43 protein-coding genes, 3 tRNA genes and 3 riboswitches are annotated in these 51,980 nt (G+C 61.3%); of the genes, 30 read left to right on the plus strand and 16 right to left on the minus strand.

Going from position 1 to position 51,980, the window contains the following annotated elements:
• Nucleotides 1–155 precede the first annotated feature (155 nt).
• The 8 genes from HMPREF2630_RS02770 (at nt 156) to HMPREF2630_RS02810 (ending at nt 9,424) form a co-directional block, all read left to right on the plus strand.
• Entirely contained in the window at nt 156–1,616 is a 1,461-nt protein-coding gene (locus tag HMPREF2630_RS02770) for an O-acetylhomoserine aminocarboxypropyltransferase/cysteine synthase family protein (protein ID WP_070483294.1), read from the plus strand.
• The gene (locus HMPREF2630_RS02775; protein WP_049343553.1) at nt 1,616–2,122 is read left to right on the plus strand and encodes a CoA-binding protein; all 507 of its coding nucleotides are present in this window, start codon (nt 1,616–1,618) and stop codon (nt 2,120–2,122) included. The genes HMPREF2630_RS02770 and HMPREF2630_RS02775 overlap by 1 nt, the downstream gene beginning before the upstream one ends.
• A 1,229-nt stretch (nt 2,123–3,351) precedes the next feature.
• A complete protein-coding gene (locus tag HMPREF2630_RS02785; protein ID WP_049343558.1) occupies nt 3,352–4,497 on the plus strand; it encodes a trans-sulfuration enzyme family protein in 1,146 nt (381 codons plus the stop codon).
• Nucleotides 4,498–4,801: 304 nt separating this feature from the next.
• Nucleotides 4,802–5,962 carry a trans-sulfuration enzyme family protein gene (locus tag HMPREF2630_RS02790; RefSeq protein WP_049343560.1) on the plus strand — a complete coding sequence of 387 codons (1,161 nt, stop codon included), beginning with the start codon at nt 4,802–4,804 and terminating at the stop codon, nt 5,960–5,962.
• 85 nt (nt 5,963–6,047) lie between these two features.
• Nucleotides 6,048–6,893 carry a transporter substrate-binding domain-containing protein gene (locus HMPREF2630_RS02795; protein ID WP_049343561.1) on the plus strand — a complete coding sequence of 282 codons (846 nt, stop codon included), beginning with the start codon at nt 6,048–6,050 and terminating at the stop codon, nt 6,891–6,893.
• A gap of 267 nt (nt 6,894–7,160) precedes the next feature.
• Nucleotides 7,161–7,979: a transporter substrate-binding domain-containing protein gene (locus tag HMPREF2630_RS02800; protein ID WP_049333911.1), complete on the plus strand. Its 819-nt coding sequence runs from the start codon at nt 7,161–7,163 to the stop codon at nt 7,977–7,979.
• 28 nt (nt 7,980–8,007) lie between these two features.
• Nucleotides 8,008–8,682: an amino acid ABC transporter permease gene (locus HMPREF2630_RS02805; protein WP_049343563.1), complete on the plus strand. Its 675-nt coding sequence runs from the start codon at nt 8,008–8,010 to the stop codon at nt 8,680–8,682.
• A complete protein-coding gene (locus tag HMPREF2630_RS02810) occupies nt 8,675–9,424 on the plus strand; it encodes an amino acid ABC transporter ATP-binding protein (protein ID WP_070483298.1) in 750 nt (249 codons plus the stop codon). Before HMPREF2630_RS02805 ends, HMPREF2630_RS02810 begins: the two co-directional genes overlap by 8 nt.
• Nucleotides 9,425–9,517: 93 nt before the next feature.
• On the opposite strand, the gene HMPREF2630_RS02815 is transcribed toward HMPREF2630_RS02810, so the two are convergent.
• Entirely contained in the window at nt 9,518–10,327 is an 810-nt protein-coding gene (locus tag HMPREF2630_RS02815; RefSeq protein WP_049333917.1) for a trimeric intracellular cation channel family protein, read from the minus strand.
• A 446-nt stretch (nt 10,328–10,773) separates the two neighbouring features.
• Here HMPREF2630_RS02815 and HMPREF2630_RS02820 point away from each other — a divergent pair, with 446 nt between their 5' ends.
• Both HMPREF2630_RS02820 and HMPREF2630_RS02825 read left to right on the plus strand, forming a co-directional pair.
• Nucleotides 10,774–12,069, plus strand: coding sequence for a multidrug effflux MFS transporter (locus HMPREF2630_RS02820; protein ID WP_239663145.1), 1,296 nt, complete (start codon nt 10,774–10,776; stop codon nt 12,067–12,069).
• Nucleotides 12,070–12,165: 96 nt separating this feature from the next.
• Entirely contained in the window at nt 12,166–12,816 is a 651-nt protein-coding gene (locus tag HMPREF2630_RS02825) for a hypothetical protein (protein WP_049343567.1), read from the plus strand.
• Between the two features lie 129 nt (nt 12,817–12,945).
• Here the strand turns inward: HMPREF2630_RS02825 and HMPREF2630_RS02830 are convergent, their stop codons facing one another.
• From HMPREF2630_RS02830 to HMPREF2630_RS02840, 3 genes are all read right to left on the minus strand, one after another.
• On the minus strand, nt 12,946–13,371 hold the full coding sequence (locus HMPREF2630_RS02830) for a GNAT family N-acetyltransferase (protein WP_239663146.1): 426 nt from the start codon (nt 13,369–13,371) through the stop codon (nt 12,946–12,948).
• A gap of 300 nt (nt 13,372–13,671) precedes the next feature.
• A complete protein-coding gene (locus tag HMPREF2630_RS02835; RefSeq protein WP_049343570.1) occupies nt 13,672–14,202 on the minus strand; it encodes an alkylhydroperoxidase, AhpD family in 531 nt (176 codons plus the stop codon).
• 3 nt (nt 14,203–14,205) lie between these two features.
• Entirely contained in the window at nt 14,206–14,787 is a 582-nt protein-coding gene (locus tag HMPREF2630_RS02840) for a peroxiredoxin (protein WP_049343572.1), read from the minus strand.
• A 182-nt stretch (nt 14,788–14,969) separates the two neighbouring features.
• On the opposite strand from HMPREF2630_RS02840, the gene HMPREF2630_RS02845 reads away from it, so the two are divergent.
• Complete coding sequence (locus HMPREF2630_RS02845; RefSeq protein WP_049343574.1) at nt 14,970–15,593, plus strand: GNAT family N-acetyltransferase; 624 nt, start codon at nt 14,970–14,972, stop codon at nt 15,591–15,593.
• 50 nt (nt 15,594–15,643) lie between these two features.
• On the opposite strand, the gene HMPREF2630_RS02850 is transcribed toward HMPREF2630_RS02845, so the two are convergent.
• On the minus strand, nt 15,644–15,961 hold the full coding sequence (locus HMPREF2630_RS02850; protein ID WP_049343576.1) for an acylphosphatase: 318 nt from the start codon (nt 15,959–15,961) through the stop codon (nt 15,644–15,646).
• A 261-nt stretch (nt 15,962–16,222) separates the two neighbouring features.
• Here HMPREF2630_RS02850 and HMPREF2630_RS02855 point away from each other — a divergent pair, with 261 nt between their 5' ends.
• Both HMPREF2630_RS02855 and HMPREF2630_RS02860 read left to right on the plus strand, forming a co-directional pair.
• On the plus strand, nt 16,223–17,818 hold the full coding sequence (locus HMPREF2630_RS02855) for a DHA2 family efflux MFS transporter permease subunit (RefSeq protein WP_049343578.1): 1,596 nt from the start codon (nt 16,223–16,225) through the stop codon (nt 17,816–17,818).
• 365 nt (nt 17,819–18,183) lie between these two features.
• A complete protein-coding gene (locus HMPREF2630_RS02860) occupies nt 18,184–18,405 on the plus strand; it encodes a hypothetical protein (RefSeq protein WP_049343580.1) in 222 nt (73 codons plus the stop codon).
• A gap of 49 nt (nt 18,406–18,454) precedes the next feature.
• Here HMPREF2630_RS02860 and HMPREF2630_RS02865 read toward each other — a convergent pair whose 3' ends face one another.
• On the minus strand, nt 18,455–19,063 hold the full coding sequence (locus HMPREF2630_RS02865) for a DUF1269 domain-containing protein (RefSeq protein ID WP_044150839.1): 609 nt from the start codon (nt 19,061–19,063) through the stop codon (nt 18,455–18,457).
• 175 nt (nt 19,064–19,238) lie between these two features.
• Entirely contained in the window at nt 19,239–20,111 is an 873-nt protein-coding gene (locus tag HMPREF2630_RS02870) for a hypothetical protein (protein WP_049333926.1), read from the minus strand.
• 293 nt (nt 20,112–20,404) lie between these two features.
• Here HMPREF2630_RS02870 and HMPREF2630_RS02875 point away from each other — a divergent pair, with 293 nt between their 5' ends.
• Nucleotides 20,405–21,493 carry a zinc metalloprotease gene (locus HMPREF2630_RS02875; protein ID WP_049343583.1) on the plus strand — a complete coding sequence of 363 codons (1,089 nt, stop codon included), beginning with the start codon at nt 20,405–20,407 and terminating at the stop codon, nt 21,491–21,493.
• 141 nt (nt 21,494–21,634) lie between these two features.
• Here HMPREF2630_RS02875 and HMPREF2630_RS02880 read toward each other — a convergent pair whose 3' ends face one another.
• The 4 genes from HMPREF2630_RS02880 to HMPREF2630_RS02895 all read right to left on the minus strand — a co-directional run bounded on the left by HMPREF2630_RS02880 (nt 21,635) and on the right by HMPREF2630_RS02895 (nt 27,012).
• A complete protein-coding gene (locus HMPREF2630_RS02880; protein ID WP_049343585.1) occupies nt 21,635–23,773 on the minus strand; it encodes an AMP-binding protein in 2,139 nt (712 codons plus the stop codon).
• A gap of 4 nt (nt 23,774–23,777) precedes the next feature.
• A riboswitch (SAM riboswitch) is annotated at nt 23,778–23,895 on the minus strand.
• A 270-nt stretch (nt 23,896–24,165) separates the two neighbouring features.
• Nucleotides 24,166–24,993, minus strand: coding sequence for an ABC transporter permease (locus HMPREF2630_RS02885; RefSeq protein ID WP_049347304.1), 828 nt, complete (start codon nt 24,991–24,993; stop codon nt 24,166–24,168).
• A complete protein-coding gene (locus tag HMPREF2630_RS02890) occupies nt 24,993–26,054 on the minus strand; it encodes an aliphatic sulfonate ABC transporter substrate-binding protein (RefSeq protein ID WP_005507251.1) in 1,062 nt (353 codons plus the stop codon). Before HMPREF2630_RS02890 ends, HMPREF2630_RS02885 begins: the two co-directional genes overlap by 1 nt.
• 118 nt (nt 26,055–26,172) lie before the next feature.
• The gene (locus tag HMPREF2630_RS02895) at nt 26,173–27,012 is read right to left on the minus strand and encodes an ABC transporter ATP-binding protein (RefSeq protein WP_049343589.1); all 840 of its coding nucleotides are present in this window, start codon (nt 27,010–27,012) and stop codon (nt 26,173–26,175) included.
• A gap of 5 nt (nt 27,013–27,017) precedes the next feature.
• Nucleotides 27,018–27,114: riboswitch (SAM riboswitch) on the minus strand.
• A 175-nt stretch (nt 27,115–27,289) separates the two neighbouring features.
• Nucleotides 27,290–27,398: riboswitch (SAM riboswitch) on the plus strand.
• A gap of 117 nt (nt 27,399–27,515) precedes the next feature.
• Between HMPREF2630_RS02895 and HMPREF2630_RS02900 the strand changes: the two genes are divergently transcribed.
• Nucleotides 27,516–28,943, plus strand: coding sequence for an LLM class flavin-dependent oxidoreductase (locus HMPREF2630_RS02900; protein WP_049347300.1), 1,428 nt, complete (start codon nt 27,516–27,518; stop codon nt 28,941–28,943).
• A 121-nt stretch (nt 28,944–29,064) separates the two neighbouring features.
• Nucleotides 29,065–29,493 (plus strand): YchJ family protein, encoded by a 429-nt coding sequence (locus HMPREF2630_RS02905; RefSeq protein WP_049343591.1) that lies wholly within the window; start codon nt 29,065–29,067, stop codon nt 29,491–29,493.
• Nucleotides 29,494–29,630: 137 nt separating this feature from the next.
• Here the strand turns inward: HMPREF2630_RS02905 and HMPREF2630_RS02910 are convergent, their stop codons facing one another.
• On the minus strand, nt 29,631–31,079 hold the full coding sequence (locus HMPREF2630_RS02910; protein ID WP_049343593.1) for an NCS2 family permease: 1,449 nt from the start codon (nt 31,077–31,079) through the stop codon (nt 29,631–29,633).
• 319 nt (nt 31,080–31,398) lie between these two features.
• Nucleotides 31,399–32,865, minus strand: coding sequence for an NCS2 family permease (locus tag HMPREF2630_RS02915; RefSeq protein ID WP_049343596.1), 1,467 nt, complete (start codon nt 32,863–32,865; stop codon nt 31,399–31,401).
• 390 nt (nt 32,866–33,255) lie between these two features.
• Between HMPREF2630_RS02915 and HMPREF2630_RS02920 the strand changes: the two genes are divergently transcribed.
• The 10 genes from HMPREF2630_RS02920 (at nt 33,256) to HMPREF2630_RS02965 (ending at nt 41,774) form a co-directional block, all read left to right on the plus strand.
• Complete coding sequence (locus HMPREF2630_RS02920) at nt 33,256–33,645, plus strand: DUF2218 domain-containing protein (protein ID WP_049343598.1); 390 nt, start codon at nt 33,256–33,258, stop codon at nt 33,643–33,645.
• A 336-nt stretch (nt 33,646–33,981) separates the two neighbouring features.
• Entirely contained in the window at nt 33,982–34,584 is a 603-nt protein-coding gene (locus HMPREF2630_RS02925) for a YagU family protein (protein ID WP_080978713.1), read from the plus strand.
• Between the two features lie 324 nt (nt 34,585–34,908).
• On the plus strand, nt 34,909–36,312 hold the full coding sequence (locus tag HMPREF2630_RS02930) for an FAD-dependent oxidoreductase (RefSeq protein ID WP_049333938.1): 1,404 nt from the start codon (nt 34,909–34,911) through the stop codon (nt 36,310–36,312).
• A gap of 1,487 nt (nt 36,313–37,799) precedes the next feature.
• Nucleotides 37,800–37,872, plus strand: a tRNA-Glu gene (locus HMPREF2630_RS02935).
• A gap of 69 nt (nt 37,873–37,941) precedes the next feature.
• Nucleotides 37,942–38,015: transfer RNA gene (locus HMPREF2630_RS02940), tRNA-Asp, on the plus strand.
• A gap of 73 nt (nt 38,016–38,088) precedes the next feature.
• Nucleotides 38,089–38,161, plus strand: a tRNA-Phe gene (locus HMPREF2630_RS02945).
• A gap of 258 nt (nt 38,162–38,419) precedes the next feature.
• On the plus strand, nt 38,420–39,370 hold the full coding sequence (locus HMPREF2630_RS02950; RefSeq protein ID WP_049342742.1) for an ABC transporter ATP-binding protein: 951 nt from the start codon (nt 38,420–38,422) through the stop codon (nt 39,368–39,370).
• Complete coding sequence (locus tag HMPREF2630_RS02955; protein WP_049347289.1) at nt 39,367–40,116, plus strand: ABC transporter permease; 750 nt, start codon at nt 39,367–39,369, stop codon at nt 40,114–40,116. The genes HMPREF2630_RS02950 and HMPREF2630_RS02955 overlap by 4 nt, the downstream gene beginning before the upstream one ends.
• Before the next feature lie 3 nt (nt 40,117–40,119).
• Nucleotides 40,120–40,818, plus strand: coding sequence for an ABC transporter permease (locus HMPREF2630_RS02960; RefSeq protein WP_049347288.1), 699 nt, complete (start codon nt 40,120–40,122; stop codon nt 40,816–40,818).
• A 5-nt stretch (nt 40,819–40,823) separates the two neighbouring features.
• The gene (locus HMPREF2630_RS02965) at nt 40,824–41,774 is read left to right on the plus strand and encodes an ABC transporter substrate-binding protein (RefSeq protein ID WP_070483386.1); all 951 of its coding nucleotides are present in this window, start codon (nt 40,824–40,826) and stop codon (nt 41,772–41,774) included.
• A 143-nt stretch (nt 41,775–41,917) separates the two neighbouring features.
• On the opposite strand, the gene HMPREF2630_RS02970 is transcribed toward HMPREF2630_RS02965, so the two are convergent.
• Nucleotides 41,918–43,726, minus strand: coding sequence for an alpha,alpha-phosphotrehalase (locus HMPREF2630_RS02970; RefSeq protein ID WP_070483300.1), 1,809 nt, complete (start codon nt 43,724–43,726; stop codon nt 41,918–41,920).
• A 402-nt stretch (nt 43,727–44,128) separates the two neighbouring features.
• Here HMPREF2630_RS02970 and ilvD point away from each other — a divergent pair, with 402 nt between their 5' ends.
• On the plus strand, nt 44,129–45,973 hold the full coding sequence (ilvD, locus tag HMPREF2630_RS02975) for a dihydroxy-acid dehydratase (RefSeq protein WP_070483302.1): 1,845 nt from the start codon (nt 44,129–44,131) through the stop codon (nt 45,971–45,973).
• Between the two features lie 239 nt (nt 45,974–46,212).
• Nucleotides 46,213–47,244 (plus strand): hypothetical protein, encoded by a 1,032-nt coding sequence (locus HMPREF2630_RS02980; protein ID WP_049342737.1) that lies wholly within the window; start codon nt 46,213–46,215, stop codon nt 47,242–47,244.
• Nucleotides 47,245–47,331: 87 nt separating this feature from the next.
• On the opposite strand, the gene HMPREF2630_RS02985 is transcribed toward HMPREF2630_RS02980, so the two are convergent.
• Entirely contained in the window at nt 47,332–47,610 is a 279-nt protein-coding gene (locus HMPREF2630_RS02985; protein WP_049342736.1) for a putative quinol monooxygenase, read from the minus strand.
• 244 nt (nt 47,611–47,854) lie between these two features.
• Here HMPREF2630_RS02985 and HMPREF2630_RS02990 point away from each other — a divergent pair, with 244 nt between their 5' ends.
• Together HMPREF2630_RS02990 and HMPREF2630_RS02995 are read left to right on the plus strand one after the other, a co-directional pair.
• Nucleotides 47,855–49,060 carry an RNase H family protein gene (locus HMPREF2630_RS02990; RefSeq protein WP_246822744.1) on the plus strand — a complete coding sequence of 402 codons (1,206 nt, stop codon included), beginning with the start codon at nt 47,855–47,857 and terminating at the stop codon, nt 49,058–49,060.
• A 205-nt stretch (nt 49,061–49,265) separates the two neighbouring features.
• The gene (locus tag HMPREF2630_RS02995; RefSeq protein WP_239663094.1) at nt 49,266–50,363 is read left to right on the plus strand and encodes a YdcF family protein; all 1,098 of its coding nucleotides are present in this window, start codon (nt 49,266–49,268) and stop codon (nt 50,361–50,363) included.
• Between the two features lie 99 nt (nt 50,364–50,462).
• Here the strand turns inward: HMPREF2630_RS02995 and cls are convergent, their stop codons facing one another.
• Nucleotides 50,463–51,941 carry a cardiolipin synthase gene (gene cls / locus HMPREF2630_RS03000; RefSeq protein WP_070483304.1) on the minus strand — a complete coding sequence of 493 codons (1,479 nt, stop codon included), beginning with the start codon at nt 51,939–51,941 and terminating at the stop codon, nt 50,463–50,465.
• Nucleotides 51,942–51,980: the final 39 nt, after the last annotated feature.

Genomic DNA, 51,980 nt, shown 5'->3' on the forward strand with positions numbered 1-51,980 from the left:
TGAGGTTATAAGCCTCAACCCCACCCGTCATAATCCGCAACAAACGACACATAGGTACCCGCACTTGGTGCACCCCCGCGCCGGTGGCACAGTATAAAGTCGAGCCACTATCGACTCCCCGCACACAGGCGGGCAGATACACCAGGAGCAAACCAATGGCTGAACACACTTTCGGCTTCCGAACCCGCGCACTGCACGCGGGCGGTACCCCCGACGCCGAGCACGGTGCCCGCGCGGTCCCTATCTACCAGACTTCCTCCTTCGTCTTCAAAGACGCTGACGACGCCGCGAACCTCTTCTCCCTGCAGAAGTACGGCAACATCTACTCGCGCCTGTCGAACCCCACCGTCGCCGCCCTGGAGGAGCGCATCGCCTCCCTCGAAGGCGGCATCGGTGCGGTGGCCACCGCCTCCGGCATGGCCGCCGAGTTCATCACCTTCGCGGCGCTCTGCCAGCAGGGCGACCACATCGTCGCCTCCTCGCAGCTGTACGGCGGCACCGTCACCCAGCTGGACGTGTCCCTGCGCCGCTTCGGCATTGAAACCACCTTCGTGCCCGGCACCGACCCCGCCGACTACAAGGCGGCACTGACCGAGAACACTAAGGCAATCTACACCGAGGTTGTCGCCAACCCCTCCGGCGAGGTTGCCGACCTGGAAGGTCTCGCAGAGGTCGCCCACGAGGCCGGCATCCCCCTGGTCGTGGACGCTACCATCTCCACCCCCTACCTGGTTCGCCCCCTCGAGCACGGCGCGGACATCGTTATCCACTCGGTCACCAAGTTCCTGGGTGGCCACGGCACCACCCTCGGCGGTGTCGTCGTCGAGTCCGGCCGCTTCAACTGGGGCAACGGCAACTTCCCGTCCATGACCGAGCCCGTGCCCTCCTACAACGGCGTGTCCTGGTGGGGTAACTTCGGCGAGTACGGCTTCCTCACCAAGCTGCGTTCCGAGCAGCTGCGTGACTTCGGCCCGTCGCTGAGCCCGCAGGCCGCGTTCTACCTGCTTCAGGGCGTCGAGACCCTGCCGCAGCGCATGGACGCTCACCTGGCTAACGCCAAGCAGATCGTCAACTGGCTGGTTGAGGATGAGCGCATCGCCTACGTGAACTATGCCGGCCTGGAAGACCACCCGCACCACGAGCGCGCGAAGAAGCTGCTGCCGCTGGGCGTTGGTTCCGTGTTCTCCTTCGGTGTGAAGGGCACCGAGAAGGCCTCGGGTCGCCTGGTCGGTGGCGAGTTCATCGGTGCGCTGCAGCTGGCAAGCCACCTGGCGAACATCGGTGACTCCCGCACCCTGGTTCTGCACCCGGGTTCGACCACGCACCAGCAGCTGACCGCTGAGCAGCTGGCTGCTGGCGGTGTCGGTGAGGACCTGATCCGCATTTCCGTGGGTCTGGAAGACGTGGAAGACATCATCTGGGACCTGGACCAGGCGCTGACCTACGCGACCGGCCTGAACCACGCCGGTGAGCGTGTGGGCGAGTCCAGCGCAGACAAGGTTGTGGAGGCTGAGGAGGCGGTTGCCGCCGCTAAGGCCGCCGAGGACGCTGCCGCCGCTGAGGCTGCTGCTGGTGCATCTTGCTCCCTGCCTACTACCACTCAGGAGGAGAAGTAATGACCGAGAAGCGTACCTGGGTGGGTCCTTCCGCCCCCGAGCGTCTGAACATTCTGCGTAATACCCGCACCATCGCGATCGTGGGTATGAGCGATAAGATTTCGCGCGCCTCCTACTTCGTGGCGACATACCTGCAGTCGGCTTCGCCGTACAAGCTGTATTTTGTGAACCCGATTCTGGCGGCGAAGGGCAAGCTTGTGCTGGGTCAGCCGGTGTACCCGTCGCTGCAGGACCTGCCGGAGGTCCCTGACCTGGTGGAGATTTTCCGCCGTAACGAGGACCTGCCGGGCGTGGTTCAGGAGGCCGTGGATCTGGGCGCAAAGACCGTCTGGATGCAGCTGGGCTCCTGGAACGAGGAGGCCGCCGCAATCGGTGAGGCTGCCGGCCTGAACGTGGTGATGGATAAGTGCGTGAAGATTGAGCACGCACGTTTCCACGGAGGCCTGCACCTGGCCGGTTTCAACACGGGCGTGATTTCTGCGAAGCGTCAGGTGTTGTCGAAGTAGTCTGCGCTGTTGAGCCGCGGTTACCGCGGCTTGTAATTACAAAAATCAGGCGCTCGTTAGCGTTTGAGCGGAAGGGGCGTACCCGGGGTGATTCCCGGGTGCGCCCTTCCTTCTTTGATGCTGACGCAGTGATATAAGCAACCATAAGATGACCAGGGAAAACACCCAGATTCCTTGAGCGCGTGTAGCTCCAATGTTATTGTTGTAATAACAGTCCCCCCTCCGCCTCTGATTCAAGCGCCTCTCGAGGGGGTCCTTTTTTATGTTCGGTTCTACGGCGAACCGATTAAGGAGAGTAGCGGTTTTGCCCAAGGAATCGTGCGTATTTCTGCCTTTGATAGAGAAGCAGAAGGATTACCTTATTGCCAAGGGGTATTTTCCTCAGGGAACGACCCTGAGCGATGATGACCGAGACATGCTTGCGTGCTCTAATTTTCACTACCTTCTGGGGTGAACCATAAGCACTTTGAGGGCCGTCTTAAGTCTCTGACTACTCTGAGAAACCGCGTAGCTCATGGTTCTCGCCTCTGGATGATGCCGACGACTGATACCTCTGCAAAGCCTAAAATTTTTGCTAAGGACCTCCGCGAGGCAGACCCGAAAGGTATGTTGGTCAGCTTCGCTAACGTTGCTCTTTTGCAGGGAAATATCCGTCGTCAGAGGGCGGCGTGGAAAGCGATAAAAGCTCTAGTGGAGCAGGATGAAAGCTACTGCGTTGGCGTAGGTTCGCAGAAAATCTTCTAAAACAGCGACAGTCCCGCAGCTACCTCGCATTATGATGCTGGCGTTCTCATGGGGCTAAGAGAGGGGCGTACCCGGGGTGATTCCCGGGTGCGCCCCTCCTTCTATACCCGGTGTAGTGCCGGGTGTAGTGTCCGGTAGGGCATCCGGCGTGTTTGGGCGAGATTGAAGGTGCAGCATCGCCCCTAGTTGGAGGGCAGTTCAGCTTTAAGGTAAACCTACCCTTATGTTCTGGGGTGCTGAGCCGGTATCCTAGATGGAAGCCCGGGGGCCGGTACTCAGCACACACGTGTACCGACTGCCGGGTCTTTTCACGCGCGAAATATGACGAAATATATGTCTAAAATGTCGAAATATAACGCCGTTTTTTAGTCATAAAAAGTCACTCGGTCACAGAAAAGAAAAAACTAGTCAGTATCCCAAAAGAGCCCTAAGCTAGCAATATATTTATCCCCCGCATTTTATGCCCAACCTTAGCCGAGGACAGCATGACCGGATTCACCACGAAGGCAATTCACACTACGGACCGCGACAACCCGTACGGCTCCATCCTGCCTCCGATCTACACGACCACCACCTACGCCCAGCCCTGTGACGGCACCGAAGGCCCCTACGACTACCAGCGCGGCGGCAACCCCACCCGCGCGGCTCTCGAAACCACGCTCGCAACCCTCGAAGGCGCCAAGCACGCCTTCGCCTACCCCTCCGGAATGGGCGCCACCGCTGCCGCCCTTGGCATCCTCAAGGAAGGCGAGACCCTGCTGCTGGGCATGCCCTCCTACGGCGGCACCTACCGCTTCGCGACCATTGAGCTGCCCGCCCGCGGCGTCAAGACCCGCTTCATCGGCGACTTCACGGCCCTCACCGACGAGGACTTCGCCGACAACGTGACCATGGTGTTCCTGGAGAGCCCCTCCAACCCGCTACTGCGCGTGAGCGACATCGCCGCCATCGCCGAAATCGCGCACCGCAACGGCGCAATCGTGGTCGTCGACAACACCTTCATGACCCCGCTGCTGCAGAAGCCCCTCGACCTGGGCGCGGACATCAGCGTACAGTCCGCCACCAAGTACCTGGGCGGCCACGCCGACCTACTCGGAGGCGTCGCCGCAACCAACGATGACGCGCTCGCCGAGCGCCTCTGGCACCTGCAGATGATTACCGGCGCAATGCTTTCGCCCACCGACTCCTACCGCCTGCTGCAGGAGGTCAAGACCCTCAAGCTGCGCCTGACCCAGCAGCAGAAGAACACCATCGAGGTCATCAACTACCTGGAGGCGCACCCCGCCGTGAAGCGCGTGCTCTACGCGGGTTCGCACAGCGAGTATGAGGCGCAGGTGCACGCCCGCCAAGCGAACGGCCTGGGCGCGCTCATCTCCATGGAGCTGGTGGACGGCGCCGATCTGCCCGCCTTCCTCGAAGCCCTGAAGATTTTCACCCACGCGGTGAGCCTAGGCGGTATCGAATCGCTGGTGGTTCGCCCCGCGCTCATGGTGCAGGCCGCCTACACTCAGGCGCACCGCGACGAGTACGGCGTGAGCGACAACCTCATCCGCCTGGCCATCGGCATCGAGGAGATTGAGGACATCATCGAGGATTTGGAGCGCGGCCTGACCGCGGCCCTGGCTCATTAGGCGTAGTTCCTGAGTATCAGATACCGCGCGCCCGTATGGCGCGATTCTAGGCGCCCCAAATATACGTCGTAATATCACTCAAAATACCCGGATTAATGCATTTCTTTCACCGTAAAAGAATGTTTTAATGCGGGTATTTTGTGCGCCCTCAACGCATTTTTATATGACGTTGCGTGAACATATTAACCCCCGTGACTCGGGGCTAGAACGGCATAAAAAATGCGGGTAGGGTAAATCCCGGATACACGACGACACCCAGCAGCTACACCCGCGTTCGGGGTAGCCCGAACGGAAGAGAACCACCATGAGCCAGCAGAACCAGCTCGAACCGACCGGTTTCACGACCCGCACCATCCACGCCGTGCACGATGCCCGCTACGATGCGTCCGTGCCGCCGGTCTACCTGGCGAGCACCTTCGGTACCGCCGGCGAGGACACCACCTACATGTACCAGCGCGGCGCGAACCCCACCCGCGATAACCTGCAGGCGACCCTCGCCGCCCTCGAGGGTGCGGAGCACGCCTACGCGTACCCCTCCGGCATGGCGGCAACCGCGGCGGCCCTCGGCATTCTGGAGGCGGGCGACACCCTGCTGCTGGGCATGCCGACCTACGGCGGCACCTACCGCTTCGCGACCACCGAGCTGACTAAGCGTGCCGTGAAGACCCGCTTCATCAGCGACTTCACGACCCTGAGCGATGAGGACTTCGCCCCGGACGTGAAGGTCGTCTTCCTTGAGACCCCCACGAACCCTACCTTGCAGGTCACCGACATTGCCGCGGTTGCGGAGCTGGCGCACCGCCACGGCGCCCTGCTGATCGTGGACAACACCTTCATGACCCCCTACCTGCAGCGTCCCCTGGAACTCGGCGCTGACATCACCGTGCAATCTGCCACCAAGTTCCTGGCAGGCCACGCAGACCTGCTCGCCGGCGTCGCGGCCACGAACGACCCCGACCTGGCTATTCTGCTGCACCGCGGTCAGCTCGTCAGCGGCGCGCTGCTGCCCCCGATTGACTCCTACCGCCTGCTGCAGGACGTGAAGACCCTGGCCCTACGCCTGGAACGCCAGCAGCAGAACGCCCGCGAGCTCATCGAGTTCCTCTCCGAGCGCCCCGAGGTCGAGAAGATTTTCTACGCCGGTAGCTCCTCCGAGGAACAGGCGGAGGTGCAGTCCCGCCAGGCCCGCGGCATCGGTTCCGTCTTTTCGTTGCTGCTCAAGGACGGCGGCGACGCGCAGGCCTTCGCCCGCGCCCTGCCCATCTTCGTGAACGCCGTGAGCCTGGGCGGTATCGAATCGCTCGTGAGCCTGCCCGCGCACACCACGCACGGCGCCTACGCCCAGGAACACCGCGACGAGTTCGGCGTGGACGACCGCCTCGTGCGCCTGGCGATCGGCATTGAGGATGTTCAGGACCTCATCGCGGCCCTGGAGATTGGTCTGAAGGCCGCCTTCGCCGGCTAGACCTGTACCTCCGGCGAACGCCGCCGGTCCATACCGCAGATTTCAACTTTCACACCACACATCAACGCAGATTAAGGAACCAAGAATGACCGTTCTCAACACCTCCGCCGTGCTGAATCGACGCTCCCTGCTGCTGGGCGCGGCCCTCGCCGGAACCACCGGCCTGCTCGCCGCCTGCTCCGGCGGTAACAGCTCCGGCGCAGGCTCCGCACAGAGCTCCTCCAACCTGCTGGAGTCCATCAAATCCGCGGGCAAAATCCGCATCGGCGTGGAGGGTACCTACCGCCCCTACACCTACCACGACGCCTCCGGTAAGCTCGCCGGCTTCGAGTACGACATCGCCGAGACCCTCGCCAAGGACCTGGGCGTGACCGCCGAGTACATCGAAACCCCCTGGGACTCGCTTATCGCCGGCGTGGACGCGGGCCGCTACGACATCGTGCTCAATAACGTGGCACCCACCGAGGAGCGCAAGAAGAAGTACGACTTCTCCGTGCCCTACGCACATTCCCGTGCCCGCGTGGGCGTGAAGAAGGACTCGAGCCTGAAGAACGCTTCCGAAATCTCCGGCCACACCGCCGCCCAGAGCGCGACCAGCAATTACCGCAAGCTCGTAGAGGAACGCGGCGCCACCATTATCGAGGTCACAGGCTTCGATGAGGCTATCGAGCAGGTGCTCACCGGCCGTGCCGAGCTGACCGCCAACGACTCCGTGTCCTTCGCCGAGTACTTCAAGGAGCACCCGGACGCCAACCTGCGCCTGCTGGAGGGTGAGGTTGGCCCCGGCACCAACGTTGCCGTTCTGCTGCCCAAGAACCAGACCGCGCTGAAGGATGCGATTGACGCCTCCATCAAGAAGCACCTGGGCAACGGCGATTTCAAGGCCATCTTCGAGAAGCACGTGGGCGAGGACTTGAGCCCCGCCTCCTAAGCTTTCGTGAAAGGCTCGGAAGGGGCCCGGAAAGGGCTCACCCGCCAGGACTTCCGACACCGCGTCGTGGTTGATGTCTCAGCCGCTTTTCCCGTATTGATGAGAGAATATGACGGAATATTACGTTGAATTCTCTCGGGTTGGGAATAGCTGTAGGATAGCCAGCGTTGCACCCGCTAAGAAGGGGCACCCCAACGATGCCCCGAGTAAACACAGGGTGACAGCCCGCAACTACAAGAGCATCAACTACGACGCAAAGGAAGAACCATGTCCGCAATGATTAACCGCCGCACCGTCCTCGCAGGCACCGCCTTCACCGGCCTGGCAGCCCTGCTCGCCGCCTGCGGCTCCAACGGCGGTAGCACCGCATCCAGCACCAACAAGCTGGAGGCCATCAAGTCTGCCGGCAAGATCCGCGTGGGCCTGGAAGGCACCTACCGCCCCTTCTCCTTCCACGACTCGAACGGCACCCTGGTCGGCTTCGAGAAGGAAATCGTCGACCTAATCGCCAAGGACCTGGGCGTAACCGCCGAGTTCATCGAAACCCCCTGGGATTCCCTGATTGCCGGCGTGGACGCCGACCGCTACGACATCGTCATCAACAACGTCTCCGCAACCGACGAGCGTAAGCAGAAGTACGACTTCTCCGTACCTTACCTGTACTCCGAGCCGAAGGTCGCCGTGAAGAAGGATTCCTCCCTGCAGAACGTGAGCGAGATTTCCGGCCACTCCTCGGCGCAGTCTGAGACTTCGAACTTCCGCAAGATGGTGGAGGCTAAGGGCGCCTCGATCGTGGTCGTGTCCGGCTTCGATGAGGCTATCGAGCAGGTCCTGTCGGGGCGCGCCGAGATGACCGCCAACGACTCCGTGTCCTTCGCCGAGTACTTCAAGGAGCACCCGGACGCCAACCTGCGCCTGCTCTCCGGCGACCTGGGCACCGGCAGCAACTCCTCCATCCTGATGGCTAAGGGCCAGGACGCCCTGCGCAACGCCATCGACGAGTCGCTGAAGAAGCACCTGGAGAACGGCGATATCAAGGCCATCTACGAAAAGTACGTGGGCGAAGACCTCTCCCCGAAGAACTAACACTCTCATAAGGAGCTGAGTTCCGCGCATGGAACGCTACCTCAACCTCTGGGCAGAATCGCTGCCGCAGCTGCTGACCGCAACGGTGGCAGTGACCATTCCGCTATCGCTCATCTCCTTCGCGCTGGCGCTGCTGGTGGGCATCGTGTCCGCCGGCGCGCGCACGAGCCGCTTCGCCCCGGTGAACTGGCTGGCGTGGCTGTACATCTGGGTCTTCCGCGGCACCCCGCTACTGGTGCAGCTGTTCATCGTCTTCTACGGCCTGCCGAAAGTCGGTATCGCCCTGGACGTGTGGAGCGCCGCCATCATCACGATGAGCCTGCACACCGGCGCGTACGTGGCTGAGACCTTCCGTTCCGCCGTGGCGGCTATCCCCGGCGGCCAGTTTGAGGCGGCAGCGACCCTGAACTTCACCCGCCTGCAGACCCTGCGCTACGTCGTGATTCCGCAGGCGGTGCGCATCGCACTGCCGAACCTGGGCAACAACTTCATCGACCTGATTAAGGGCACCTCGCTGGTGTCGGTCATCTCGATGGTCGATCTGTTCCAGACCGGCAAGCAGATTGCTTCGCGTACCTTCGAGCCACTGGCAATGTACTCTGAGGTCGCCCTCGTCTACCTGGTGATTTTTACCGTGCTGACCGCCGCGCAGTCGGCCCTGGAGAAGTACAGCAACCGTTACGTAAGGAGCCGCAATGCTTAGCGTGGAATCCCTCTCGAAGAGCTTCGGTGAGACGCAGGTTCTCAAGAACATCAACCTGGACATCCCCAGCGGCGAGACCACCGTCATTCTGGGCCCCTCCGGTAGCGGCAAGTCGACCCTGCTGCGCTGCCTGAATCTGCTGGAAACCCCGCAGTCCGGCACGCTCACCATTGACGACGCGCAGGTGGACTACAGCCAGAAGCTCACCGACGCGCAGGTGCGTGACATCCGCTCCCGCTCGGCGATGGTGTTCCAGCAGTTCAACCTGTTTCCGAACTACACGGCGCTGAAGAACGTGGCGCTCGCCCCGACCCTCAACGGCACCCTGGACGCCAAGCAGGCTGAGGAGCGCGCCCGCGAGCTGCTCGCCAAGGTGGGCCTAGCCGATAAGACCGGCTCCTACCCGGAATCGCTCTCGGGCGGCCAGCAGCAGCGCGTGGCGATTGCCCGCGCCCTGGCGCTGGAACCGGCATACCTGCTCTTCGACGAGCCGACGAGCGCCCTGGACCCCGAGCTGGAGGCCGAGGTGATTCGCGTGCTCATGCAGCTGGCGAAGGAAGGCCGCTCCCTGGTCATCGTGACGCACAATATGGCGTTCGCGAAGAAGGTCGCGGACCGCATCGTGTTCCTGGAGAACGGTACGCTACGCTACAACGGCGAGCCGGCCGGCTTCTTTGCCTCGGACGATGAGCGCATCCGCAAGTTCCTGACCGTGTACGACAGCACCGAGTACACCATCTAGCCTGCCGCACTAGCCCTGCCTCAGCGCATGGCGGCGGAGCCCAAAACGGAAGGGTGGGCCGGTTCCCTACGGGGATACCGACCCACCCTTCCGCTATTTTTCGTCCCTGCGGGGCCTGGTTCGCGCCTTAGCGCGGCGGTACTCATCCAGTTGCTCGGGGCTGACCACCTGTAGCTGATCGGTGAGCGGCTCACCCGGCGACCAGCCCTCGTTATGCACCGCGCTTTCTTTGCGGTTGAAGAAGGTGAACAGGCGCGGGCGGTGCACATGCAGGCCGCCCGGGGTGGTGGGCAGCTGCCAGTTCCGCGCGTGGGAGAGCACGCCCAGTATCAGGCACAGGAGGATGGACAGCGCCATCGCCAGGTTCGGGCGGTGGAAAAGGCCCGTCACGAGGGCCGTCTCCGCGGCGCCGACCAGGGCGACGGTCGCGTACAGGGAGTTACCGCCAAAAATCGCGGGAATACGGTTGACCATGATGTCGCGAATCAGGCCGCCACCCACGGCGGTGGTGATGCCCAGGGTAATGGACGGCAGCCAGTGCAGGCCCAGGTTCAGGGACTTGATGGTGCCGGTCGCAGCCCAACACCCCATGCCCACGAAGTCCACGACGAGCAGGGTGCGGGTTGCCCAGCGGGCGCTCAGATCAATGCTGTACGCCAGGATGGACGAGCCGATTGCGCCAATCCAGTAGCCGCCGTCGGTGAGCGCCACGGGCAGGCCCGAGTTCAGCAGCACGTCACGAATCAGGCCGCCGCCCATACCGCAGGCAACGGCGAGCAGCAGGAAGCCCACAATGTCGAACCGGAAGGCGCGCGCCACGGCACCGCCGAGCAGGCCGTTGGCGACAACGGCGGCAATGTCGACGATGCGGAATACCTGGTCGGGGTCAAAGAACTCATGCATGGGCGTTCTCCTGCGTGGACGATGTATGTCTATGCTCAGTACCAGCGGGCACACCGGGGCCTGTGGGGGGAGGCGCGCACGGGGTCGGGTGACGACGTTATCACCGCATCCGGCTCTGTCGGCCTGTGTGTACGTGGTGGTGTCATGGCACCGATTTATTGTAGCCCCGGGTTCGGCAACGCTCCTAGTTGAGAGCGAGTCAAATCGGGGAACGGACCCCAAGCCCCGAGCCTCGAGCGGTTCGGCGGGCGGATGTTTCATTTCCGTGGGGCCCTGCGCGGGCGTACACTGGTTAACCGCCCGTTTTATCCGCCCACGGGTTTTTCTATGCACTCTTGCGGAGGAATCACCTCGCCGCGAGGGCCACGGGCGGTACCACGCAGACATAATCTCATACAGTATCGCTGAGACGCGAGCATGCCCCGCGCCTCAAGAATTAAGAACATATGGCCTCATCTCTAACGAATTCTGAGACGGTTGCTGACGCATCCACCGCCTCGTCCACTTCTCACTCAACCTCTCGGGGCGCAGCAGAGCCCCACACGGCCCACCCCGATAACTACGGGGCGAAGCGCACCCTTCTGCTGTACATCATGCTCAGCGCTCTCATGGCGTGTACTGCCCTCGCGACGGATATTTTCCTGCCGGGCGTTCCCGAAATCACCGCGGAACTCGGTTCCGGCGAAGAACTCATGATTACCAGCTTCCTGCTGGGTTTCGCGCTGGCTCAGCTGATTCTGGGCCCGGTGAGCGACCGCGTTGGCCGTAAGATTCCGCTATCTGCGGGCATGATTGTTTTCGCGTTGGGTTCCGCCTGGTGCGCCATTGCCGACACCATGCCGGAGCTCATCATCGCCCGCGTGCTGCAGGCCGTAGGCGCATGCACCGGACCCATGCTGGCGCGCGCTATCGTGCGTGACCTTTACGAGGGAACACGCGCCGCGCAGGTGCTCTCCACGCTCATGCTGATTATGGCGCTCGCCCCGATTCTTGGGCCGCTCATGGGCGGTTTCTTGGTGGTGGCTGGCGGCTGGCGCTGGACCTTCTGGGCTATTTCCGCCGTTGCGCTCGTTATATTCGGGCTGATTCTGTTCCTGCCCGAGTCCCTGCCCCCGGCTAAGCGCGATAGCGGCTCGATTCTTTCGGCATTCGTGAACTATCCTGTGCTTTTTAGGAACGGCCCGTTCATGCGTTACGTGCTGTGCGTATGCTTCTACTACATTTCCATTTACGCGTTTATCACGAACTCTTCGACCGTGTACATCACCCACTTCGGCGTGGACCCGCGCTACTACGGTCTGCTGTTCGGCATGAACATGATTGGCGTGATGAGCCTGACCGCTTTCAACAAGCGGTGGGTGAAGAGCTACAGCCTGCGCGGCATCCTCAAGGTCGCGACCCTGGTCGCCACTGTGGCAGGTGTGGCGCTTGCTACCACTGGCGTGACCGGTGTGGGTGGCCTGTGGGGTGTGGTGGTCACGGTGTTCTTCGTGTTCGGCATGAACGGTGTGGTGGCTGCCTGTACGAACGCGGCAGCTTTGAACTCGGTGGAGCCCGCTATCGCCGGTACGGCCGCGGCGTTGCTGGGTTCCTTTCAGTACGGTAGCGGCATCATTTCTTCGCTGTTGTTGGCGTTGAGCCCCCTGAATGTGGTGGAGTCTATGGCGGTGATGATGTTTGCCGGTGCGGCGCTGTCGGCGCTCATGGTGTGGCTACCCTCCCGTAAGCGGAGCGCTCGCTAAGCTGGGTCTAGACGAATACTAGAGGTGTGTGGCCCGGACTCGGTCCGGGCCGCATGTGTATGGTGCAAGAAGAAATGTAAGGTGAAAGGAGCCGCCGTGACGGTATCGCGTGACGAAGTTTTCGAAATCCTGCGGGGCGTGGTGCCCCGCCTGGAGGAGGCGCTTCCCGGCTGGTCGGTGCGCCCCAACATCACGGGTACCGGCGCGGTGGGGCTCTACCTGGACGGCCCCGCAATCTACCGGGATGGTGAGCCCCTGGCCGGCGTGAACGCCGAGGGTGAGTCGGTCGTTCGGCACCTGTGTGGCACGATTCAGACCGCTGACCGCGGCCTGCCGCAGGAGCTGGGGCAGGTTCGCTACCAGTACATCCTGGGTGTGAGCGTGGCGGAGCACGAGAGCGAGTATCCCGAACTGGCCGACCTGGCGAGCGTGGGGGAGCCGAGCTGGGTTCCTGCGCTGAGGGCCCTGGAGGCGCTGGTGGAGTCCGAGGGCCGTGAGGCGCTGTTCATCAGCCGCGGCGGGTACGTGCCGGGTCGCCGCGCCCTGGGTAAGCGCCGTGTGGCGCTGCGGCGCGAGTTCTTCCCAGGTAAGCCCTGGCTGGGTTTGGGCACGATTGACTGGTGTGCGGGCGTGCGCTCGACCCCGGTGTACGCCGAGGATCTGGTGGCTCTGGTGGCCGCGGCGACGCGCTTGGCGAGTAGCTGGGATGCAGCCCTGCGCACTGGCGCTGCGGACAGCCAAAAGTAGTTAAAACAAAGCGGCGCATCCGACCCGTAAAGGGGGGGGGACGCGCCGCTTCTGTGTAAGCTCTACGCTTAGTGGGTTTAGCCCAGTGCCTCAGCCAGCTTGAACGAGTCGAGCCGTATGAGAACTGTCTTATCGATAGCATGCAAGGGTGATGCATCCTGCCGCCTCTACGGGGGCGTAACCGTAGCGTTTGTAGAGCGCAACGGCGTGTTCATTACCGACGTCGGTGGTAATGAGTCGCTGTCGAATATCTTCTCGGTCAAAGTCCTCAATGACACGCTTTAGAAGCGCAGAACCAACGCCCTGACGCTGGGCATGCGGATGCACCAAAAGGTCCTGAATGTAGGCGATAGATTGTCCGTCCCCGACGGCGCGGACTAGCCCGATGAGCCGTCCTGTTCCTTCTGTGGTTGCCTCTCGTGCTGTGTAGAGATACCGCGACCCTTCCAGCATCGGGATGAGGCGTTCGGGTGTTTTGGTATAGGCGCTCCACCCTACAGAGTCGTAGAGCTCGGTAAGTTCTTCCATGCTGGGCAGGGGGCTGGTGGAGTCCAAAATACAGTACCGCATACAGGCATTGTATAGCGCCAAATCGAGGGAGCTAGGAAACCGCCGTCCAACGCGTTTTTAGCTACTGCAGGGCATAATCTGTGCATAAAGGAAGCGGCGCATCCGACCCGTGATGGGTGGATGCGCCGCTTCTCATCTCTCCTGCATCGCTACGGATGCGTCACCGAGGCGGTGCGAAGAGGTTACCGGGCCCTGTGTGTGCTCTACCCGGTGCGCGCCTGCGCGGACCTCGCCTCGGTGTACCGGGTTCGATGTGCCGAACCAGGCCGCTGAGGCGAGGGGGTTTTAGCCCAGTGCCTCAGCCAGCTGAATGCCCTGTGCCACGCCGCCGAGGGTTGCGGCAATACGGATCAGGTCGTTGACCTGCTCCTTGGTTGCGCCCTCTTCGCGCAGGGTGTGCTCGTGAGCCTCGACGCAGTGGGAGCAGCCGTTGACTGCGGACACTGCCAGAGCGAACATCTCGAAGTCCAGCTTCTCAATGCCACCGTTCTTGCCGATGATCTGCATACGCAGGTTTGCGCGCTGGTCATCGTATGCACCGTTCAGGAAGCCACGGGTGCGGTAGAAGATGTTGTTCATGCCCATGATGGATGCAGCACCCAGAGCAGCCTCGTAAGCGGTGTCGCTCAGGTGCTCCTTAGCCTCTGCAGCAATCTCAACAACGACGGAGTCAACCTTGGTTGCCGCTGCGGTTGCGAGGATTGCGCCCCAGAGCTGCTGCTCGGTGAGGGAGGTGATGCGGGGCAGGGAGGACAGGTTGAGGTTCATGTCCTTCGCGTAGGAAGGCAGAGCCGAACGCAGGTTATCGATGCTCATGGATTACTTCATCTCCTTGAATGCGTCGATGGTTGCTGCACCCTTCTTCCAGTTGCATGCGCACAGCTCGTCGGACTGCAGTGCGTCCAGCTGGCGGAGCACCTCGTCGGTGTTACGGCCGACGGAGTCAGCGGTAATGGAGACCGACTGGATGGTGTTGTGGGGGTCGATGATGAAGGTTGCGCGGTCTGCAACGCCGTCCTTGTTCAGGACGCCGAGGGCGCTGGTCAGCTCGCGCTTGAGGTCGGATGCCATGACGATGGGCAGGTCCACGAGCTCCTCGTGGGAACGGCGCCATGCGTAGTGGGTGTACTCGTTGTCGACGGAAACGCCGATGACCTGGCAGTCGCGTGCCTCGAACTCGTCGGCCAGCTTACCGAAGGCTGCAATCTCGGTGGGGCACACGAAGGTGAAGTCCTTGGGCCAGAAGAAGACGACGCGCCAGGTGTCTTCGTCCAGACCCTCGGAGGAGACGGTGGTGAAGTAGTCTTCGGGCTTGGTGGCCTCGATGTCAGCCAGCTTGCCGGGGACAACGCCGGTGAGCTCGTATGCGGGGAACTGGTCGCCGATGGTCAGAACTGCCATGGTGTTCTTCTTTCTGTTTTGTGCCGCGCGGGTGTGTGCACTGCGCGTGACGATTTCAGTGTGCTGCCCGGAATCCCGGACTTGCCTCCATACTATTATGAATTACTCATAATAATCAACCCCAAACATGCACCCATCACTATGATTTAGCTCACCATTTGGGGGTGGTGTAGGGTGAAACCATGAACCTTGACCCTGCCGTACCCAGCCAGCCTGACCAGCCCAGCCAGCCCGAACTCATTACCGAGCGCCTCACCCTCCGCCACCTGTGCGAGGCGGACATCCCCGACATCGTGGAATCCTGCCGCGACGAAGAAACCCTCCGCTACACCCGCCTCCCGTTGAACTACACGCGCGCCGACGCCGAAGACTCCCTACTCACCACCGCCCGCCAGATTGCCGCCGGGCAGATTCAACGCTGGGCGATTGACGCCTCCGGCGTGTTTGCCGGAACCATTGAATTACGTCTGGCTGACGGCACCCCCGAAGGCCCCGGAACCCGCGCCGAACTGGGCTATTACACCGCCCCGAAGGCGCGCGGCAAGGGCTATATGACTGAGGCGCTGCGAGCCGTCCTCGGCTATGCTTTCGACCCGCTCGGGCTGGGTCTTGATACCGTCCGCTGGACCGCCCTGGCGGGTAACGAGGTATCCGAACGTGTGGCGATTAAAGCGGGTTTTACCGGCATCTATGACGATATTGACCCGAACGCCGGCCGCCCCGACGAGAATGGTCACCCGGTGCAGCATCGGGTACGCCGAGCCGATATGACTCGCGCGCAATTCGCGGCGCTCTGGGCTAACTAAACTGCGCTCTGGACGTAACGTACACGGGGTTCAGCGGGAACCCGCAAAAGCTACCTGATACCGAAGCCGCGGAAGGAACCGCTCGGCTCCTCCCACTCGACGAGCACCTCATCCACGCGGCCCGCGGTGTCGCCGCCGCGCAGAATATCCACCAGGCGAGCGCAGGAGGCGGCCGTCCCCTCCGCAACGACCTTGACGCGCCCGTCGTCGAGGTTCTCGGCGTACCCGGTCAGGCCCAGCGGCTTGGCGGTGCCGGCGCACCACCAGCGGAAGCCCACGCCCTGCACCTTGCCGCTCACGAAAGCGACGAGGCGGATTTCGGCGGGCTCTGCCGGGGTTCGGTCGGTGAAGAAGTCAAAGAAACCCATGGGTCCTCCCGGGGTCATCTCATTGTGAGTGGTCTGATGGGGGCGAGCGCCGGTGGTGGCGCTCTGATAGCTTCTATAGCTTCAGTCTAGAGGGTGCGGGGTGCATCCGCCTGGTTGCCGCGCGCACACGCCGTGAAGAGCTGAATAAGGGTAAAGCAACCGAAGCCGCGCCCACAAGGGGAGTAAGATGGGGTGATATTTATTAGCGGCAACGCTGAACACACAGGCATCTACCCGCAACGCTCATCCACTGGAGGATCATTGAGTTCACGCCCCAAGAAAGCGCCCCTCGTCGGTAACCCGGCGAAGGCACCGTACAAGCCCTGGCCTGCTCTCTGGTCCCTGGTTGTTGGCTTCTTCATGATCCTGGTGGACGGCAATATTGTCACCATCGCCCTACCGCACATGCTGCAGGATTTGGATGCATCCCTGTCGGCGGGCATGTGGGTGACGAGCGCCTACCTGCTTGCGTATGCGGTGCCGCTGCTCATTACCGGTCGTATGGGTGATCGCTTCGGTCAGAAGAACCTGTACATGATCGGTATGGGTATTTTTACGCTTGCTTCCCTGTGGTGTGGTCTGGCGCCGAATGTTGAGTCGCTGATTACTGCCCGCGTGGTGCAGGGTTTGGGCGCGTCGCTGATGACCCCGCAGACCATGTCTCTGATTACGCTGATGTTCCCGCCGAATGCGCGCGGTGTCGCCATGAGCATTTGGGGTGCGACTGCGGGTGTCGCCTCGTTGGTTGGCCCGATTCTGGGCGGCGTACTGGTGGATACTCTCGGCTGGGGCTGGATTTTCTTCATCAACATTCCGGTTGGCCTGGTCGGCCTGTTCTTGGCGTGGCGTAATGTGCCGGTGTTTGAGCAGAAGAAGCACAGCTTCGACTGGTTGGGTGTGGTGCTTTCGGCGGTCGGTCTGTTCCTGCTGGTTTTCGGTATTCAGGAAGGTGCCACCTACGACTGGGGCACTATCACTGACTCGTTTATGGGTACCGGTATTGCGGTGAGCGTGTGGGGCCTGATTATTGCCGGCATTCTGGTGCTGGGCCTGTTCATTGGGTGGCAGGCTATTAACCCGCGTGAGCCGCTGGTTCCGCTGAGCCTGTTCAGTGACCGTAACTTCTCCGTGTCGAACGTGGCTATCTCGGCTATGGGCGTGGTCGCTATTAGCATGGCGTTCCCGCTGACCCTGTACCTGCAGCAGGTGGAGGGCCTGGACCCGACCCAGGCTGCGCTGATGACCGCCCCGATGGCGTTGTTCTCGGGCGCGTTGGCGCCGGTGGTGGGTGCGCGTCTGAACCGTAACGACCCGAAGTGGATTGCGGTGATTGGTTTTACGCTGATGGTTGTTGGTTTTGCTCTGTTGCGCCCGACGATGGTTGCGGAAGGCAACCTGTGGCTGATGGTTGGCCCGATGATTATTCTGGGTGCGGCGAATGCCTGCATTTGGGGTCCGCTGTCGGTGTCTGCGACCCGTAACCTGCCGCCGCAGCGTGCCGGTGCCGGTTCGGGCGTGTACAACGAGACCCGCCAGATGGCGTCGGTGCTCGGATCGGCTGCGATTACGACCATCATGGCTTCTGCGATTACCTCGCACCTGTCCGCGTTGGGCCCGGCTGCCGCAGCGGGCGGTGGCTCTCACGACGGTGCTGCTGGAGGCGTGCTTCCGCAGATTCTACGTGAACCCTACGCGGTGGCAATGGCTGATTCCATGATGCTACCCCTGGTCGCCGCGGCGGTGGGCGCGGTCGTGTGTCTGTTCTACGCCTCCATGAAGACCTCCGAGGCGAGGGGCACCGCACAGAACGCTGCACGGAACACTGAGGCAGAGCCTGAGTCAGAAAACACTAAATAGAAGGCTTATCAAAACGTTTTACGTCATAAACGGTGCATAACCTGAGATACGGTGCGAATACCGGGACAAACTAGATGCACTCTGTGTATGATGAGGCGGGTCACCGTCGAACAGAAGAGAACCAAGAACGGCTCCTTTTCCTCCATCGGAGGGTTCGGCAGTGACCCGCTGTCTTTTAAATGCCGCGCTCACTCGCGGCACGCCGACTGCATATCGGCGGCAGCGACACACATATGACCACTAAACCACGCGGTAGCCGCCTGACACTTCTACTCATCATAGAACCGGACCCGTACAACCCATACCGTGCGCAATGCCAGATGATGCAACCTCCCGCGTGGTCAAGATACGAAGAGAGATACTTTATGGCTTTCTCCCTGTCCCCCCGCCTGGTGCGTACCGCGCTCGCTTCGGCGGCCCTGCTGGTACTCGGCACGGTCGCGGCGCCCGCGGCTAACGCCTACAACCCCGACATCGACGGCGACGGCATCCCCAACACCTGGGAGATGAAGGGCTACGACGCCGACGGCGACGGCAAAATCGACGTGGACTACCCCGGCATGGGCGCCAACCCGCTGAAAAAATAGGCTATCTACCAGAAGTAGATAGCCTATTTTTTATGAGATGCTTGGGTGCTTACGCTTTCAATTTGTCAAACTTTGCTTTGACATTCGCCTTGAATTCTTCAAGCTTAGCCTTGCGTTCGGCTTTACGTTCAGCCTTCATCTGTGCACGCGCCTGGTTGTAGAGGTCTTCTTGGACTTGCAGAGCTGCTTCGATTTCGGCTACGACGGTTGCTACATCCCAACGCACGATTTGGGTGTCGTACTTGGTGAAGTAAGCATCGATGACTGCTTCGTTGTCTTCTTGCACCAAGGCAACAACGGCTGTTTCACCGTTAGTCAATTTTTGAGAAACAACGTCAATCAGGCCAGCTTCTGCCGTATCAACGGTAGCACCAGCAACCAAACCATTGAGGCTACCAATACCATAACCAAACAAGACGCCGATAGGACCACCCAAAAGCCCGATAACTGCACCGAGCAAGCCACCTTTTAGGGTTGCATCCGTCGTTGAATCTTCAAAATCATAGCGTTCTTTTTCAACGATATGACCGTTTTCATTTTTGACCAGGGCGATTTGAGCAACCTTGGTCGTCTGAGTTTGGCGGAAAGCCTTCAAATCTGCAAAGGACTGATAAGCTTCGCTTTCGGTGTTAAAGACTGAAATTACTAGGTTTTCCATAGTTGGTACCTCGTTCCTAAAGACTATATATACATTGTAATACAGTTCTCTTTTTTGGGAACTACTTTTTGCGACAATTTACCTCGGCGGCAGCCGATAGGCTGAGCCCGAAAGCAAAGGGGCCCGGCATCCAATATGGATGCCGGGCCCCTTTCTGCCTACTGTGGCGGCCGCGCTATCGGGTAATGGTTGCGGAGGCGCTTGCACCCGCCAGATCCCGGTAGGTGTACTCGCCGTCATCGGTCAGCTGCATCGCAACGGTGCCGCTGGTGAGCTGAACGGTCGTGGTCAGGGTGTAGCTGGAGGTCACCTCGGTGAAGTACACCGGAACCTGCGAGGCCAGCACCTGTGCGTAGCGCACGGGGCCGTTGGCGGTCGCGGTCAGGAAGTCCGAGGTGCGGATATCCAGCACGCCGGTCCAGGTGTTGCCCTCGATGACCGGCTCGTAGAACTTCGCCGCGTAGGCCACGCCGTTGAAGGCGCTCACTGCCGGGTTATTGGTCTTGGCGCCGCCCTCGCTCTTGGCCAGCGCGGCCACCTCGGCGTCGTTGTCGGTGTCCCACAGCAGCGGCGCGGTGACGTCTTCGGCGGTGGGGAAAGTGAACTCGAAGGTCACCTGCAGGTGCGCCGAGCCGTACAGGTAGGTGCTGCCCTGGAACTCGCCCTTGGAATTGATGGGGGCGGAAATCCACAGGCCGGCACCGCCGTACAGGCCCGCACCGACGCTACCGCCGGGGGTGAAGGTGCCGCCGCCTGCGCTCTTCGGGCTCGTGGAGGTTGCGGTCACGTTGGGCACCTGCACGGTGTAGGAGTCCAGACCGTAGCGGGTGTCGAAATCGTTGGAGGGGTTGGAGTTGAAGGCCTGGGTGAAGACACCGAACTGCAGGGTCGGGGTCTCCGGCACGTCGGTGGAGGCCGCGTAGGCGGGTACGGTTGCGGCGGTTGCGACGACCGGCGCGCTCCAGAGAGCACCCTTGACGAGGGAGCGGCGGTTTACGCCGCGCTTGCCGGAAGCGGGGGTGCTGTGACTGGTCTGCTGTTGAGACATGTAATTATTCTTTCTTCCACGGGTGAATACGGTGATGCACGTGATACGAATTACTGATACTGTAGTGTAATTCAGCTCAACTTCAAAATTGTCTCAACTTTAAAGCAGGTTTTCTGCAATCTTCGGCTAAAGCTCACGAAGTGATGCGGCGGTAGCTCACGAGGCGCCCCGCCGGCCTGCAAACGACTCGCTACCCGCACGGGTGCGAACACCGAAGAACGAACACTGCCGTCCATCCCGCGTGCCCGTCACGGGTATCGCATCCTCACACCATCACATCAAAGGACAGATTCATGGCCTCTCTGAAGCGCGCACGTATCGCGTTTGCCTCCCTGGCGGTCCTCTGCCTGGGCGCGGTCGCCGCCCCGGCAGCCAACGCCTACAACCCCGACATCGACGGTGACGGCATCCCCAACACCTGGGAGATGAAGGGCTACGACGCCGATGGCGACGGCAAGGTCGACGTCGACTTCCCCGCACTGGGCGCCGACCCCAACCACAAGGACATCTTCGTCGAGATGGACTACATGCCCGGCCTGCTCCCCAGCGAAGAGGAGCTGGACCGCATCACCAAGATTTACGCCGACCTGCCCATGCGCAACCCCGACGGCACCACCGGCGTGAACATTCACCTGGACGCCGGTAGCGCCCGCAGCGCCAAGTACAACCTCGGCGGCGGCAACGAAATCACCCACCAGGAGCTCGACAGCGAGTTCAACGCACTCAACAGGATTAAGGCCTCCGAAGGTAAGTTCAACCCCGCCCGTGAAGGCACCTTCCACTACGTCATCTGGGGCGACTACTATGACAACAGCACCTCCTCCGGCATCGCTAACTTCGGTGGCCGTAACCTCATGGTCACCGTGGGCCCGCACTTCTGGGGTAAGGCAACCAGCGATATCCGCGTGGCGGTGTTCGTGCACGAGCTCGGCCACAACCTGGCGCTGAGCCACGGCGGCTGGGACGAAATCAACTACAAGCCCAACTACCTGAGCGTCATGAACTACCAGTACACCCTCACCGGCGTGCCCATGGCTGACGGTAGCCGCTACTTTGGCTACTCCACCGCCGAGTACCGCATGCTGAACGAGGCGAAGCTCTACGAGGCGCGCGGCTTCGGTCCCCGCGCGGCCGGCTTCCTGTACAAGGGCAAGCCCGCTGACGGTCCCATCGACTTCAACGGTAACGGAAAGATTGATGCCGAGCCGGTCTCGGTGGACCTGAACGGTGACGGCATGATCTCGAACCTGGGCGCGGCGAACGACCTGAAGATGATCCGCTTCCAGGCGACCGAGCACCCCGAGCTCGAGAAGGGCCCCAAGCAGATTGAGCCGAGCGGTATTACCGCCGAGTACGCTCGTTCCCTGGGCCTGATTAACTAGGCGGTCACCGGGGCGAAAGGCCTCGTCAGTACCGTTAAACAACAGGGTGCGGATACCGAATCATCGTTCGGTATCCGCACCCTTGTTATGTATCGCGACTCCTACACAAGCGCCGGGGCCGCGCCGGCAGGGGAAGGGGGTCTAGGCCGCCTCGCGCTCCTCTTCTCGCTGCACGCGGCCGGTCTCCACCAGCACCTGCGCGATGTGGCCCAGCGCCTCCTCGTTCTGCAGCGAGGAAACGTCACCCAGGGGGCGGCCCTGGTACAGCTCACCGAGCAGGCGGCGGGTAATCTTACCCGAACGGGTCTTCGGGATATCGGCAACTGCCACAACGTCCTTGGGCTTGGCAATCGGGCCGATGTGCTCACGCACGTGAGCCGTCAGAGCCGCCTTCAGCTCGTCCTCGGTCAGGGCCTTGCCCTCGTCGGTGAGCGTCACGTAAGCGACCGCCTGGTGGCCGGTCAGGTCGTCCTCCACAGGGCAGACGCCGGCCTCCACCACAGCCGGGTGGGTGACCAGGGCCGACTCAATCTCAATCGTGGACAGGCGGTGACCCGAAATGTTGATCACGTCGTCGATACGGCCGAGGATGTACACGTTGCCTTCCTCGTCTTCCTTCGCGCCGTCGCCTGCCAGGAACCAGCCGCGCTCGCCGTAGTGGCGCCAGTAGGAGTCCAGGAATCGCTGCGGGTTCTTCCACACGGTGCGGGCCATGGAGGGGCCAATCTTATCGACCACGATGAAGCCCTGCCTACCCGGCTCCACCGGGTTGCCGTGCTCATCCACCACGCGGGTGGACACGCCCGGAACGGCGCGGGTAGCGCAACCGGGCAGGGGGGTGCAGTGCGGGGTGCCCACCGGGTAGGTGCCGGCGGAGGCGAAAGCCGGGTCGTGCGGGCGCGGGGAGCACACGGTCGAACCGGTCTCGGACTGCCACCAGGTGTCGATGAAGGATGCGGTGCCGCCGCCCACGTGCTTGCGCAGCCAGCGCCACGCCTCCGGGTTGATGGACTCACCCACCGAACCGAGCAGGCGCACGGTCGAGAAGTCGTACTTGCCGGGCTCGGGGCCGTCGGGGAACGCGCCCATGAGGGAACGAATCAGGGTGGGGGCGGTGTAGTAGTTGGTCACGCCGTAGCGTTCGATGACCTCGAAGTGGCGACCGTAGTGCGGGGTGTTCGGGGTACCCTCGTAAATCACCTCGGATACGCCGTTAACCAGCGGGCCGTAGATTTCGTAGGTGTGCGCGGTCACCCAAGCGAGGTCGGCGGTGCACCAGTGAACGGTGGACTCCACCTTCTCGGGGTCGTTGACGGCCGACAGCTCGTCGGGGCGCAGCACGCCGTTCTCATCCACGTAATCCGGCAGCAGATCGTAGAGCAAAGCGTGGGTGTACGCGGTCTGCACCAGGTAGCCGCCCATCGTGTGCACCAGGCCCTTGGGCTTGCCGGTCGTGCCGGAGGTGTAGATGATGAACAGCGGATCCTCGGCGTCGTGCAGCTCGTAGGCGTGGGTGTCGGGCTGGTCGTCCACCAGGTCGTGGTACCAGACGTCGCGGCCCTCGGTCCAGGGAACCTCAGCGTGCGCTACGGGGTCGGAGGCGCTGGTGCGGTCCACCACGATGACGTGCTCGATGTTGTTCTCGCCCGAGCAGGCCTCGTCGGCGTTGACCTTCACGGGAACAACCTTGCCGCGGCGGTTCTGGCCGTCGGTGGTGACGAGCACCTTCGCACCGGTGTCCTCAACACGGAATTTCAGTGCCTCGGCGGAGAAACCGCCGAACACGAGGGAGTGGATCGCGCCAATACGCGCGCAGGCCAGGGTAAAAATAATGGTTTCGGGAATGACGGGCAGGTAGATGACCACGCGGTCACCCTTGCGCACGCCCAGGGACAGCAGACCGTTGGCGGCCTTCGCGATGCGGCGCTGCAGCTCGGCGTAGGTGATGGCCTCGCGGTCGCCGGGCTCACCCTCGAAGTAGAGGGCGACCTTGTCGCCGCGGCCCGCCTCCACGTGGCGGTCCACGCAGTTGTAGGCGACGTTGAGCTTGCCGCCCTCGAACCACTTAATCTCGGGAACAGTGAACTGCTCGATGCCCTCCTCGTCGAAGCCGAGGGACTTCGGCTTCTCGAAGCGGTGCGCGGTGTGCCAGGGCTCAGCCCAGGTGAGTCGCTGCGCCTGCTTCTCCCAGAACGCGACGCGTGCCTCGTCAGATTCGAGCGCGGGGTTCGGGGTGGGGTTCAGCGGGTCGGTGAACGAAAAGGGGGTGGGCAGTCCCATATCTCTCCCATCGGTAGCTGGCATTAGCACCCTTGCTCGCGCTGCCTACTCGTGTGTGCAGATGCGCGAGGGGGTTGCTGCGACGTCATGGAGCCAGGTCTCTCGGTCGCTCTGGATGGTTTGCCTTCTTAGTAAAGCGCGCCGCGGGTCCCGATGCAAAGGTTCCCGTCATAAAAGGCACACTGTGTAGCGCTTCGTAATATAACGACACATTAAGAACCCCGCCCCGCGCTCACTACTGTGGGGCGCGGGGCGGGGCACATCATCATCATTCAGTAGGCGACAGGTTTCCCCGCCGACTTCTTTTTCCGGCGCGTCACGATGACTGACGCGCGGACATCTCTCCTGAAAACTCAGCGCGTGCTGAGCGTTGTGTTTAGCTACCGGTGGCGCTAGTTGCTGGGGTACTTTGCCTTGACCCAGCGCTCAAACAGGCCGACGAGGGCGTCCGTAATCTTGCCCAGGATGGCCAGCGCCACGATGGCGAGTAGCAGGCGGTCGGTGCGGCCGTTGTTCTGCGAGTCGGTCAGCAGGTAACCCAGGCCCATGGAGGCGCCCAGCAGCTCGGCGGCGACCAGGAACAGCCACGCCTGAGCGAGCGCGAGGCGCAGACCCGAGATGACGGCGGGCAGAACCGCGGGAAGCTGAACCGTGGTGAACAGGCGCAGGCCCTTCAGGCCGAAGGCGCGGGCCATCTCCACGAGCTTGGGGTCCACGTGGGCGAGGGCAGCGGAAACCGTGGTGTACACGGGGAAGAACGCGCCGATGGCCACGAGGGTCACCTTCGAGTTCTCGCCGATGCCAATCCACAGCAAAAGCAGCGGGACCCACGCGAGTGAGGGGACCGCGCGCAGAGCGCCGATGGTCGGGGCGACGAACACGCGCACCGGGGCCGACAAGCCAATCAGCGATCCCAGCACCAGGCCGAGTACCGCGCCGATGCCGAAGCCAATCAGCACGCGCTGGGTCGAAATCGCGACGTGCTTGGCCAGCTCACCGCGCTGCGCCAGCTCGATACCGGCGCCCACCACACGGTCGGGGGAGGGCAGCTGGACCTGCGTGAACACGCCGTTGGTGCTCAGAATATACCAGAGCGCAATGAGCGCCAGGGGCAGGATCAGGCCCAGGTACTGCTTGCCGGCGAAGGGGTTCGAGGGAAGCTTCGGCGTCGGGAGCTTGGCCGCGCTCTCCTGCGCGGGGGCAATGGTTGCGGCGGTCATTACTTCTCCACCGCCTTGGCAATCTTCTCGACTGCGGCGCTATCAGCCTTCTTCGCGAACTGGTCGTCCACGATGCTGTTCAGGGCCTTGTCCACGTCGGACTGGGAGGGGACGTCGCCGGACTCGACCAGAATCGGGCCAACGCCCTTGAGTACCTCAACCTGCTTGGCGCCCGGAACCGGGTCGATGTCCAGGTGGGTGCGGTCCATGACGACCTGGGCGGTCTCGTGCTTAATGCCGGACTCTTCCTCCACGATCTTCACGGCCTCTTCGGGGTTCTTCTTGGCCCAGGCGCGAGCGTACTCGTACACGTCCACGATGACCTGCGCGGCGGTCGGGTTGGACTGAATGAACTTCTCGGTGGCGTTCAGGAAGCCGTAGGTGTTGAAGTCCAGGTTGCGGTAGAAGAGCACGTCGCCGCTCTCCACCTCGGCGGCAGCCATAATCGGGTCCAGACCGCTCCACGCGTTGACCTGGCCGTTGTCCAGGGCGGTGCGGCCGTCGGCGTGCTGCAGGTTCTGAATGTTCACGTCGGAGGCGGAAACGCCGGCCTGCTTGAGGGCCTGCAGGAGCAGGAAGTAGGGGTCGGTACCCTTGGTGACGGCCACGCTCTTACCCTTCAGGTCGGTGACCTTGGTGATGCCCGAGTCCTTGCGGGTGACGAGCGCCGACCACTCGGGCTGCGAGTAGAGGCTGATGACCTTGATGGGGGAGCCGTTCGCGCGGGCCAGCAGCGCCGCCGAGCCCGCGGTGGAGCCGACGTCGATGTTGCCGCTGCGCAGCGCCTCGTTGGCCTTGTTCGAGCCGGCGGACTTGACCCACTCAACCTTCTTGCCCTCGGCGGACAGGGCGGTCTCGAGCCAGCCCTTCTTGCGGATAATCAGCGAGAGCGGGTTGTAGGTGGCGTAGTCAATGGTCACGGTGTCCTTGCCGCCGCCGGCCGCACCGGAGGCGTTGGAGGAGCCGGAACCCTCACCGGCGCAACCGCTGAGCAGGGTTGCGAAGGCGGCGGCTGCGGCCAGGGACTTGAGGGCGGTACGGCGAGACGGGGAGAAAGTCATGATGGTTCTTTTCGCTTCTGAAGATGATGATGTGATGAGATGGGGAGCGCGGCCCGCAGAATATAGCCAACCGGATATATGCCCTGGACAGCGCTAATACCGAGAGGGGTGGGGCGGCTTAGGCCGCGGCTTCCTCCACGCCGAGCTCGGCGAGCAGTTCGCTACGCAACGCGGTGATTTCTGCATCCGCGCGGTCGCGGGGGTGGGCACGGTCAACGGTCACGATGCGCTGAATGGTCGCGGGGCTCTCCGGGGTGTCCTTGCCGAGCACGATGACCCGGTCGGAGAGGTAGAGCGCCTCCTCCACATCGTGGGTGACCAGCAGGATCGTGGTCGGATCCTGACGGTGCACGTCCAGCAGCAGGTCCTGCATGTTGATGCGGGTCAGCGCGTCGAGGGCTCCGAAGGGCTCGTCGAGCAGCAGCACGCCGGGGGTGCGGGCGAGCGCTCGGGCCAGGGAGACGCGCTGCGCCATGCCGCCCGAAATTTCCTTTGGGCGGTGGTCGGCGTACTCGCTCAGGCCGACCAGGCTCAGCAGGCGGGTCACGGTCGCCTCGCCCTCGGCCTTCTTGGTGCCCTGCGGCAGGCCGAGCGCCACGTTGTCGGCGACGGTGCGCCAGGGGAGCAGGCGCGGCTCCTGAAAACCAATGGCCACGCGGGGGTCGAGCCCGGTCACAGCCTTCTCGCCGATGCGCACGGTGCCTGCGGTGATGCGGTTCAGGCCGGCCGCGGCGCGCAGGAGAGTGGACTTGCCGCATCCCGAGGAGCCAATCACCGAGATAATTTCGCCGGGTTCGGCGGTGAAGGTGACCTCGCGCAGAACCTCGTGGGTTCCGCCGGGTACAGCAAAGGACTGGCCAACGGCATCGAAGACGAGGGGCACTGCGGCACTGGATACGGCGTGCCGGTTCGCTGAGGATTCGGATGCGCCGGGAGTTACTGCACTGTTGAGTGTCATAGTCACTTCCATCGTTCCTGGCGTTAGCACCGGCGGTGGGGAAACCGCTATCGGTTGCTGCGACGTCGTGGAGCCAGGTCTCTCGGTCGCTCTGGATGGTTTGCTCTACTCACCCTATGGGCTGTGCCACGCCTCAATCAACCCGACGGGCGCGTATGAATTTCTATGACCGTATATTTCGCATTTATCACGAAATATTTCGGTCCCGCGTCACAAAAAGATTTTTTCGTCACAAACGTGCTCTCCATCCCGCGCGCCCCGTACACTCAAACCACGAGATCATGAGTCCCGGCGCTAAGCTCTGGCTGGCCGGGCGGCAACCCTCTCCCGTAGCGGGGTGCCCCAGATGATGATCTGGCCTCAACGAAAAGAGGCAAGTACGGCGCGAACGCGCCACCTGCACGAAGGCCACCACCGAACGCAGAAGGCAAGAAGGAGGCGGCGCGCGGGGTGCAGGGCACTAACCCGATCGTCCCCCCCGATCATTCGCGAAAGGAAAATCGATGGCTGAGCAGAAGAAGCGCATCGTAGTTAACGCATTCGAGATGACCTGCATCGGTCACCAGAGCTTCGACCTCTGGCGTCACCCGCGCTCCCGCGCAACCGAGTACAACACCATCAAGTACTGGACTGACCTGGCTAAGACCCTTGAGCGCGGCCTGTTTGACGCCGTGTTCATCGCTGACGTGGTCGGCATCTACGACGTGTACAAGAACTCTGCCGCTCCCGCCATTGAGGGTGCCGCTCAGGTTCCCGTGAATGACCCCGCAACCCAGATTTCTGCAATGGCTGCCGTGACCGAGCACCTCGGCTTCGGCGTGACCGCTGCCGCTACTTTTGAGCAGCCCTACACCCTGGCTCGTCGCTACGCCTCCCTCGACCACCTCACTGAGGGCCGCGTCGGCTTCAACGTGGTGACTTCTTACCTGCCGTCGGCTGCTGAGAACCAGGGCCTGCCCACCCAGATTCCGCACGACGAGCGCTACGATATCGCTGACGAGTTCCTGGACGTCTGCTACAAGCTGTGGGAAGGCTCCTGGGAAGACGGCGCAGTCGTCAAGGACCGCGAGCGCGGCATCTACGCTGACCCCTCCAAGGTTCACCCGATTGGCCACAAGGGCAAGTACTTCTCCGTGCCCGGCATCTCCCTGACCGAGCCGAGCCCGCAGCGCACCCCCGTGATCTTCCAGGCTGGCGCATCCAGCCGCGGCCAGAAGTTCTCCGGTAAGCACGCTGAGGCTGTGTTCATCAGCGCCCTGCGCCCGGACCTGACCCGCGTTGTGACCGACCGTATTCGCGCCGCTGCCGAGGAGCAGGGCCGTAGCCGCGACGACGTGAAGATCCTGGCAATGCTCTCGGTCATCGTGGATGAGACCGAAGAGAAGGCAAAGGCAAAGTACGAGGAGTACAAGAAGTACGTGAACCTCGACTCTGCACAGGCTATTGTCGGCGGCTGGTCCGGTGTTGACCTGTCCCAGTTCGACGAGGACGAGGTCCTGAACTATGTGCAGACCGAGTCGATTCAGTCCTTCCTGACCCCCTTCACCCTGCAGGCGAAGGACAAGAAGTGGACCCGCAAGGACATCGCTGAGCACACCACCCTCGGCGGCATGGGCGAGGTCATTGTTGGTGACCCGGTTCAGGTTGCTGACGAGCTGGAGCGCTGGATCGACGAGGGCGGCCTGGACGGCATCAACCTGGCGTACCACGTCTCCCCAGGTTCCTTCGAGGACTTCATCGAGTACGTTGTTCCCGAGCTGCAGAAGCGCGGCCGCTACCGCACCGAGTACGAGGGCAACACCCTGCGCGAGAACATCTTCGGCAAGGGCCACACCAAGGTTGCTGACTCCCACCCGGCTGCTAAGTACCGCGGCGCATACGTGGGTAAGCCTTCGGCTGCTGACACCCCGGCTCGCGCAATCGCTGAATAAGCGTTGTCGCTGAAGCGTACCGTGTAGGTTCGCTCAAACTTAACGATTGAAAACAAGAACGCCCGTTCTGCTGGAGGATTTGCATCCCCGGCAAGGCGGGCGTTTCTTTATACTGGTTGGCATGACTGAACTGAATCATGACGACCGCTGCCCCTGCTCGAGCGGCGAGGTGTACGGCGCCTGCTGCGGCAGGTTCCTGGGCGAGTTTGCCGCCTCCGGAACACTGACCGCCCCCGCGCCGGAGCAACTGATGCGCTCGCGTTTTACCGCGTTTGCGACTGGCGATGCGGCGTATCTGCTGGCGAGCTGGCATCCGAGTACCCGCCCGGGCACCCTGGGGCTGGAGGACGGTATCCGCTGGTACCGCCTGGATATTCTGGGCTCTTCGGGCGGCCCCTTTGACGCCTCCGGCACGGTGGAGTTCGTTGCGTATTACCGTTCGGTGCCGGGCACCCCTGTGGAGGAGCGGGTGAAGGGCAGCATGCACGAGCTGTCGCGCTTTGAGAAGGTGGGCGGCGCCTGGTTCTACGTGGATGGAGACGTCCACTAAATCTCGTAACTTTCCCTGCCCCTGTCTCGTGCAGAGTGCGGGCATAGAAGAAATGGCAGAATCATTCCGAAAACGGAACGATTCTGCCATTCTTCGTATATGCCCCTCAAAGAGGCGATTATCGGGAGTTAGCGGACTTAGTGGGTCCAGCCGTTAATGATGCCCATGCCGAAGTAGATCACGAACACTGCGGAGACCAGGTACATCAGCCAGTGCACGTCCTTGCCGCGGCCCTGCACCAGGCGAATGAAAGTGTACGCCACGAAGCCGGCACCAATACCGTTCGCAATCGAGTACGACAGCGGCATGAAAATAATGGTCAGGAACGCCGGGATGCCCAGACCCCAGTCAGTCCAGTCAATATTCACGGCCTGGCGGATCATCAGGAAGCCGACCACGACCAGCGCCGGAGCAACCGCCTCGAAAGGAACGATGGTGACCAGCGGCGAAATGAAAATCGCCAGCAGGAACAGCACACCGGTCACAATGTTCGCAAAGCCGGTGCGTGCACCCGCACCAATACCGGTAGCGGACTCCACGAAAATCTGGTTCGCCGAACCGGACGCGCCACCACCGACAACGGAACCGAAAGCGTCCACGAGCAGGACCTTGTCGATGTCCTCAACCTTGCCGTCCTTCATGGTGCCAGCCTCTGCGGCAAGACCCACCGAAACGCCCATCGCGTCGAAGAACACGGAGAGCAGAATGGTGAACACCAGCAGCGAAGCAGCCAGCGGACCGATATGGGTGAACGCGCCGAACAGGTCAGCGGAACCGATGAGGGAGAAGTTCGGGGTGGTGAACTTCAGGTCAGCCAGGGAGGGCACGTTCAGGGACCAACCGGTGGGGGCATCCTTCACCCTGCCGGAGGGGATAGTGGCCTCCAAGATGATGGAGAGTGCGGTGGAGGCGAGCACACCCCACAGGATTGCGCCCTTCACGTTACGGATGAACAGGGCGATGGTGAAGAACAGGCCGAAGAGGAAGACGAGGGTGGGCCAGCCGAGCAGGTGACCGCCCGCGCCGAGGCTCACCGGAACGGTGGTGCCAGCTGCGTCAGGCATGCGGCGGATAATACCGGAGTCGACCAGACCGATAAAGGAAATGAAGAAACCGATACCGACCACAATCGCGGTCTTGAGCGATTCGGGGACCGCCTCAAACACCGCGGTACGGAAGCCGGTGAGCACCAGAACGGTCATAATCAGACCGGCGAGAACGACCAGGCCCATGATGTCTGCCCAGGTCAGGTTCGGGGTGGTGGCAATGGTGGAGGCGAGCAGTGCATTCACGCCCAGGCCAGCCGCCATGGCGAAAGGCTGCTTGGCGATAACACCCATGAGGATGGTCATGACGCCGGCAACGAGGGCGGTGACGGCGGCGACGGGGGCGATGCCGAGGGTGCGTTCGGAGGCGTCGGCACCGGTACCGATGACGAGGGGGTTCAGCACCACGATGTAGCTCATGGCGAAGAATGCGGCGAGGCCGCCGCGGAATTCTGCGGCGATGGAGGAGCCTCGCTCGGAAATCTTGAAGTAGCGGTCGAGCGCACCGGTGGGTGCGGCCGCCTTCTGAGGTTCAGACATGTAAGGATCCGTTGATGTTGTTCGGTGTGTACTGTTGCGCCGCCGGTTTCGCGGGCGAAGCTCGCGGGCTAGGCTCATAACCGGGCGTCACAATGGTTCAACCATTGTAGGCGCCGCCGAGCGGCTCGTGCCGTTGAAACGCGTTGTGCGCGGCGGTTCAGTCGGTGATGCGGTGTTTCCCGGCCCCAGCTAAATAGCCAGAATCGGCAACCGGGGCAGAGGGGAGAATAGCCCAGGGCGGGGCGCCGACACTCGAAGGTGCCGGTACCCCGCCCTGCCGGTGCCCGCCTCCATGTGCGGAGGCGGGCATCCGATGTGTTTAGTGCATCCAGCCGGTAATCAGGCCGTTAGCGAAGAAGATGAGGAACACTGCGGAAACCACGTACATGAGCCAGTGAACTTCCTTGCCGCGGCCCTGCACCAGGCGGATGAAGACGTAGGACAGGAAGCCTGCGCCGATACCGTCCGCGATGGAGTAGGACAGAGGCATGAAGATGATGGTCATGAACGCGGGGATACCCAGGCCCCAGTCGGTCCACTCGATGTTCACTGCCTGGCGAATCATCAGGAAGCCGACGAACACCATTGCGGGTGCAACAGCTTCGAAGGGCACGATGGTGACCAGGGGGGTCAGGAAGATCGCGACGAGGAACAGCACGCCGGTGACGATATTTGCGAAGCCGGTGCGTGCGCCCGCGCCGATACCGGTTGCGGACTCCACGAAAATCTGGCTCGAGGAAGAGGAGGTGCCACCGCCGGCTACGGAGCCGAGGGCGTCCACGAGCAGGACCTTGTCGACGTTCTCGATCTGGCCGTCCTTGATGGTGCCTGCCTCGGTTGCGAGACCGACGGAGGTGCCCATTGCGTCGAAGAAGGCGGAAATCAGGATGGTGAAGATCAGCAGAACGGCTGCCATGCCGCCGAGGGTGCCGAAGGCGCTGAACAGGTCAGCGGAACCGAACAGCGAGAAGTCGGGCAGCTTGCTGGTGCTGGAATCCCAAACGGGGACGTTCAGGGACCAACCGGTGGGGGAGGTCTGAACGCTGCCGGAGGGCACGACCTGCTCCAGGATGATGGAGAGGGCGGTGGAGGCAACCACGCCGTAGAGGATTGCACCCTTCACGTTGCGAATGAACAGCGCAATGGTGAGGAACAGGCCGAAGAGGAAGACCAGGGTGGGCCAGCCGAGCAGGTGGCCGCTCACTCCGAAGGAGACGGGCACGGTGGTGCCGGCGGCATCGGGCATGCGGCGGATGATACCCGCGTTAACGAGGCCGATGAAGGCGATGAAGAAACCGATACCGACGACGATTGCGACCTTGAGCGATTCGGGGACCGCGTTGAACACCGCGGTGCGGAAGCCGGTCAGCACGAGGATGGTCATCAGCACACCCGCCCAGACGACCAGACCCATGATGGCGGGCCAGGTCAGTCCGGGGGTGGAGGCGATGGTGGTTGCCAGCAGCGCGTTCACGCCGAGGCCTGCGGCCATGGCGAAGGGCTGCTTGGCGACGACGCCCATGAGGATGGTCATGACACCTGCGACCAGTGCGGTCATTGCGGCGACCTGCGGCACGCCGAGCGTGTTGCCGGATGCGTCCTTGCCGAGGCCGATGATGAGGGGGTTCAGCACGACGATGTAGCTCATCGCGAAGAAGGTGGCGAGGCCGCCTCGGAATTCTGCGCCGAGGGTGGAGCCACGTTCGCTGATCTTGAAGTAACGGTCCAGTGCGCCCTTGGCTTCTGCCTTGGGGTTCTGGGGAGCCGCGGTGTTCTCAGAAGACATTCGTGAAAATCCGTAGATACTCTTAGTAGGGGCGGGCGCCGGGGTTCCGAGCCCGCATAAGAAAAGCGTCACGTCCCGCAAAGTGGGGATGTGACGCTGTTGTTACCACGATATTTTACGGTTAAAGGTATTTTCTTCGCTAGTTCAGCAAACTTTCAGGTAGTTTTCAGCCGTTGGAACCGCCCTTGGAGCCCTTCTCACGGCGCCTGCGAGGTTGTCGAGGGAGGATGCGTCATAGAGGTAGTTATCTCTCGCCCCTGCGCGAACATCGACGAATTATTAGGTTAGTGAACCCTAACTCCCTGTTATATTCGAAGTGAAATAACGTGTCGCCGGATGCAGGGTTCCGTGTGGTGAGCCTTTTCTGGCATAGATGAGAAGGAGTCCACCGTGACTGAAACCCCGCAGGAAAACACTGCAGTCCCCGCTGAAAACCAGCCTGCCGAGAACTACCCCGCCGCAGAATCCCTGCCGGTACGCCAGCGCGCCGTCGTAGCAACCGACCGCCCCGCCCGATACATCAAGCAGCTCGGCTCCCACATGGGCCGCAAGCTCGGCACCGCAGAACTGCCCGACGGCATCCGTCTCACCTTCAACCGCGACGGCATTTTCCGCGGCTACGGTGACCTGCGCGAAACCGACGGCGCACTCGTCATGGAGGTGCGCGCCGAAAGCGACGAGCAGGCTGCCCACCTGGCGGATGTGCTGGACCGCCACCTGGTCCGCTTCGGTGAGCGCGACGAACTGACCGTGAACTTTGAGGCGGTACCCGCCTCCTAACGCCCGCTTCGGGTTGTTTCTTGAAGCCTTATTGGGCCCCCGGCGCGGTGAGATTTTCTCGCCGCGCCGGGGGCTTTCACATGCCCCGAAAGTAATCCGGGGGGGGGAGTGGTAACAGGGTACTTTCAAGCCTACCTGAATCTATGTGACACTTTGTGTGAATTCTGTCAGTAAAAATTTTCTACAGATTCAGAAATGTAAATTTACTAGTCAGTGATTTATGAAAATAAAGGTGATTTTGGCTTTAAGTGGGTTTATGTTTGAAAATGCTGGGAATAGCGTTGGGATTACGGTAGGGTTGAGGCACCACACACCGACTCGCAGCTCAGGAGTAGCATGTCTGAGAACGCAGTATCCGCCGCCAAGAAGGCGGGTCAGAAGGTCAAGGTCACCTTCAAGACCATCACCGACCCGGCACGCCGCCGCGTCGGTGTCGCAGTCCTCGTCGGTCTGATCGCTGGTATTTTCTCGGGCATCATCAAGTTCGGTTGGGAAGTTCCCTTCCCGCCCCGCACCCCCGAACGTAACTCCACCAACCCGCCGCAGGCGCTGCTGGAGCAGATTTTCGGCATGTCCCCCGAAACCTCCCACGCAACCTACTCCTACCTGGGCAACGACCTGCCCTACATGAGCTTCATCATCCACTTCGCCTTCGCGATTTCCTTCGCGATCCTCTACTGCGTGGTCGCCGAGTACTGGCCCAAGATCAAGCTCTGGCAGGGTGCCGCATTCGGTATCGTCCTGTACATCCTCTTCCACGTGATCGTCATGCCCGCAATGGGTATTGTGCCCGCCCCCTGGAACCAGCCCTTCGGTGAGCACTTCTCCGAATTCTTCGGCCACATCATCTGGCTCTGGTCCATCGAACTGGTCCGCCGCGACCTGCGTAACCGCATCACCGGTGAGCCGGACGCCGAGTACCCCGTCGAGGCCCGCTAGGTTTCGCCCCTTCAACTCCTCGCCCCTCTGCGGTTGAGGTAGCAAAAACCCACGCGGATGCGTGTTCCATCGCCGTCCCGCCCTCCTGCACCTCGGAGGGCGGGACGGTTTTCTGCGCGGAGCGGCTCGCTCGCAACCCATCCCGCGGTTCTCCACCGAGGCCAGATTAGGTGATAGAAAATTATCCTATTTGCTGAGCTTGTCCCCTTTTCCCCGTAAAGGGGCGCTCCTGCCCGGTAAAATAGGCACGAAGTGAACACTAAGCTCACCGCGCCTTCACGCCGTACCTGGCGTTTGCCGGTGAACTTTGAAAGGAAGATATTCGTGTCTGAAGCAGCACGCCCCCTGCGCGTCGCCGTTATCGGTGCAGGTCCTGCCGGTATTTACACCGCCGACATCCTCACCAAGTCTGAAGAGGTCCGCACCGGCGCCGTTGAGGTCGCCATCGACATCTTCGACCGCTACCCCGCCCCCTTCGGCCTGATTCGTTACGGTGTGGCACCGGATCACCCCCGCATTAAGGGCATCATCACCGCACTGCACAAGGTCCTGGACCGCGGCGACATCCGTTTCTTCGGTAACGTCGAGTACGGTAAGGATCTAACCCTCGCCGACCTGCGCGAGCACTACGACGCCATTATCTTCGCGACCGGCGCCATCCACGACGCAGCGCTGAACATTGAGGGTATCGACCTGGACGGCTCCTACGGTGCAGCCGACTTCGTCTCCTGGTACGACGGCCACCCCGACTACCCCCGCACCTGGCCGCTCGAAGCTGAGCAGGTTGCGGTGCTCGGTAACGGCAACGTCGCCCTGGACGTCTCCCGCATCCTCTCCAAGCACGCTGACGACCTGCTCGTCACCGAAATCCCCGACAACGTCTACGAGGGTCTGAAGGCTTCCCCCGTGACCGACGTGCACGTCTTCGGTCGCCGCGGCCCCGCACAGATGAAGTTCACCCCGCTCGAGCTACGCGAACTCGCGCACTCCCGCGACGTGGACATCGTCCTGTACGAGGAAGACTTCCAGTTCGACGAGGCTTCCGAGGAAGCAATGGAGAAGAACGCGCAGACCAAGGTCATGATGAAGACCCTGCGCGGCTGGCTGGAAGACCAGAAGAACAACGAGCAGACCGCATCCCGCCGCCTGCACCTGCACTTCCTGCAGTCACCGCACGAGATTCTCGGCGAAGACGGCAAGGTCGTGGGTCTGCGCATGGAGCGCAACAAACTGGACGGCAAGGGCGGCATCATCGGCACCGGCGAGTACGTGGATTACCCCGTGCAGGCCGTCTACCGCGCCATCGGCTACTTTGGTTCCGAGCTACCCGAGGTCGGTTACGACAGCAAGCGCGGTGTGGTCACCAACGTTGAGGGTCGCGTCGTGGACGAGAATGGCGAGGTTGTTCCCGGCCTGTACGCAACCGGCTGGATCAAGCGCGGCCCCGTGGGCCTAATCGGCTCCACCAAGTCTGATGCGCTCGAGACCATTACCCACCTGCTCGAGGACCGCGAGAACCTCTACACCGCGCCCGAGCCGGACGCCGAAACCTTCAGCGCCTACCTGGATTCCAAGGGCATCAAGTACACCACCTGGGAAGGCTGGCACCGCCTGGACGACCACGAGAAGGCACTGGGCGCAGCATCCAAGGACGCTGCCGGTGAGCCTCGTGCTCGCGTGAAGGTTGTGGACCGCGACGAGATGATTAACATCTCTCGCGGCGAGTAATCCTCGCGTTTAGAACGTAGAGCGTAGAAATCGACCCCGCACCGTGAGCCGGTGCGGGGTCGATTTTTGTCTCTGCAGGGATGCGGGGGAGGTTAAAGAAAACCCACCCCGCATCATGAGGTAATGCGGGGTGGGCGGGGTAGGTGCCGAAGACACTCGAGGACATACCCTCCGGCTACCCTGAACGCGCGGCGAACCCATGCAGTGGCTCCACGTGCGGCGCGCCCTCTAACGGGGTCTAGAAAGCTAAAGAAACACCAAGATTAGCTCTCTAAACAAGCACGCGGTCCTACGGTGTGTAGACCGCGCACACTTATTCAAACCTGGGATGCTACTGGCGGCGCGGCATGATCGACGCGCTCAGCGAGCTAGGGACACAGTTGGAGGATCCAGGGTTGCATGCTTCGTACGGGATGGTGCCCGTGCCCCTCACGCGGTGATTCGTGGCAGGCGTTGCTGCTGACGCTGGATCCCCCATCAGATCTCTATGCGGTTTATCGGTAAATAATGTGCGGCGACTTTCGTCATTGGGACTTATCGGAAGCAGTCCCGTGAGGTCCGGAAGTGATCTCACGTCTCCTATAGTACGGTGCTCAAAGAGAGTGCTTCAAGCAATATTGGGGGCTATTTCGGGGCGGATATTATCTCGCCTTGTCAATCGCTGGAGGTTTATCAAATCTTTATATTTGTGTGTCGTCATAAATCTCAATTTAAGTGCACGGCTATAAAAATATACCTCTGACAAGCCAGTTTATTGTATTCCCTGGAGTGAATATTTGCATTATGGTGCATACTGTGAGGCAAGAGACGTAAATTTCTACCAAAAGTGCATTTTCACTCGGTGCATTGTTGGATGGGTACTTGATATGCGCGACGGGTAAACCGCCATTTTTATTTAATATGCACAAAGTGCATTTTTGGTAAATGTCAAAAAGAATAAAAGTAATCCGGGTTCGCCTCGCAAATAGGGGAATATCGGTGGGGGTCTTTCGGTGGCACCGAGGGCACGGGATTGCGCGGGGGCCGAGACGATCGGGACGGTGGGGATTTTGGGTTTGCGCGAGCTCTCGCCGGTTCCTTTCTCTAGCTTTCCCGGGTTCCTCTTGTTGGCCCCTCCGCGAGTTCACGACAGGGGATCGCATCTTCTCGGGGTTTCTAATTCGGGATGTCGGAGAAAGGACAATGCCGACCTCTTTGCGGAGAGTCGTTGGGGACAATTTGAGGGTGGTTTGGGAAGTGGGGAGGGGGTTTGCAACCTCAAAAGTGCACTCAAGAGGGGTTTTTGAAGAAAATTTAAAATTTTTTTGATATCCGCTTAATCCTTTCTGACCTGTTGGAATGATGGTGTTATGGGGCATAAATACCTGTATTTCGGCCTTGAAAACACCCAAAATCGAACAAAACGATTTGCGCACCCTTTTGGACCTGGCGTAGACTAGTGGAGGTTCGAACGACGGGATGAACAAAGAACCTGTTCGATCGACTAGGCCCCCATCGTCTAGCGGCCTAGGACGCCGCCCTTTCACGGCGGTAGCACGGGTTCAAATCCCGTTGGGGGTACTTGCAAATCACCTCGATTTGCAAAGCCAAGTTAGATGACGTAGGATTTACTCCTGTTGATTCCAACAAGGCCCCGTAGCGCAGTTGGTTAGCGCGCCGCCCTGTCACGGCGGAGGTCGCGGGTTCAAGTCCCGTCGGGGTCGCTCTGGCCGCGTAATTTCAGATGAGAGATCATCGAAAGACGCGGTCATTGCGTATCTAAAACAAAATACGCAAGGCTCTGTAGCTCAGTTGGTAGAGCGTACGACTGAAAATCGTAAGGTCACCGGATCGACGCCGGTCGGAGCCACGAAATCCGCCTCCAGGCTTCTACAGTGGGGCGGGTTTTGTTTTTAAAAAACTTTGCGGTTGTAGATACTGCAAAACCGCCGAAAAGGCGGCATCTTGGGAATAAAACCCTGAGATGCCGCCTTCTTCTATACAGTACGGACCCACCGCACTGCTGCGGATAGCTCCTGTAGATAGCTCCGCGCCGGAACCTAACCGGATAATTCCTGCGCACAGGCACACACATACACGATGGCCAGCAGAAAGGATCACTGCACCCATGACCGCTCAGAATCCCAGCTCACAGCCTCCGGAGAGCTCACCTCAGATTCCGAGCTCAGCCCAGATTCCCTGGGCAAAAAATTCTGCCGCTGACAGCAACCCCGCAGGCGGAATTCGCTTCGAGAACATCACCAAGAGCTACCCGAGCCGAACCGGCGAACCCACCACGGTACTGCAGGACCTGAATCTGCATATCCCCGCCGGTCAGATTACCGTGTTCGTCGGCCCCTCCGGATGCGGTAAAACCACTAGTCTGCGCATGATTAACCGCATGGTAGAGCCCAATAGCGGCACCATCACCATTGACGGTGTGAACGTGCACGAAAAGAACCCCTACGAGCTGCGCCGCGGCATTGGCTACGTCATGCAGCAGGGCGGTCTCATGCCGCACCGCACCGTCGCACAGAATATTGCCACCGTGCCGCGTCTGCTCGGTGCCTCCCGCAAACAGGCGCAGGCTCGCGCCCTCGAACTGCTTGAGGTCGTCGGTCTGGATTCTTCGTACGCTAAGCGCTACCCCTCCCAGCTTTCGGGCGGTCAGGTGCAGCGCGTTGGTGTGGCGCGTGCTCTCGCCGCCGATGCACCCGTCCTGCTGATGGACGAGCCGTTCTCCGCGGTGGATCCGGTGGTGCGCACCGACCTGCAGAAAGAGCTGCTGCGCCTACAGGGGCAACTCGCCAAGACGATCGTGTTCGTCACCCACGACATTGATGAGGCGCTTCTGCTCGGCGATACAATCGCCGTCTTCGCGGAGGGCGGCCGCCTCGCACAGTTCGGTACTCCCGAAGAGATTCTCTACAGCCCCGCCGATGATTTTGTGCGCTCCTTCGTGAGCCGCTCCGTTGCCGGTCTGCTGGACGAGCAGACGGTGCGCCAGGCGCGCGCACGCCGACTTGCCGCCTCCCGAGAAGCGCAGAATGGTGCGGTAGAAGGCGAGAAAAGCGAATGAGTCTTCTAGAAAATAGTGTGCTGGCGGCGCCACCTCTCGCCGCAAGCGACATGCATTGGGAGTGGGTCGCCACCAATAGCCAGCGCATCCTCGAACTGACCCTCAGCCACCTCTACCAGGGCGTCGTGCCCGTCGCGATTGGTGCCCTCGTCGCGCTGCCGGCCGCCTACTACGCGAGCCGCCGCCGCGACCGCGGTTCCGAACGCCGCATCGGTGCGCGAACCCTCATGCACCTCTCCTCGCTGCTGTACACCATCCCCTCAATCGCACTGTTCGTGCTGATGCCGCTCATCCTGGGAACCTCAATTATTTCCCCGCTGAACGTGCTCGTTGCCCTGAGCGTCTACTCCTTCTCGCTCATGGTGCGCTCCGGTGTGGATGCCTTCGACTCCGTACCCGATAGCGTGCACGAATCTGCACGGGCCCTCGGATACACGCCCCGACAGGCGCTGATGGAGCTCTACCTGCCCCTTGCTACGCCCGTCATTATGGCGGGAATCCGCGTGGCAACCGTCGCCAATATTGCGATGGTATCCGTAGGCGCCCTCATCGGTGTGCCCTCGCTCGGCACGCTCTTCACCGACGGACTCGCACGCAATATCCCTTCGGAGATTCTCGCTGGCGTGGTTCTCAGCCTGCTGCTGGCGCTGGTCCTCGACCTGCTCCTTATCCTTCTGACGAGGGCACTTACGCCCTGGCAGGCGGCTACGGTTATGAACCGCCGCAGCCCCGAAAGGAAGGCATAACCCGTGAACGTCATAGAACGAACCCTCGCCTACCTCATGGACGGCGCCAACTGGCAGGGAAGCACCGGAATTCTCGTGCGCCTGCTCGAACACTTGAGCGTCACCGCCCTCGCCACCGCCTGCGCGGCACTCATCGTCGTGCCTCTTGGTCTCTGGGCTGGGCACCACCGACCCTCCGACGGCACTAACCGCCGCCGTAGCAACCTGCTCATGAGCGCCGTAGCCGCCACTCGCGCGCTACCCGCGCTCGGTCTGCTCACCATCCTGGCGCTCTGGCTGGGCGTCTCAACCCTGCCCGCCCTCATCGTGCTCATTATTATTGCGGCGGCACCCCTGCTCGCCGGAGTCCTCGAAGGCCTCGCTGCTGTGCCGGAAGACCTTGTGGACGCAGCCCGCGCCCAAGGCCTGACCGAATGGCAGATTCTGACCCGCCTCGAAATCCCGCTCGCCGCCAACATGATGCTCGGCGGGCTCCGCTCCGCACTCGTGCAGGTCATTGCAACCGCGACTATCGTCGCCTACCTGAGCGGCGGAACCCTCGGCAGGTACCTCTTCGACGGGCTCGCCGTGCGCGATTACCCGCGCATGCTCGTCGCAACCCTGCTCGTGGCGCTTCTCGCCTTCGCCGTGGACGCGCTCATGGGCCTCGTGCAGCGTGCGCTCACCCCCGCGGAGCTCACCATCAACCGGAAGAAGGCATGAACCCGATGAATCAGGCACCTAAAACCTTCTCACGTCGCACTGCCCTAACCGCCGCCGGAGCGCTCGGCATGGCGGGTATTCTTAGCGCCTGCGGGCTCAGCGGCGATAAAGTCTTCAGCGGCGAACACGAAGGAATCATCGTTGGCTCAGCGGCCTTCGCCGAATCCCAAATCCTCGCCGAAATCTACGTCGGAGCCCTCGCCCGGGCGGGATTCAACGCCCGCACCCAGCTGAGCATCGGCGCCCGCGAGGCGTACCTGGGGGCACTCGCCTCCGGTGCGGTGGACGTTATCCCGGACTACTCCGGAAACCTGCTGCTTTACCTGGACCCGAAGGCTACAGCTAGCACTGCGCAGGAGATTCTGCAGGCGCTACCCGCCGCCCTTGGCACGCTTAAGGCGGGCGACTCAGGAGCGGAAATTCGCGCCCTGAACGCCTCCGCGGCGGAGGATAAGGACTCCCTCGTGGTCACTGCGCAGACCGCCCAAAAGTACGGTCTGCGAACCCTTGAAGATCTCGCCTCCCGCTGCACGAATCTGAAGCTCGGCGCCGCCCCGGAGTTTGCCGAGCGCGCCTACGGCATCCCGGGTCTGAAAGAGAAGTACGGATGCGTTCCCGCCGAGTTCGTGCCCCTCTCGGATGGTGGCGGCGCGCTGACCGTCAAGGCACTGTTGGATGACACCGTGCAGGTGGTTGACCTCTACTCGACTACCCCCGCGATTGAGCAGAATCAGCTGGTGGTGCTGGAGGATCCGAAGAACATGATTCTGGCTCAGCAGGTGCTGCCCATTATCAATACGTCGCGAGTTCCCGACTCTGCGGCGGAGGTTCTGAATCGCGTTTCGGCGAAGCTCACTACCGCCGATTTGCGCACTCTCAATGACCGTGTTTCGGGTACCTCTAAGCAGGAGCCCGCGCAGGCGGCTGCTACCTGGCTGAACGAGCACGGCTTCTAAGAATCCGCCTGCAATTCCGATAAATTCCTCTACAGGAATGGGTATAAACAAAACCGACCTGGGAATATTCTAGAAATAGAATATTACCAGGTCGGTTTATATCATCCCGCCCCACAGGCCAGGGGAGAGGCGCGGAACCGCTTTTAGCCCTCAACCAGCAGCGCAAGCGCCTCGTAGGGGCGCAGGCTCAGCGCCACCGTCTCAGCCGAATCAGATACAGCAGAATCCGCCGCAGTGGAGTCGACCGCAGAATTCTTGTAATTACACACCAGCACGCGACCGGAACGAACAAACTCAGCCGGAACCTCAACCTTGGTCGGCTCACCGTAGAAGTTCGTCAATACCAGCAGGCGCTGCGCCGGGCTACCCTTCTCAGCTTCAGCGGGAAGCTCACGCAGGTACGCAAACACCCGCTCGTGATCCAACGCGTAGGGCGCGTACGAACCCACAGAGATGACCGGGTACTGCTTACGCAGGGCAATCAGGTTGCGGTAGTAGGGCAGAATCACGCCGTCACGTTCCTCATCCTCCACCGAAATACCGGCACCGGTCGCCGCATCACGCACCGGGGCGGGAGCCATCCACGGCGACGTGGAACCGAAACCAGCGGTCGCCGGATCCGCGGTCCACTGCATCGGCACACGCGAATTATCGCGAGCCTTCGACGCCACAATCTCCAGCGCCTGCTGCTCGCTCAGGCCGCGCTCACGCAGCATCGCGTAGGCGTTGTGCGCCTCCACATCCACGTACTGCTCGATCGAGGAGTAGACCGGGTCAATCATGCCGATTTCCTCACCCTGGTACACGTACGGGGTGCCGCGCAGCAGGTGAATCACGGTCGCCAACATGGTCGCCGACTCGGCACGGTAACGCTCAACGTCACCAAAACGGTTCAGCGCGCGCGGCTGGTCGTGGTTATTCCAGAACAGCGCGTTCCAGCCGCCGCCGGCCTGCATACCCAGTGCCCAATCGTTCAGAATCTGCTTCAACTCGGCAAAACGGAACGGCACCTTCGACCACTTCTCGCCGTTCTCGTAGTCCACCTTCAGGTGGTGGAAGCTGAACACCATATCCAGCTCGTGGTTTGCCGGGTTGGAGTAGCCCACGCAGTTCTCGATGCTGGTCGAGGACATTTCGCCCACGGTCACGGTGTCATCATGCTGACCGAACGAGGCGCGGTTCAGCTGCTGAATACGGGTGTGCACAATCGGGGTGTCGGTGTACTGTGCCTTGTCCACGCTGCCTTCGGGGGCGTCGAGCAGCTCTTCACCCTTACCGATGACGTTAATGACGTCGAAACGGAAACCGCGCACGCCCTTCTCGTACCAGAAGTTCACGACCTTAAACAGCTCGTCGCGCACAACCGGGTTGTACCAGTTCACGTCCGCTTGGGTGCGGTCGTACAGGTGCATGTAGAACAGAGGAGTGCCGTGCTCATCCGTGTACTCGCCGAAACGGGACCAGCAGGGGCCGCCGAACTTCGACTCCCAGTTGGTCGGTTCACGCAGCTGACCGTCCTCGGTGTATTTGCCGGGGCGAATGTAGAAGTAGTCCCAGTATTCGCGCTCGTTGGCGAGCGCACGCTGGAACCATTCGTGCTCGGTCGAGACGTGGTTGAGGACCATGTCGAACATGACGCCCACACCGTGCTCGGCGAGGGCGGCGATCATCTCTTCGACATCCTCCATGGTGCCCAGGTCGGGGTTAATGGCGTAGTAGTCGGAGATGTCGTAGCCGTTGTCGTTCTGCGGGGAGGCGAAGAACGGGTTGAACCACACCATGTCCACGCCCAGGGAGGCAATGTAGGGCACCTTCTCGATGACGCCGCGCAGGTCGCCGTAGGCGCCACCGGCGGAGGAGTAGAATGACTTGGGGTACACCTGGTAGATGACGGAGGACGCGAAGTCCTTGCCGCCTGCCGGGGTGAGTGATGCGGTGGGTGCCTGTGTCATGGAAACCTTCTGAAATATATGCAGGGTTCAGCGTGTATAAAAGCGTGTATAAATCAGCGTGTTGGCAACGAACCGCGTCGGTGCTACATATGCGCAGCGAGGTTCGTCCGCGGCAGACACAGACGCCTGCCGCCTCCCGGTGCGTTCGCCGCTTGAATATCGCCGCCCGCAACCTGGGGTCATTCCAGATTAGGGGGCATAATGGGGTGATGCCCCCCATCTACCCCAAAGGGGGCAATTCTGCCGCAGATCCGGCACAACTCCGTGGCCTCAGCCCTCCCACCGATAGGCGGTTGCAGGCTCGTGCGCGTTTCGATGCATGAAACCAAAGTGACCCTGAGCTGAAGAGCGTTGGACGCCGCGCGTAAAATCAGTACTTGCATCACTACGGAAGGTAAAACAATGCCAGAACTGCGTTCACGTACTTCAACTCACGGCCGTAACATGGCTGGTGCCCGCGCCCTGTGGCGTGCCACCGGCATGGGCGATGACGATTTCGGTAAGCCCATTATTGCTATCGCGAACTCTTTCACCCAGTTCGTGCCCGGTCACGTGCACCTGAAGAACATGGGTGAACTGGTCGCCGGCGCTATCCGTGAGGCTGGCGGCGTCGCCAAGGAATTCAACACCATCGCCGTTGATGACGGTATCGCGATGGGCCACGACGGCATGCTGTACTCGCTGCCTTCCCGCGATCTGATTGCTGACTCGGTCGAGTACATGGTGAACGCGCACCGTGCCGACGCGCTGGTCTGCATCTCTAACTGTGACAAGATCACTCCCGGTATGCTTCTGGCGGCAATGCGCCTGAACATCCCCACTATCTTTGTGTCCGGCGGCCCGATGGAGTCCGGCGAGGGTATTGAGGGCGTTGTTGAGCACCGCCTCGACCTGATTGACGCCATGGTGATGGCTGTTAACGACAGCGTCAGCGATGAGGCGCTCGCTCAGGTTGAGAAGAATGCCTGCCCGACCTGTGGTTCCTGCGCGGGTATGTTCACCGCGAACTCCATGAACTGCCTGAACGAGGCGATTGGCCTGGCGCTGCCCGGTAACGGCACCACTCTGGCTACCCAGGTGGCTCGTAAGGAGCTGTTCCTGGACGCTGGCCGCCGCATCGTGGAGCTGGCTAAGCGCTACTACGAGCAGGATGACGAGTCGGTTCTGCCCCGCTCCATTGCCACCAAGGAGGCGTTCGAGAACGCTATGGCGCTGGACGTGGCGATGGGTGGTTCGACCAACACCGTGCTGCACACCCTGGCGATTGCTCACGAGGCGGGTGCCGACTTCACTCTGGATGACATTGACCGCATTTCGCGTCAGGTTCCCTGCCTGGCGAAGATTGCCCCGAACTCCACTAAGTATCACATTGAGCACGTGCACCGTGCCGGTGGTATCCCCGCCCTGCTGGGTGAGCTGAACCGTGCCGGCCTGCTGCACAAGAACGTTCATTCTGTTCACGCTGATTCGTTGGACGAGTGGCTGGACGAATGGGATATCCGCGGCGGCAAGGCCAGCGAAAAGGCCAAGGACCTCTTCCTGGCAGCCCCCGGTGGCGTGCGCACCACCCATGCGTTCTCGACCGCGAACAAGTACGAGTCCCACGAGACTGACTCCGAGAACGGTTGCATCCGCGCCGTGGAGCACGCGTACACCAAGGACGGCGGCCTGGCGGTCCTGTACGGCAACATCGCCCAGGACGGCGCAATCATCAAGTCCGCTGGTATTGATGAGGAGCTGTTCCATTTCAAGGGTCGCGCTTTCGTGGTTGAGTCGCAGGACGAGGCTGTGTACGAGATCCTGTCGAAGAACGTGAAGGAAGGCGACGTTGTCGTCATCCAGTACGAGGGCCCGAAGGGCGGCCCGGGTATGCAGGAGATGCTGTACCCGACCTCTTACCTGAAGGGCCTGGGCCTCGGTAAGAAGTGCGCACTGATTACTGACGGTCGTTTCTCGGGTGGTACCTCTGGTATTTCGATTGGTCACGTCTCCCCGGAGGCGGCTGCTGGCGGCGCTATCGGCCTGGTGCAGACCGGCGACGAGATTGAGATTGACGTGAACAACCGCATCCTGCGTGTGAACGTTTCGGATGAGGAGCTGGCTGCTCGCCGCGAGGCGAAGGGCGCCGCACCGTGGCGTCCGACCAAGCCGCGTGAGCGTCACGTGTCGAACGCCCTGAAGGTGTACGGCATGCTGGCCGCATCCGCCGATAAGGGTGGCGTGCGCATCCTGCCCGAGGACGCATAAACCCCTCACGTATCGTGTGAGAATTTAATATTCTTGCCCCTAAGGGTCGGTGCTCTGTTCTGCAGTTTTTCTGCGGGGCGGGGTGCCGACCTTTTTAACGTTTTTGAGAGTCCGGTGCGGCGTATTGCCTTGTCAAGGCTATTGCAGTAGGGTGTAGAAGGGTATTTAGGTATCCGATTCACCGACTCAGCACAACCACTCAACACAACGCAATTCGCAACCCTCACGAGGACGTATTCATGGTTACCCTGCCCGCACGCGCACAGCGTGCCTTTACTTGCCGTGCCCTGGCGGCTCTTGCCTGCATCGGTGCGCTCGCTTTGAGTTCTTGCTCTGCCCAGCCGCAGGCTGATGATTCTGAAACCGCCCCGATGAAGGTGGCGACTTCTTCCGCGCCCGTGGACGCTAAGACCCTGTTCACCGCGGCGGATGGCTCCTGGAAACCGAATACCGTGCAGATTGCTGCCGGCTTGGATTCCCCTGCAACCTACGATTCGGTGGCGACCCCCACGAATGAGCCGAGCACCGACGCCGAGTACGAGGCGGCATACGCCACGGCGAGCGGCTCCGTGAGCACTATCGATCCTGGTACTCGCTGTGGCGTGACGAGTCTGCTGGGTGGTTCCGCCGGTATTTACGTGTATGACGGTTCGGATTGCGCGAAGGCTCAGGAGGCGGTGCGCCTCTTCAACAGCCGCAAGAACCAGGACGGCGCGGCGAGTGTTGAGTGGTACCAGTGCGCTACGAAGGTGCAGGGCCGCGACTACATTACGGGTGCCTGCTTCACGCAGGGTGGTAGCGTTGAGAAGCCGCGCCTGGCGCTGATTCCGGCACAGACCCGCATGCTGTCGGGTACGCTGACCTTCGCTGAAGCGTACGGTGGCGGCACTTTCGGTCAGGGTGAGCAGACGAAGACTGTTGAGGCGCTGCGTTTCACCAGCCCGGACTCTAAGGTCGCGTGTTCGGTGACCCCGTCGGGTGTGGACTGCCAGGCGCTGGTGGGCGTGACCCTGCAGGGATGGGATGCCGCAACCGGTGCCCCGCAGCAGCGAGTGCACCTGAGCAAGGACACCGCGGAGGCTTCCCTGGTGGGTCAGACCTCCAGCCCGGAGCCGGTGAATACTGAGGGTATTGTTGCCCTGTCTACCGGTCAGGTGGTGACCGCGTACGGGTACACCTGCAAGTCGGTGAATACCGGTAAGGTGCACTGCGTGAGCGAGGGCAACGGTTTCACCCTCGACTCGGTTGAGGTCGGCCTGGAGCGTCACTAGCGGGTGCGCTCGCCTTCGGGACTTAACACACGGTGCCCGGCACCCCTCAGCGGAAGGGGTGCCGGGCACCGTATGTTTAGATGCTGCTTAGCGGAAGTTGACGATACGCACGTCCAGCTCGGAGGCGAGCAGCGGCTCCCATGCGGCGACGGCCTGGGTGAAATGCTCGGTGGCCATGTGCACATCCAGTAGAGCCTGGGACTCCCAACGCTCGATGAAGGCGAACTCGGTTTCGGAGACGGCGCCGAAGTCGTAGCTGACGTTGCCCTCGTCCTTGCGGCTGGCGGTCACGAGCGGCTCAATGGTCTTGAGGAACTCCTCGACGTGCTCGGGCTTGACGGACAGTCCTGCGTAGACACCAATCATGGTTTCTCCTTTGGGTGGGGCGGCTGGTGCCGCATCGTTGATGACTCTCTTACGGTACACCTTTGGGGCGGCGGCGTGGTTCAGGCACGGCGGATGTCCACCCCGGGGGAGGGGGCGGCGGCCGGCCCTTCGCTGACTGGAAAAAATCTCACAAATGTTTGCGACTCCTCCAGCTTCGACCTATAAAAGAAAGGTAAGTCAATCCGCACGCATGAAAGGAGAAGCGGAATGGTAGTCACGGGAGGTGACCGCGTTGGTATTTTCACCGGCTCATATCAAACGATGCGCCCTGACCTGGGAAGCGCCCGACTATAGTGCTTCCTACCCGGCCGGATACACCGATCAGGGAGTTGCCGTCATTGCGGTAGCTCAGGAACACCGCCAGGCGCAGGGTTTTTGCTACTCGGCGCTGTCGACGGTGGTTTTTATTTCGAAGCAGGACGGCACCCGCGCCGTCATTAATGAGGAGCCCCTGCTCTTTCAGCACACTCATTCGCTCATGGAGTCCTGCGATGAGGTGCATCCCCGTCTGCTGGGCCGAGCCGTGTTGGCCGCCTGGGATCACATCCCGGAGCAGTACCGTTGCAACCTTGTGACGATTGCGGCCGATCGTAAGCATCTGAAGCACCTGTTCCGGGATTGCGACCACCTGAAGACGATTATGGAGTACCGCGCTTTTGAGAAGGTGCTGGACCCCTACGATAATCACTCCCTGGGTGAGGTGCACGTGAAGCTGGCCGGCACCCCCGCCTACGAGCGGATGCAGGCCGAGGTCACCCGTACGCGCGAGACCGTGGATGACATGGTGCACGACGCTCTTGCCCCCCGCCCGCTTGAACAGCTGGAGGATTACAGCGTCTTTACGGACTGCTCGTTTCGTTCCACGCACAACAAGAAGTACCAGCGCGGTGGCCGCATGGGCATCGCCGGAGTGAGCGAGGACGGCTTTTACTTTCACTCTCACTATGACGGCGTGAATATCATGACCGGAGAGCTGTCGGCCGTGCTGGCCGCATATACCGTGTTTCACAGCGGTTCGCGCCGCCTGATTATCAATACCGATTCCTTGGGCGCCATCACCTTCGTGTTGCGCCTGGCGCACAGCCGCTGGACCTTCGAGACCTGGGCCTCCGAGGGTGTGCAGGATGAACGCGTGGTCGCCCAGATGCGCTCCCTCACCGAGGCAATCCGCGAGAAGCGCGTGCTGGTTAAGCACGTTCCGGGCCATACCGGTCACGGCCTGCAGGAGAGCAGCGACTCCGTGTCGAAGATGCACCGGCACTTTCCCGGACAAATTGTTGATAAACGGCATCAAAGCGAATTTAACCAGCGCTGTGAGTCGATTATTACCGCTCTGGCAGGGTGCGCGAAGGCGGTTCGCCTGATGGCTCCCGACTGGGTGCAGATTAAACCCTCTTCAATTCACGCGGGAAACCGTTTGTGGCGTTAGAATAGAATTGGGTAGAAATGAACGCGCGATGCGTCCACCGCATAGAATCTATGCGTCGAGTGGAGGCCTCGCGTGTTTCTTATACCCTTTTTCTGCCCAGCGCTTCCGAATGGGGTGGGTGCAGGCAGGCATAGAATTGGGGGAAGAATTTCTGAATCTCCCGATTTTTAGCGGGCACGCACTTCACTTATTTTTGGGACCCTTTATGCCTTTTCAGCTTCCCGACTCTTCTCTATCTATTCCGCTGGTGGTGCTGTATGCGCTGACGGTGTTTTCGCTGGTGCTCTTTATCTGCCTCTACCTGCGGGAACGCCGTAGCGTGTTTGTCGGCTGGTTGCTGATTGCGACCGTGGGGTTGCTGGGTACGAGCTTGGGCGTAACGGCGATTGTGGCAGAGAACCAGATTTTGCTGGTGTTGGCGTTCCTCATTGTTATCGTTCCGGCGATCCTTTCGATTTTTACGCCTTTGGGTTTGACCGGTCTTTTCCTTTATAGCGGTGTGCGTCTTATTGTTCGTGAGGGTTTTTCGCTCACTAATTCTTTGGCATTGGCTGCCGGTGTTGCTCTTATTGTGGGCCCGTTCTTTGCTCCCGGTCCGGCGGAGAACACTCCGTTGGGCGGTGTGTGGGGAACAATTTATTTCTATTTTTCGCTGGTGCTGACCTATTTCACCATCTACGCGGTGGGCTTTACTGTGTCGGCAGTGTTGAACCTGGTGAATTTCCGTCAGCAGGCTGACTATGTGGTGGTGCTCGGCTCGGGTCTCATGGGGGATCAGGTGACTCCGCTGCTGGCGGGTCGTATCGATCGCGGCATTGAAATTTACCGTAAGAACCCCGGCTCGAAGCTGATTATGTCTGGCGGTCAGGGCCCGGATGAGGATGTACCCGAGGGCGTGGCGATGACTCGCTACGCTGTATCCCGTGGTATTCCCGAGACGGACATTATTGTGGAGGACCGCGCGGTGAATACCCGCGAGAACCTGCTCTTCTCTTACGCTCTGATGCCGGAGGTTGCCGAGGGCAAAACCCCGAAAGTTGCTGTGGCAACAACCAGCTACCACCTGTTCCGTGCGTTGCTGCTGGCGCGTTCGCTGGGCCTGAAATGCTGGGGTGCGGGGGCTCGTACGAAGGTGTATTTTGCGGTGAACGCTTTTATTCGCGAGTTCATCGGCTATTTGAGCATGACGCGCCGCCGCCACATCATTACTTTGAGCCTGTGCACGGTCCTCTACATTGCGGTGGTGCTCTTCGTGTGGTGGATGCACTCCGCAGGTTTGGTGGGCCCGGGCGAGCCGATCTAGCCTCCAGCGGCGGCTCTAGCTTGTAGCCCGGTGCATCCTGCGATAGCGCCTCATACAATAAAACTGCCCACCCGGGGTTATCCGGGTGGGCAGTTTTATTTAGAGGAGAGATGACCACAATCGGCAGAGGTTCTCAATCACCTTGATGCGGCGCGGACGCTCAGCCCACTGGGTGTACAGCAGCTCGGTGCACTTGCTTTCGTAATCGGCCGTGACCTCCTCAAGCATGGTGACCATGGCGCGGTCAGTAATAAAGGTGGAAACCTCCATGTTGAGCGAGAAGGAGCGCGGGTCCATATTCGAGGAGCCGATGAACGCCAGGTCGTCGTCCACGAACATGAACTTGGAGTGCAGCACGGTCGGGCTGGGGTACTGCAGGATGCGCACACCCGCCTGGAGTAGCTGCTCGTAGTAGGAACGCTGCGCCATGTTGGGCAGGAACTGATCGCCCTTTTCGCACACGATCACGGTGGTTTCGATGCCGGAGTAGGCGGCGTTGGTGAGTGCCTGAAGCAGGGTTTCCTCGGGCACGAAGTAGGGCGAGCAGATGGTGATGCGCCGGTCGGCGTTGTAGATCATGTAGTTGATGAGGCGCAGGTTGTTTTCCGTCTCGAAACCGGGGCCGGAGGGCACAACCTGGGCACGCATCCCATCACCCGCATAGGGGATATCCGTGTTAATTTCGGCGAGCAGCAGCTGGTTCGTCTCGGAGTACCAATCGGAGACGAAAACGGCGTTGAGCTCTTCAACGATGGGGCCGGTGCAGGAGAAGGTCAGGTCCTTCCACTCCAAGCCCTTCTTAATGTTTTCGGGCATGTCGTAGGAGCGGTGAATAGCGTTCTGCGAACCGGAGAACGCGACGCGTCCGTCCACGACGAGGACCTTGCGGTGGTTACGCAGGTCGGGTCGCTGCCACTTGAGTTTCCACGGTTTGAGCGGCAGCATGAGGCGCCACTGCATACCCGAGTCGTTGAGCATTTTCACGAGTTTCTTATAGGACGGGTATTTGCAGGAGCCGATGTGGTCGATCAGCACGCGCACCTGTACACCGCGTTCGTGGGCTGCGAAGAGGGCGTCCCAGAGGACTGCGCTCGCCTCGTCGTAGGCGGTGATGTAGAACTCGAAGTGCACGTATTTGGTGGCGCGGTCGACTTCTTCCGCCATGGCGACCATTGCCTCGTGGTTGTCGGTGTGGAGGGTGAATTGGTTGCCGCCGACCAGGGGGAGTGAGCCCAGGGTGTAGTTGAGCTGGCTGGCTGCCTTTGCGGGGTCGGAGAGGTCGTCGGTGCGGGTGAGGAAGGGCTTGTTCTCGCTGACTTCGCGGATCAAGTCGTTCATGGCGTGCTGCCGGGCGCGTCGGTACGCGGGCAGGCGTGAGGAACCGAAGACGAGGAATGCGATGAACCCTACGAAGGGGATGAAGAAGATGGCCATGAGCCAGCCCAGGGCAACCACGGGTTTGCGGTTGTAGGGGAGCCAACAGAGGGCTGCGAGTCGGATGAGGATATCGGCTATGCCGAGGGCGAGGCGTAGCCAGTCGGGCAGGAAGTCGAGGTAGGCGGGGGCAAACAAGTTCATCCCTCTATTATGCCGGTATTTCGTGTGGGGCGGGGGGGG

This window comes from Rothia sp. HMSC072B03 (assembly GCF_001809565.1).
Lineage (GTDB): Bacteria > Actinomycetota > Actinomycetes > Actinomycetales > Micrococcaceae > Rothia > Rothia mucilaginosa_A.

Coding starts and splice junctions, on each gene's coding strand:
- HMPREF2630_RS02770 (WP_070483294.1), top strand. CDS start 156: ATGGCTGAACACACTTTCGGCTTCCGAACCCGCGCACTGCACGCGGGC.
- HMPREF2630_RS02775 (WP_049343553.1), top strand. CDS start 1,616: ATGACCGAGAAGCGTACCTGGGTGGGTCCTTCCGCCCCCGAGCGTCTG.
- HMPREF2630_RS02785 (WP_049343558.1), top strand. CDS start 3,352: ATGACCGGATTCACCACGAAGGCAATTCACACTACGGACCGCGACAAC.
- HMPREF2630_RS02790 (WP_049343560.1), top strand. CDS start 4,802: ATGAGCCAGCAGAACCAGCTCGAACCGACCGGTTTCACGACCCGCACC.
- HMPREF2630_RS02795 (WP_049343561.1), top strand. CDS start 6,048: ATGACCGTTCTCAACACCTCCGCCGTGCTGAATCGACGCTCCCTGCTG.
- HMPREF2630_RS02800 (WP_049333911.1), top strand. CDS start 7,161: ATGTCCGCAATGATTAACCGCCGCACCGTCCTCGCAGGCACCGCCTTC.
- HMPREF2630_RS02805 (WP_049343563.1), top strand. CDS start 8,008: ATGGAACGCTACCTCAACCTCTGGGCAGAATCGCTGCCGCAGCTGCTG.
- HMPREF2630_RS02810 (WP_070483298.1), top strand. CDS start 8,675: ATGCTTAGCGTGGAATCCCTCTCGAAGAGCTTCGGTGAGACGCAGGTT.
- HMPREF2630_RS02815 (WP_049333917.1), bottom strand. CDS start 10,327: ATGCATGAGTTCTTTGACCCCGACCAGGTATTCCGCATCGTCGACATT.
- HMPREF2630_RS02820 (WP_239663145.1), top strand. CDS start 10,774: ATGGCCTCATCTCTAACGAATTCTGAGACGGTTGCTGACGCATCCACC.
- HMPREF2630_RS02835 (WP_049343570.1), bottom strand. CDS start 14,202: ATGAGCATCGATAACCTGCGTTCGGCTCTGCCTTCCTACGCGAAGGAC.
- HMPREF2630_RS02840 (WP_049343572.1), bottom strand. CDS start 14,787: ATGGCAGTTCTGACCATCGGCGACCAGTTCCCCGCATACGAGCTCACC.
- HMPREF2630_RS02845 (WP_049343574.1), top strand. CDS start 14,970: ATGAACCTTGACCCTGCCGTACCCAGCCAGCCTGACCAGCCCAGCCAG.
- HMPREF2630_RS02850 (WP_049343576.1), bottom strand. CDS start 15,961: ATGGGTTTCTTTGACTTCTTCACCGACCGAACCCCGGCAGAGCCCGCC.
- HMPREF2630_RS02860 (WP_049343580.1), top strand. CDS start 18,184: ATGGCTTTCTCCCTGTCCCCCCGCCTGGTGCGTACCGCGCTCGCTTCG.
- HMPREF2630_RS02865 (WP_044150839.1), bottom strand. CDS start 19,063: ATGGAAAACCTAGTAATTTCAGTCTTTAACACCGAAAGCGAAGCTTAT.
- HMPREF2630_RS02870 (WP_049333926.1), bottom strand. CDS start 20,111: ATGTCTCAACAGCAGACCAGTCACAGCACCCCCGCTTCCGGCAAGCGC.
- HMPREF2630_RS02875 (WP_049343583.1), top strand. CDS start 20,405: ATGGCCTCTCTGAAGCGCGCACGTATCGCGTTTGCCTCCCTGGCGGTC.
- HMPREF2630_RS02880 (WP_049343585.1), bottom strand. CDS start 23,773: ATGGGACTGCCCACCCCCTTTTCGTTCACCGACCCGCTGAACCCCACC.
- HMPREF2630_RS02885 (WP_049347304.1), bottom strand. CDS start 24,993: ATGACCGCCGCAACCATTGCCCCCGCGCAGGAGAGCGCGGCCAAGCTC.
- HMPREF2630_RS02890 (WP_005507251.1), bottom strand. CDS start 26,054: ATGACTTTCTCCCCGTCTCGCCGTACCGCCCTCAAGTCCCTGGCCGCA.
- HMPREF2630_RS02895 (WP_049343589.1), bottom strand. CDS start 27,012: ATGACACTCAACAGTGCAGTAACTCCCGGCGCATCCGAATCCTCAGCG.
- HMPREF2630_RS02900 (WP_049347300.1), top strand. CDS start 27,516: ATGGCTGAGCAGAAGAAGCGCATCGTAGTTAACGCATTCGAGATGACC.
- HMPREF2630_RS02905 (WP_049343591.1), top strand. CDS start 29,065: ATGACTGAACTGAATCATGACGACCGCTGCCCCTGCTCGAGCGGCGAG.
- HMPREF2630_RS02910 (WP_049343593.1), bottom strand. CDS start 31,079: ATGTCTGAACCTCAGAAGGCGGCCGCACCCACCGGTGCGCTCGACCGC.
- HMPREF2630_RS02915 (WP_049343596.1), bottom strand. CDS start 32,865: ATGTCTTCTGAGAACACCGCGGCTCCCCAGAACCCCAAGGCAGAAGCC.
- HMPREF2630_RS02925 (WP_080978713.1), top strand. CDS start 33,982: ATGTCTGAGAACGCAGTATCCGCCGCCAAGAAGGCGGGTCAGAAGGTC.
- HMPREF2630_RS02950 (WP_049342742.1), top strand. CDS start 38,420: ATGACCGCTCAGAATCCCAGCTCACAGCCTCCGGAGAGCTCACCTCAG.
- HMPREF2630_RS02955 (WP_049347289.1), top strand. CDS start 39,367: ATGAGTCTTCTAGAAAATAGTGTGCTGGCGGCGCCACCTCTCGCCGCA.
- HMPREF2630_RS02965 (WP_070483386.1), top strand. CDS start 40,824: ATGAATCAGGCACCTAAAACCTTCTCACGTCGCACTGCCCTAACCGCC.
- HMPREF2630_RS02970 (WP_070483300.1), bottom strand. CDS start 43,726: ATGACACAGGCACCCACCGCATCACTCACCCCGGCAGGCGGCAAGGAC.
- ilvD (WP_070483302.1), top strand. CDS start 44,129: ATGCCAGAACTGCGTTCACGTACTTCAACTCACGGCCGTAACATGGCT.
- HMPREF2630_RS02980 (WP_049342737.1), top strand. CDS start 46,213: ATGGTTACCCTGCCCGCACGCGCACAGCGTGCCTTTACTTGCCGTGCC.
- HMPREF2630_RS02985 (WP_049342736.1), bottom strand. CDS start 47,610: ATGATTGGTGTCTACGCAGGACTGTCCGTCAAGCCCGAGCACGTCGAG.
- HMPREF2630_RS02995 (WP_239663094.1), top strand. CDS start 49,266: ATGCCTTTTCAGCTTCCCGACTCTTCTCTATCTATTCCGCTGGTGGTG.
- cls (WP_070483304.1), bottom strand. CDS start 51,941: ATGAACTTGTTTGCCCCCGCCTACCTCGACTTCCTGCCCGACTGGCTA.